Origin of the sequence: Nocardioides euryhalodurans, assembly GCF_004564375.1 — a bacterium.
Lineage (GTDB): Bacteria > Actinomycetota > Actinomycetes > Propionibacteriales > Nocardioidaceae > Nocardioides > Nocardioides euryhalodurans.
This window is the reverse complement of the sequence record NZ_CP038267.1, coordinates 1,442,783-1,499,624: the sequence shown is the minus strand read 5'-3', so window position 1 is coordinate 1,499,624 and position 56,842 is coordinate 1,442,783. Positions and strand designations below refer to the sequence as shown.

The following is a 56,842-nucleotide window of genomic DNA, read 5'->3' as shown; positions in this document are numbered from 1 at the left end:
AAGACCACGAGCTCCTCGCCGAGGGCCGCGGCGACCGCCTCGGACGTGCGCCACGTCAGCGTGCCCTTCGACTCGATGCCGGCAGCGGGGACCACGCGGGTCGGGGCGGCACTGACGGCGTCGGCGTCGAGGTCGAAGGCGGTGACGTCGTTGGCGACCCCGGAGAGCAGCGGGTCGTCGCGGCTGCCGTCGTCCTCGGTCGGCATGCCGAAGGCGGCGGGGTCCGGCGGCGGGGCCGCGAGGTAGGCGTCGGTGAACTCGCCCTGCCAGCTCGTCAGACCGATGAAGGCGGCCATGCCGGCGCCCCAGCCGTCGGCCCGGTAACGGTCCTGCACGGCCCGCTCGGCCGCCCGGGCAGCCGCGGCGTCGGGCAGGACGCCCAGGATCGGGGGCTCGTGGGCGACCAGGGTCGCGACGTCCCCCGGGTGGGCGGCGACCCACGCGAGGGCGTTGACCGCGCCGCCGCTGCTCGCGAAGACGTCGACCGGGCCGAGGCCAAGCGACGTGACGAGGCGGTGCAGGTCGTCGACGCTGGTGGCCGGCACCTGGCGCTGGTGGCCGTCCGTGCGGGTGCTCCGGCCCAGCCCGCGCTGGTCGTACGTCACGACGACCCGGTCGGTGAAGTGCGAGGCGAGGGTGGTGAAGCCCTCCGCGGTCATCGGCTGACCGATCATGACGAGCGGCCGGTGCCCGGACGGGGTGGCCGCGGGGCGGACGTCGTAGGCGATCGTCGCGCCCTCGGTGTCGAGGGTGTGGGACTCGATGGGCATGCTCGGCTCCTGGTGTGGGTCGGTCAGTCCTGCAGACCCGCGCGGTGCCGCGGACTCATCGGTCGAAGGCCGACCGGTGGAACTGCGGGCCCGCGAACGGCCCGCCGACGTGAGCGCCCTCGGCCTCGTCCTCGGGTCGGGTGGCGATCCGGTCGGCCCACTGCTCGGCGTCGTCCTGCGGGTCGTAGCCGATCTCGCGACCCGGCTCGAGGTCCCACCAGGCGCGGCTGTTGGCGCTGATGCCGTAGAGCACGTGGAAGCCCGGCGCCGGCGCCGTGAGCGACGCCTCGACCATCCGGACGCAGTCGTCGTGGGAGAGCCACGTCGAGAGGTTGCGGACGGTCTCGGGCTGCTCGAGGAACGACCCGATCCGGCAGGCGACGGCGTCGAGGCCGAAGCGGTCGGCGTACAGCGAGAGCAGCGCCTCGGCGGACACCTTGGCCACGCCGTAGAACGTGTCCGGCCGGGGTCGTGCGTCGGCCCCCAGGTGCTCGGAGCGCGGGGTGCGGCCGACCGCGTGGTTGGACGAGGCGTAGACGATCCGGCCGACGCCGTGCGCCAGCATGGCCTCGAGCAGCGCCGCGGTCGTGACGACGTGGGAGCCCAGCTCGGCCGCCAACGACGCCTCCTCCGGGATCCCGGCCAGGTGGACGACCCCGTCGGGCCGCTCCGCCTCGAAGACGGCGAGGACCGCGTCGGGGTCGGTGCAGTCGACGTTGTGCCAGGGACCGTCGTGGCCCTCGGGGGCGGGGACCAGGTCGAGCCCGGCGACCTGGTGGCCGCGGTCGGTCAGGCCGGGCAGCAGGACCCGGCCGATGCTGCCGGCGGCGCCGGTGACGAGGACCTTCATCGTCAGATCCGCCCCACCAGCTGCGAGAGCAGTCCGCCCATCCGCGACGCGGCGGCACGGCCGGCCTCCAGCACCTCGGCGTGGTCGAGCGGTTCGCCGGAGATGCCGGCGGCGAGGTTGGTCACCAGGCTGATGCCGAGGACCTCCAGGCCCGCCTCGCGGGCGGCGATCGCCTCGAGCGTGGTGCTCATGCCGACGAGGTGGCCGCCGATCGCCCGCACCATGCCGATCTCGGCGGGGGTCTCGTAGTGGGGGCCGGGGAACTGGACGTAGACGCCCTCGTCGAGGCTCGGGTCGATCTCCCGGCACAGGGCGCGCAGCCTCGGGCTGTAGAGGTCGGTCAGGTCGACGAAGTGGGCGCCCTCGATGGGGGAGCGGGCCGTCAGGTTGATGTGGTCGGAGATGAGCACGGGGGTGCCGGGCGTCCAGGTCTCCCGGAGCCCGCCGCAGCCGTTGGTGAGCACGATCGTGCGGCACCCGGCCGCGGCTGCCGTACGGACCGGGTGGACGACCGCGGCGACGCCCTTGCCCTCGTAGAAGTGCGTCCGGCTCAGGAAGACCAGCAGGTTCTTGTCACCGGCCCGGATGCTGCGGATCTTCCCGCTGTGCCCGGCGACCGCGGCGGCACCGAAGCCGGGCAGGTCGGTCGTCGCGATCTCGGCGTTGGCCTCACCGAGGGCGTCGACCGCGGGCAGCCAGCCCGAGCCGAGGACGAGGGCGACGTCGTGCTGCTCCACGCCGGTCAGGCGGGCAAGGGTGGTGGCCGCCCCCTGGGCGAGCTCCTGGGTCTCGTTCACGCGAGCACCCTAGACCCGCCGTCCCGTCAGGCGTTGACCGACGACATGTCGTCGTAGCGGTCGCCGGCCACGGCACCCCGCGGGACGGCGGCGTCGAGCGCGGCCAGGACGTCGCCGGTGAGCGTGACGCCGGCCGCGGCGACGTTCTCCTCGAGGTAGGCCACCCGCTTGGTGCCCGGGATCGGGGCGACGTCCTCGCCCTGGGCGAGCACCCAGGCGAGCGCGAGCTGGCCGGGGGTGACCTCCTGGTCCGCGGCGATCGCCCGGACCCGCTCGACCAGCGCCAGGTTGGTCTCCAGCGCCTCGCCCTGGAACCGCGGGAAGCGGCCGTTGGCGCGCGGGTCCTTGCTCCCGAGGCTGCTCGTGTCGAGGGCGCCGGTGAGCAGGCCGCGGCCCAACGGGGAGTACGGGACCAGGCCGATGCCGAGCTCGCGGATCGTCGGCAGCACCTCGTCCTCGAGGTCGCGGCTGAAGAGGGAGTACTCCGACTGCAGCGCGGTGATCGGGTGGGTGGCGTGGGCGCGACGGATGGTCGCGGCCCCTGCCTCGGAGAGCCCGAGGTGGCGCACCTTGCCGGCCTCGACCAGCTCGGACATCGCGCCGACGGTCTCCTCGATCGGCACCGACCGGTCGACCCGGTGCTGGTAGTACAGGTCGAGGTGGTCGACGCCGAGGCGCTGCAGCGACGCGTCGCAGGCGGAGCGGACGTACGCCGGGGAGCCGTTGATGCCGACCCGGGTGCCGTCCGGCAGCCGCTCGTTGCCGAACTTGGTCGCGAGCTGCACCTCGTCGCGCCGGCCGGCGATCGCCTTGCCGACCAGCTGCTCGTTGGTGAACGGGCCGTACATGTCGGCGGTGTCGATGAAGGTGACGCCGAGGTCGAGGGCACGGCGGATCGTCTCGATCCCGGCCTGCTCGTCGGGCGTGCCGTAGAACTCCGACATGCCCATGCAGCCGAGGCCGAGGGTGGAGACGGTGAGGGCGGAGTCGGACCCGAGCGTCCGGGTCCCGAGCGTGTGGTCGGTGGTCATGCGGCCCAGTCAACGCCTTCCTGCCAAATCGGACGACCCCTGTGTCTCATCTCCGTGGGCCTCGTTGCCGTCGGGGTGACGCGTGGTGCAGTGTGGGGCCGGTCACTCGGGAAGGACTCTCGGAAATGTCGCGTCTCATCTGGATTCTCGTAGCCGTCGTCGGAGCAGCGTCCTGGACGATGCTCGCCCTGGTCCGCGGGGAGGAGGTGTCGGCCCTCTGGATCCTGTTCGCGGCGCTCTCGTCGTACGCGATCGCGTACCGGTTCTACGCCCGGTGGATCGCCCGGCGGGTGCTCCAGGTCGACGACACCCGTGCCACGCCGGCGGAACGGCTCGAGAACGGCACGGACTTCGAGCCCACCGACCGCAGGGTGCTCTTCGGCCACCACTTCGCGGCGATCGCGGGCGCCGGCCCGCTGGTCGGCCCGGTCCTCGCCGCCCAGATGGGCTACCTGCCGGGCACGATTTGGATCATCGTCGGCGTCATCCTGGCCGGCGCCGTCCAGGACATGGTGATCCTCTTCTTCTCGATGCGGCGCGACGGCAAGTCGTTGGGCCAGATGGTCCGGGAGGAGATCGGCGTCGTCGGCGGTGTCGCCGCGCTGATCGCGGTCTTCCTGATCATGATGCTGCTGCTGGCGGTGCTGGCGCTGGTCGTGGTCAACGCGCTCGCCGAGTCGCCGTGGGGCGTCTTCTCGATCGGCATGACGATCCCGATCGCCCTGTTCATGGGCGTCTACCTCCGCTTCCTGCGCCCGGGCCGGGTGATGGAGGTGACCGTCATCGGCGTCGCGCTGCTGCTGCTCGCGATCGTCGGTGGCGGCTGGGTCGACGGCAACCCGGGGCTGGCCGAGGCGCTCACCCTCAGCCCGGAGACGCTGGCGATCGCGATCATCCTCTACGCGTTCGTCGCCTCGGTGCTGCCGGTGTGGGTGCTGCTCACCCCGCGTGACTACCTCTCGACGTTCATGAAGGTCGGCGTCATCGCGCTGCTCGCGGTCGGCATGATCATCGCCGCCCCGACGCTGCAGGCACCGGCGCTGTCGGAGTTCGCGCTCCCGGGCACCGGACCGGTCTTCGCCGGCAAGCTGTTCCCGTTCGTGTTCATCACGATCGCGTGCGGAGCCCTCTCCGGCTTCCACGCCCTGATCTCCTCCGGCACCACCCCCAAGATGGTGCAGAAGGAGAGCCAGGTCCGGATGATCGGCTACGGCGGCATGCTGATGGAGTCCTTCGTGGCCATCAGCGCCCTGATCGCCGCCTGCGTCATCGACCAGGGCCTCTACTTCGCGATGAACAGCCCGGCCGGGGCGACCGGCGGGGAGCCGGGAGCGGCCTCGGAGTTCGTCCGGACCCTCGGCTTCACCATCAGTCCCGACGCCTTGCAGTCGGCGGCCGACTCGATCGGCGAGGACTCGCTGATCTCCCGCACCGGTGGCGCGCCGACGCTGGCGTTCGGCATCTCGCTGATCTTCACCGAGGCCTTCGGGGGCGGGCTCGCCGCGTTCTGGTACCACTTCGCGATCATGTTCGAGGCGCTCTTCATCCTGACCGCCGTCGACGCCGGCACCCGGGTCGGCCGGTTCATGCTGCAGGACACCGTCGGCAACGTCTGGAAGCGCTACGGCGAGGTCTCGTGGAAGCCCGCCACCTGGTCGGCGTCGGCGATCGTGACGGGCGTGTGGGGCTACTACCTCTACGTCGGCGTCACCGATCCGCTCGGCGGCATCAACCAGCTGTTCCCGCTCTTCGGGATCTCGAACCAGCTGCTGGCCGCGATCGCGCTGACCCTGGCGGTGTCACTGCTGATCAAGCACGGCAAGGCGAAGTACGCGTGGGTGCCGGGCATCGGGCTGGCCTGGGACCTGATCGTCACGATGACGGCGAGCTGGCAGAAGGTCTTCAGCGACGACCCCAAGATCGGCTACTTCACCCAGGCGTCGACCTTCCGGGAGGCCCGTGACGCCGGCGATCTGCTGGCCCCGGCGACCACGCCGGAGCAGATGGACCAGATCGTCACCAACTCGATGGTCAACGGGTCGCTGCAGATCCTCTTCGCGGGGCTGGTCCTGGTCGTGGTGGCCAACGCCGCCGTGATCTGGGTGCGGGCGCTCAAGGCGGGCGGCCTCCCGACCACCGAGGTGCCGAAGGTCGAGTCCGACCTCGTGGCCCCCTCGGACTTCTTCGCGACCGCGGAGGAGAAGGAGGCCGTACGCCGCTGGGAGGCCGAGCGTGACGACCGCGGCGACCTCGTGGGTGGCGGTCGGCGATGACGGTGGTCGAGCACCTCGCCCGGGCCCGGCGCGGCGTCCTCTGGTACCTCCGGGAGTTCACCGGGGAGGCCCGCTGGGACGACTACCTCGACCGGTGCGCCCGTAGCGGCGAGCGGCCGATGTCGCGCCGGGACTTCGAGCGGCACCGGGCCGACCACCGGGAGACCTCGGTGGAGGGCCGCTGCTGCTGACCGGTCGGCCGGACGGCTCGGACCTGGTGGGCGACGGCCTACAACCCCGTCGACCGGCACGGACGACGGCGCAGCGCGGCGACGTAGTCGGCGGGAGCGTCCGCGGCCTCGGCGGCGTCGGAGAGCACCCCGAGGTAGGAGGCCGACGGCAGCCCGCCCTCGTAGGCGTCGAGGACGTAGGTCCACACCACGAGCTCGCCGGTCAGCGTCGCCACCCGCACCTTGGTCTTGCGGTAGAGCCCGAGGTCGGCCCCCTCCCAGCCGTCGAGGGAGGACTCGTCCTCGCGGGTGATGTCGTAGACCGCGACGAAGACCTGCTCGATCGGGTCCTCGACGATCGTCGAGAGCGCCCCGTCCCAGCCGTGCTCCTCGCCGCCGAAGGTCAGCCGCCACCCGGTCAGCCAGCCCGTGGTGCGTAGCGGGGAGTGGGGGCAGCGCTCGCCCATGCGTGCGGGATCGAGGTTGGTCCCGTAGGCGGCGTACAGCGTCACGGGCAGCAGGCTATCGGCCGGGACCGCCCCATTCGCGGCTGGCTGGCGTGGTCACTAGGGTGGGGCCGTGAGCGACAACCACTTCGATGTCCTGGTCCTCGGCGCCGGCCCCGGCGGCTACGTCGCCGCCATCCGCGCCGCGCAGCTCGGCAAGACCGTCGCGGTCGTCGAGGAGAAGTACTGGGGCGGTGTCTGCCTCAACGTGGGCTGCATCCCCTCCAAGGCCCTCCTCAGGAACGCCGAGCTGGCCCACACGCTGGCCCACGAGAAGGACAAGTTCGGCATCGAGGGCGAGGTGTCGATGTCCTACACGCCGACCCATCAGCGCTCCCGCAAGGTGAGCGAGGGGATCGTCAAGGGCGTCCACTTCCTCATGAAGAAGAACAAGATCACCGAGATCCACGGCTGGGGCACGCTCACCGGCCCGACCTCGATCGACGTCAAGGACGCCGACGGCGGGACGACCACCTACACCTGCGACGACCTGATCCTCGCCACGGGCGCCACGGTGCGGATGCTGCCCGGCATGCAGGTCAGCGACAACGTCGTCACCTACGAGGAGCAGATCCTCGACGGCGAGCTGCCCGGCTCGGTCATCATCGGCGGTTCCGGCGCGATCGGCGTCGAGTTCGCCTACGTCATGAAGAACTTCGGCGTCGACGTGACGATCGTGGAGTTCCTGGACCGGATGGTGCCGACCGAGGACGCCGACGTCTCCAAGGAGCTCCTCAAGCACTACAAGAAGCTCGGCGTGAAGGTCATGCTCTCGACCAAGGTCGAGAACGTCGAGGACACCGGCTCGGGCGTCCGGGTCACCGTCAGCCCCGCCGACGGTGGCGAGTCCGAGGTGATCGAGGCCGACAAGATGCTGGCGGCCTTCGGCTTCGCGCCGCGGCTCGAGGGCTACGGCCTCGACGCGACCGGGGTCGAGACCACCGACCGGGGCGCGATCGCGACCGACGAGTACGGCCGCACCAACGTCGACCACGTCTACGCCATCGGCGACGTCACCGGGAAGCTGATGCTGGCCCACGTGGCCGAGGCGCAGGGCGTGGTCGTGGCCGAGGTCATCGCCGGCGCCGAGACGATGCCGGTCGACATCGACATGGTGCCGCGGGCGACGTACTGCCAGCCCCAGATCGGCTCCTTCGGCTACAGCGAGGCGCAGGCCAAGGAGCTGGGCTACGACGTCAAGACGTCGACCTTCCCGTTCTCGGCGAACGGCAAGGCGATGGGCCTGGGCCACGCGGTGGGCTTCGTCAAGGTCGTCGCCGACGCCGAGTACAACGAGATCCTCGGTGCCCACATGATCGGGCCCGACGTCACCGAGCTGCTCCCGGTCCTGACGCTGGCCCAGAAGTGGGACCTGACGGCCGACGAGGTCGCGCGCAACGTCTTCGCCCACCCGACGCTGTCGGAGTCGGTGAAGGAAGCCGTCGAGGGCATCGCCGGCCACATGATCAACCTCTGACGGGAGCCAGATGTCTGACCACGTCGTCATCGTCGGCGGCGGGCCCGGCGGCTACGAGGCCGCCCACGTCGCCGCGCAGCTCGGCGCCGAGGTGACCGTCGTCGACACCGACGGGCTGGGCGGCTCGGCCGTCCTGACCGACTGCGTCCCGAGCAAGACCCTGATCGCCACGGCCGAGCTGATGGCCGAGATGGGCGGCGCGTCCGAGCTCGGCATCGGTTTCCACGACCAGGAGGGCGACGCCGCGACCGGCGTACGCGTCGACCTGCAGCGGGTCAACGAGCGGGTGCTCGGGCTGGCCCACGACCAGTCCGACGACATCGCCCGGCGGCTCGAGCGCGACGGGGTCCGGGTCGTCCACGGCCGGGGACGGCTGACCGGGCCTGGCACGGTCGAGGTCGCGCTCACGGCTGGCGGCACGCAGACGCTGGAGGCGGACGCCGTGCTGCTCGCGACCGGGGCCGCGCCCCGCGTCCTCGACAGCGCGCAGCCGGACGGCGAGCGGATCCTCACGTGGGAGCAGGTCTACGGGCTGACCGAGATGCCCGAGCACCTCGTCGTGGTCGGCTCGGGCGTGACCGGGGCCGAGTTCGCGTCCGCGTACCTCTCGCTCGGCATCGACGTCACCCTGGTCTCCTCCCGCGACCGGGTGCTGCCCGGCGAGGACGCCGACGCGGCGAAGGTCCTCGAGGAGGTGCTGACCCGCCGTGGCATGAACGTGCTGTCGAAGTCGCGCATGGCCTCGGTCACCCGCGACGGCGACACCGTCACCGTCACCCTCACCGACGGCCGGACCGTCGAGGGCTCCCACTGCATCCTGGCGCTCGGCTCGGTCCCCAACACCGCCGACCTCGGTCTCGCGGAGCAGGGGGTGCTGACCGACGACGGGGGCTTCATCACCGTCGACCGGGTGTCGCGCACCTCCGTGCGGGGCGTGTACGCCGCCGGCGACTGCACCGGCGTCCTGATGCTCGCGTCGGTGGCGGCGATGCAGGGCCGCATCGCGATGTGGCACGCACTCGGCGACGCGGTCACGCCGCTCGACCTGGCCAAGGTCTCCTCCAACGTCTTCACCTCCCCCGAGATCGCCACCGTGGGTGCCTCCCAGCAGGCCGTCGACGCCGGCGAGATCACGGCCGAGTCCGTCACCCTGCCGCTGAGCGGCAACGCGCGCGCCAAGATGCAGGGCGTCAAGGACGGCTTCGTCAAGCTCTTCTGCCGCCCCGGCACCGGCATCGTCGTCGGGGGAGTGGTCGTCGGTCCGCGCGCCAGCGAGCTGATCCACCCGGTCTCCATCGCGGTCGCCGAGAGCATCACCGTCGACCAGCTGGCCCACGCGTTCACGGTCTACCCGTCGATGACCGGCTCCATCGCCGAGGCGGCGCGGCGCCTGCACCACGTCTGACTCCACCCGCCCAGCCGGACCATCGGGGTTGACGGCCGTGTGAGGATGTCCGGCATGACTTCTCGGGGGAGCCGCCTGCTCGTGCCTGCCGTCGCCGTCGCCCTGGCCGTCCTCGGCCCGGCCCTGCCGGCAGCGGCAGACGACCCGGTGGACGTGCCGGGCACGGCGACGATCACGCTCCGGGGGGACGGCAGTGGACACGGCCGGGGGATGTCGCAGTACGGCGCCTACTCGGCCGCGCGCGCCCCGCACTCGCTGACCTCGACCGAGATCCTCGACTTCTACTACCCCGGCACGGACCCCGGCAGCGCTGGTGGCCGGGTCAAGGTGTGGATCCGCGGAGACGGTGACCGCGACCTCGTGGTCAGGGCCCGTGACGGGCTCACGATCGGCAAGGTCGGGGGCCGGACCTGGCGCCCGCGCGTGCCGCGGGTGAGGTCGTGGCGGGTCCGGTGGAGCCGGAGCGGCGACCACGTGGTCTCGTACCGCACGGCGAGGTGGCACACCTGGCGTGTCGTCGACGGCGACGTGGCCCTGGCGGCCGGCGGCAGGCCGCTGACGCTGCTGACGCGCGGCGGCGCCGTGAGCTATCGCGGCAGCCTGCGGTCGGTGGACTTCCAGGGCACGCAGCGGCTGACGGTCAACGTGCTGCCGATGGAGCAGTACGTCCGGGGTGTCGTGCCCGCCGAGATGCAGGCCGGTTGGCCGCAGCACGCGCTGCGGGCCCAGGCGGTCGCGGCCCGCACCTACGCCACGCACGAACGGGGTGACGGCAACACCTACTACGACCTCTGCGACACCGACGCCTGCCAGGCCTACGGCGGGGCGTCGGCGGAGACGAGGGCGACGACGAGGGCGACGACAGCGACGGCGGGCGACGTGCTCACCTACGGCGGGGAGACGGCCTTCGCCGAGTACTCCGCCAGCAACGGCGGCTGGACGGTCGCCGGCAGCGAGCCCTACCTCGTGGCCCAGGCGGACCCCTACGAAGGCACCTCGCCCGACTACTACGACTGGTCGCGGTCGATCGCCACCCGACAGCTCGAGCGGGTGCTCGGGCTGAGGGACCTGGCCCGCCTGCAGGTCGTGGAGCGCGACGGCCGCGGTCCGCGCGGTGGCCGGGTCGTGACGGTCACGGCGACCGGGCGCGGGGGAGACGTCAGCACCCTCGGCGGCGAGAGCTTCCGGAGCAGCCTCGGCCTTCCGTCGACCCTCTTCGAGGTCGGCAGGGTCCGCTAGAACTACGATCCTGTAGTTCCCGGGAACCGCTGGCGGGTCACCCGCGGGACGTGGTGCCATTCCCTCGAGCACCATCCGTCACCGTCGTCACACACGCCCCGGAGTCCTCCCATGTCCCGCCTCGGCACCGCCCTCGTCGCGAGCCTCGCCGTCCTCGCCGGCGGCCTGGTCATCTCCCCGGCGGCCGCGGCCGACCGCTGGGCGGTCCCGGCCTCGGCCTCGATCACGATCAAGGGACACGGCTACGGCCACGGCCGTGGGATGTCGCAGTACGGCGCCGAGGGTGCGGCCCGCGAGGGACTCACGTGGCGGCAGATCACGGACTTCTACTACCCCGGCACCACGGTCGGCCGTGCCCGCGGCACCATCGACGTCCACGTCTCCGCCGACACGACCGACGACCTCGTGGTCGTCCCGCGCTCCGGGCTGGTCGTTCACGACCTCGGCGCAGGGAAGAGCTGGCCGCTCCCGGAGCGGGACACCACCCGCTGGCGGGTGATCTGGCTCGACGGCGCCAACCGCGTGCAGTGGCTCGGCAACCGCTGGCGCACGTGGCGCACGCTCGCCGGCAGCGGCGCCTTCTCGGCCGGCACCGAGCCCGTGACATTGGTGACGCCGGGCGGCACCCGCGCCTACCGCGGCCGGGTCTCGGCCCTCCCGCTGTCCGGCGGCCGGGTCACCGTCAACACGGTGCGGCTCGAGTACTACCTCCGCGGCGTCGTCCCCCTGGAGATGCCCGCCCTGTGGAGCCCGGAGGCGGTGCGGTCCCAGGCGGTCGCCGCCCGCACCTATGCGGCGTACGAGCGCGCCCACCCGCGCTCCTCGGCGTTCGACGTCTACGACACCACCCAGAGCCAGGTCTACGGCGGGGTGGCGGCCGAGCACCCGGCCTCCGACGCGGCGATCCGGGCCACCCGGCGCCGCGTGCTGCGGCACGACGGCGCCCCCGCCTTCACCCAGTTCAGCTCCAGCAACGGCGGCTGGAGCGTCGCGGGCTCGCTGCCCTACCAGCAGGCCAGGGCCGACGCGTACGACGGCTGGTCGGGCAACCCCAACCGCAGCTGGTCGGTCACGGTCACGGACCGGAGGCTCGAGTCGACCTGGCCGGCCCTCGGCAACCTGCGCCGCATCGTCGTGGTGCGCCGGGACGGCAACGGACAGTGGAACGGCCGCGTCGCCTCGCTCCGGCTGGTCGGCTCGAAGAACACCGTCACCGTCACCGGCGACACCATGCGCTCGATGCTGGGCCTGAAGTCGACCTGGGTCACCTTCCGCGTGGGCTGACCCGCGTCAGCTCCCCGCCGCGGACCTGATCAGGCGGACGACGGCACCCGGGTGGCTGATCATCGGGACGTGCGAGCTGTCGATCTCGACGGTCGTCGAGCCGGCGCGCTCGGCCATCGCCCGCTCCGCCTCCGGCGGGATGATCCGGTCATCGCTCGCGACCATGAACCAGCTCGGGATCGACTCCCACGCGGGCGGTCCGGACGACGTCACGAGCGCCGCCAGCGCACCCGGGCGCTGGGTGGCGGCCATCACCGCGGCCGTCCGCCGGTCGAGGTCCTGCGCAAAGAGCCGGTGGAAGTGGGCAGGGTCGATGTAGGCGTCGGCGTTGCCGCCGGTCGCGCCGGGGAAGGGACGCAGCACCAGGTGGTCGGTCACCTCGCCGTGCCCGCCGCCGAGGCTGTTGGCGGCCGCGACGCTCTCGCCCTCGGCCAGCGCGTAGGCCGCGACGTAGACGAGCGCGGTCACGTCCGGGTCGCCGGTCGCGGCGTTGGTGATGACCGCTCCGCCGTAGGAGTGGCCGACGAGCACGACCGGTCCCTCGATGGTGTCGAGGAAGTCGCGGAGGTACGCCGCGTCGTCGAGCGGGCCGCGCAGCGGGTTGGAGAAGGCGATCACGGGGTAGCCCTTGCCGAGCAGCCGCGACGCCACGGCGTTCCAGCCGCTGGAGTCGGCGAAGGCGCCGTGCACCAGCACCACGGTGGGCTTCTCGGAAGGCGGCGTCGCCGCGCGGGCCGGTACGCCACGCGCCTCGGCTCCCAGGGTCGGGGCGGCAGCGGTCAGCGAGCTCGTGCCGAGCAGCAGCAGCGCGGCCAGCCCGGCAGCCAGCGCGGTGGAGGCGCGGCGCGTACGCCGCGGTGGGGCAGTCAACATGGTGGGTCTCCTCGGGTCGGTCGGACCCGACCACCCTCGGCGGCCGCCGGCGGCGGCCGGACCACGTGGGATGCGTAGTCGTGCCCTCGTCACCGGCCCCGCACGTGGATACAGTCGTCGCTCATGGGAGGGGAGGGCCCGATCCTCGGACGGGACCCGGAGCTGCAGCAGGTCCACCGCCTGGTCGCGAACGCACGCAACGGCCGCGGCGGCGCGCTGCTGCTCGTCGGCGAGCCCGGCATCGGGAAGACCACCCTGCTGCGAGCGACCACTGCCGCCCCCGCCGACTTCCGGGTGCTCCGGGCAGACGGGCACGAGGCCGAGTCGACGATCCCGTACGCCGCGCTGCACCGGCTGATGATCCCGCTCCGCGAGCACGTCGCGACGCTGCCCGAACGCCACCAGCAGGCGCTGCGCGTGGCCACCGGCTCGGCCGTCGGACCACCTCCTGACCGGTTCCTGGTCGGGCTCGGCATCCTCGGGCTGCTCGCGGCCGCCGGAGAGGTCGCCCCCGTCGCCTGTGCCGTCGACGACACCCACTTCCTGGACTCCGAGTCCCTCGACGCGCTCGCGTTCGTGGCGCGCCGGCTCGAGGCCGAGTCGGCGGTGCTGGTCTTCGCGAGCCGCGACGTCGCCGAGGTCGAGCAGCGGATGGCCGGAGTCCCCGTCCTGCGGCTCACCGGCCTGTCGCACGACGCCGCCGTCCGGTTGCTGGCCTCCCGGCTGCCCGAGCCGATCGACCCGGCGGTGGCGACCCAGATCGCGGCGGCCACGGGTGGCAACCCGCTCGCCCTGACCGACCTGGCCGTGGAGCTCAACGCCACGCGCCTCGCCGAGTCGAGCTTCGCCGACGAGCCGGTGCCGGTCGGGCACCACCTCGAGGCGCACTACCTGCGACGGGTGCGGCTCCTCAGCGAGGACCAGCAGCACTGGCTGCTGGTCGCCGCCGCCGACTCCACCGGCAACCTGGACATGATCCGGTCGGCCGCCGGCTCGCTCGACATCGCGCCGACGGCCGGCGACGAGGCCGAGGCCGCCGGACTGGTCGAGCTCGACCTCACCGTCAGGTTCCGGCACCCCCTGGTCAGAGCGGCGGTGTACGGGGCGGCACACGGCGCCGACCGACGGCGGGTCCACGCCGCGCTCGCCGGGGCGGCGTCCGGGCTCGGCGCGGCGGAGCTCGAGGCCTGGCACTCCGCGAAGGCGACCGTGGGCACCGACGCGGCGGTCGCGGACCGGCTGGAGAGCGTCGCCGACCTCGCCGGCCTCCGCGGGGGCTTCGTGTCGCGGGCGAGCGTGCTGGTGCAGGCGGCGGCGCTGACGCCGGACCGTGCCCTCGGCTACGCCCGGCTGGTCGCGGCCGCCGAGGCGGCGCTCGCTGCCGGCGTCGCCCAGTTCGCCAAGGGGATGCTCGACGAGGTCGACGAGGACCTGCTCGACCCGCTGGCCCGGGGGCGGATGGCGGCGGTCCGCGCGAGCGTCGCCATGTTCACCGCCGACCCGGCGCTGCGGCACGCCTCGGCCGACCTGCTGGTCGCGGCCGAGGCGATGTCGGCGTACGACCTCACGGCCGCGCAGGACACCTTGATCCAGGCGCTCTACTTCCTGCTCCCTGCGGAGCGGCTCGCCACCGGCGTCTCGATCTCCGAGCTCGGCAAGCGGCTGCAGGAGGGGGCCGAGCTGCAGGACGGGGTCGCGGCGACGATCCTGCGGGGCCTGGCAGCACACCTGACGATGCCCTACGCGGAGGCGGTGCCGCTGATGCGTAAGGCGGTCGGCGCGATCGCGGCCCTTGCCGACGAGCAGCTGCTCACCTACGGCGCGATCAGCCTCGTCCTCACCAGCGCTCTCTGGGACGCGCACGGCATGCGAGCCGGGCTGGAGCGAACCGCCGAGGCTGCCCGCGACCTCGGCTCGTTGCGGGTCCTGGACATGGTCCTCTGGTCGATGTCGCTCTCCGAGCTCCGGGCGGGCACCCCCCGCCGCGCTGCCCAGTGCGTCGAGCAGGTCCGCGACCTTCGCCGCGCCATCGGCTACCAGTCCGAGCACGTGGTCAACCCGGCGGTGCTCGCGTGGACGGGCGCGCCGCGGGAGCAGGTGGAGCTGTTCGCCGAGCAGGCGCGCACCATCGGGATGGGTGGCGTGCACGCCTCCGGCATCACCGCGCTCGCCGTGCGCGACCTGGCCGAGGGCGCCTACGAGGGGGCGTTCGAGCGGCTCCGACCGTTCGTCGACGACCCGTTCCTGCAGGTCACGCCCCTGGAGTACGCCGACTTCGTGGAGGCCGCGGTCCGGAGCGGTCGACCCGAGGAGGCCCTCCCGTTCGTGGACCGGCTCGAGCGGCTGGCAGCCGCCAACGGCTCGCCCTGGAACGCCGGCGTGGCGGCGCGATCGCGGGCGCTCGTGGACGACGGCGCGGCCGAGGAGCACTTCACGCGGTCCCTCGCCGCGCTGGAGCCGACCGAGGTGGACGTGGAGCTGGCCCGGACCCACCTCCTCTACGGCGAGTGGCTGCGCCGCGCCAGGCGTCGCCGGCAGGCTCGCGACCACCTGCGTCGGGCCACCGACCTCTTCGAGCGCAGCGAGGCACCCGCGTTCGCCGAGCGGGCGCGGCACGAGCTCGAGGCCACGGGTGAGGCGCCGCGGGAGCCGGGAGCCGGGCAGGGACCGGGGTTGACCACCCAGGAGCTCACGGTCGCCCGGCTCGCGGCGTCCGGCAGCACCAACGCCGAGATCGGCGCCACCATGTTCCTCAGCGTCAACACCGTGGACTACCACCTGCGGAAGGTCTTCCAGAAGCTCGGCATCTCCTCACGCCGGCAGCTCTCCGACCGGCTGGCTCCGGTGACGGCGGAGGATGCGGGCTGACGGACTACGCACGCCACGTGGTCCGGGCCCTGACCGTCCGCACGACGCTGGGATCACCCAGCCGAGGAGGACGCCATGCCCTATGTCACCGCCGACGACGGCGCGCAGATCTTCTACAAGGACTGGGGCGACGGGGGGAGTCCCGTCGTCCTCAGCCACGGTTGGCCGCTCAACAGCGACGCCTGGGAGGCGACCGCGAGGTTCCTCGCCGAGCACGGCCACCGGGCCATCGCCCACGACCGGCGCGGCCACGGCCGGTCCAGCCAGACCTGGAACGGCAACGAGATGGACACCTACGCCGACGACCTGGCCTGCCTGGTCGACGCCCTCGACCTGACCGGCATGACCTTGGTCGGCCACTCGACCGGGGGCGGCGAGATCGTGCGGTACGTCGGTCGCCACGGCACGAGCCGCGTGGCCGGCCTGGTGCTGGTGGCCGCCGTACCGCCGCTGATGCTGCGCACCGACGACAACCCGGAGGGCCTGCCCATCGAGGTCTTCGACGGGATCCGGGCGGGCGAGGCCGCCAACCGCTCGCAGCTCTACCGCGACTTCGCCGACGGCCCGTTCTTCGGGCACAACCGCAACGGGGACGTGGCCCAGGGCTTCCGTGACGCGTTCTGGCTGCAGGGCATGGCGTGCGGCCACCGGGCGGCGTACGAGTGCATCGCCGCCTTCTCGGCCACCGACTTCCGCCCGGACCTCGCCAAGGTCGACGTCCCGACCCTGGTGATCCACGGGGACGACGACCAGATCGTGCCCTTCGAGGTGGGCGGCAAGCGCTCCGTCGGGATGGTCGACGGAGCGGTCCTGACCGTCTACGAGGGCAGTGGCCACGCCCTGCCCGACACCGACCGCGACCGGCTGCACGCCGATCTGCTCGCCTTCATCGACTCCTGAGAGGAACCGCACATGAACGACCGGCCCGACACCGTCGTCCTGGTCCACGGACTGTGGATGACCCCCCGCAGCTGGGAGCACTGGGTGACCCACTACGAGGCTCGCGGCTTCCGCGTCCTGACCCCGGCCTACCCGGGCTTCGAGGTCGAGGTGGAGGCGTTGCGGGCGGACCCCACCCCGATCGCGGAGGCCGACATCGTCGCGACCATCGACCACCTCGCCTCAGTGGTGCGGTCCGTCGACACCCCGCCGATCATCATGGGCCACTCGTTCGGGGGAGCCCTGACCCAGATGCTGCTCGCCCGCGGCCTGGGTGCCGCAGGAGTGGCCATCGACTCCGCGCCGACCGAGGGGGTCCGGGTCAACCCGGTGTCCCAGGTCAAGAGCCTGTTCCCGGCGCTCAACAACCCCGCCAAGCGACACCAGGCCGTGGGCTTCACGGCCGAGCAGTTCCACTACGCGTTCACCAACACGCTGGACGCGGAGGCCTCGCAGGCGGCGTACGACCGCTACGCGATCGCCGCGCCGGGGAAGTGGGTCTGGGACTACGGGCTGATCGCCAACTTCAAGCCCGGCCACCAGGAGACCTGGGTCGACTACTCCGCCGACCGCGCGCCGCTGCTCTTCATCGCCGGGGCGGAGGACCACATCATGCCGCCGTCGGTGAACAGGTCGAACTACAAGCACTACAAGAAGTCGCCCGCCCTGACCGAGTACGTCGAGCTCGAGGGGCGCGACCACTGGACGTGCGCTGCTCCCGGCTGGGAGGCCGTCGCCGACCAGGCGCTGGACTGGGCGGTCGAGCACGCCCAGCCGCTGCGGTCGACGGCGGGCTGAGGCCGGAGACCCGGCGGGCTCCCCGGCCGCGGCGGCCGGCGTGCCTAGCATGGAGGCATGCCCCGGGTGGTGCTGGTCCTCGTGTCCGTGGTCTTCGGAGTGGCGGCCGCGCTGCTGCTCGTGACCGGCCCGACGGTCGTCGTCGACGGGGACGAGCAGAGCTGCCCGGGGATCGTCGTCTCCGCCGAGGGCGGCGCCGGCCCGGCCGCGTGCGGTCCGGTCCAGGAGCGCTGGCTCTGGTACGCCGTCGCCGCGGGGCTCATCAGCCTGGCCGCCGGGACCGGAGCCGCCTTCCGGCAGCCGACGGAGTCGGAGGGCGTCGCGACACGATCTCGTGAGTCGAGTGATATCGATTGACAATCGATAGGTAAGGCCCGATAGTCGATCCATGATGACGACCGATCGGGTGGTGTTCGTGCTCCGCGGCCTGCTGGTGCTCGCCTTCGCAGCGATCCTGCTGCTGCAGGTGATGAGCATCCCGGGGACCCTCGCCTACAACGCGGAGCAGAGCGCCGACCCGTTCTGGCACTACCCGCTGCTGGTGGTGCTCGAGGTGGAGCTGATCTGCGTGCAGGTGGTCGTCGTCGCCACCTGGATGCTGCTGGGGATGGTCCGCGAGGACCGGATCTTCAGCGACGCGGCCTTCCGCTGGGTCGACCTGATCATCGGCGCCATCGTGGCCGCGTGGCTGGTCTGGGCGGGTCTCGCGGTGTTCGTCTTCGCCACCAGCGACGATCCCGGCCTCCCGCTCCTGATGGGCATCGTGCTGCTCGCCGGCGCCGTCCTCGGGCTGCTGATGTTCGTGATGCGGGCCCTGCTCCGCCAGGCCACCGCGCTGCGGTCCGACATGGACGCGGTGATCTGAGCGATGCCGATCGTGGTCCGCATCGACGTGGAGCTCGCCCGCCGCAAGCTCAGCGTGGGGGAGTTCGCCGAGCAGGTCGGGCTGACCCCGGCCAACGTGGCGGTGCTCAAGAACGGCCGGGCCAAGGCGGTGCGTTTCAGCACCCTCGAGGCGATGTGCCGGGTGCTCGACTGCCAGCCCGGTGACCTGCTCGAGTGGGTGGACGAGTGAACACCCCACGAGTGAGCACGCATGCCCCCGACCGTGGCACGCTGGTCGTGAGGACAGGGGGAGACGTGCTGATCCGGACCGAGGGGCTGACCAAGCGGTTCGGCCGCGTCACCGCCCTCGACGACCTGACGTTCACCGTCGAGCCCGGCATCACCGGGCTGGTCGGCGCCAACGGCGCCGGCAAGTCCACGATGCTCAAGATCCTGCTCGGCCTGCTGCCGGCGACCTCGGGGACGGCCGGCGTGCTCGGCCTCGACGTGGCCACCGAGGGCCCGGCGATCCGCGAGCGTGTCGGCTACATGCCCGAGCACGACTGCCTGCCGCCCGACGTGACCGCCACCGAGTTCGTCGTCCACATGGCGCGGATGTCCGGGCTGCCGGCGACCGCCGCCCGTGAGCGCACGGCCGACATCCTGCGCCACGTCGGGACCTACGAGGAGCGCTACCGGCCCATGGGCGGCTACTCCACCGGCATGAAGCAGCGGATCAAGCTCGCCCAGGCCCTGGTCCACGACCCGGGCCTGGTGCTCCTCGACGAGCCGACCAACGGGCTGGACCCCGCCGGTCGCGACGACATGCTGGAGCTGATCCGGCGGATCGGGAGCGAGTTCGGCATCTCGGTCATCGTCACCTCCCACCTGCTCGGTGAGCTGGAGCGCGTCTGCGACGGGATCGTCGTCATCGACGGGGGTCGGCTGCTGAAGCACTCCACCACCGCGTCGGTCACCGCCGCGACGCCGGTCGTCACCGTCGAGGTCGACGACGACCCGGCGGCGCTGCTGGCCCGGCTGTCCGGGCGGGGCGTCACGGTCCGCGCCGACGGCCGGCTGCTGCACGTCGACGTCACCGACGAGTCGGCGTACGACGTGGTGCGCGACAGCGTCGCCGCACTCGGGCTCGGGCTGGTCCGGATGGAGCGGCAGCGCCACCGGATGACCGAGATCTTCACGGCGGAGGAGCAGCATGTCTGAGCCGACGACGAGCCCCACCGGCGCGATCCACGACATCGGCTACCGCCACTACGACGGACCGCGACTGGGGGCCGCCTACATCCGGCGCTCGCTGTTCGTCGACACGCTGCGGGGGCCTTCGGCCTGGGCCGCTCGGCGCGGTCGAAGGTGATGCCGTTCCTGCTGCTCGCCGTGATGGCCCTGCCGGCGATCACGATCGGGATCGTCACCGGCTACTTCGGCTTCCCGCAGCTGCCGCTGAGCTACACCTCCTACTACTTCGCGCTGCAGGTCGCGATCGTGATCTTCGTGGCCTCCCAGGCCCCGGCGGCGATGTCGCGCGACCTGCGCTTCCGGGTGGCGCCGCTCTACTTCTCGCGACCGCTGAGCCGGCAGCAGTACGTCCAGGCCAAGTACGCCGGCATGGCCACCGCGCTGTTCATCCTGGTCGCGCTGCCGATCACGCTCCTCTTCGCGGGCGCGCTGCTGGCGGAGCTGCCGCTCGACGAGCAGCTGCCCGACTACCTCCGCGCGATGGGCGGGGCGGTCGTGCTGGCCCTGGTGCTGGCCGGGATCGGGCTGGTCGTCGCCGCGATGACACCGCGTCGCGGGCTCGGGGTGGCCGCGGTCGTCGGCGTGCTGCTGGTGCTCTCGGGGATCCAGGCGGCCGTCCGGGGCATGGCCGAGGAGTTCGGCAACGACACCTTCGCCGGGTACGCCGGGTTGCTCTCGCCGTTCTCGCTGGTCGACGGGGTGATGACCGGCGTCCTCGGCTCCGACTCGGTGATGGCCACGCCGCCGGAGGGAGCGGTGATGGCGGCGGTCTACTGCGTGGTCGCGGTCGTGCTGGTCGTCGGCTGCTACGCCGCCCTGCTGGGCCGCTACCGGAAGGCACTGTCATGAACACCCCACGGAATCGCGGACTCCCCCCGCTCCGCTCCTCCAGCCCACGATTCCGCGGGGGCCTCGCATGAGCACCGTGGACCTCGAGCAGGTCTCGCGCTGGTACGGCAACGTCGTGGCCGTCAACGACGTCACGATGCACCTCGGGCCCGGTGTGACCGGCCTGCTGGGGCCGAACGGGGCCGGCAAGTCGACGCTGATCAACATGATGGCGGGCTTCCTCGCACCGTCGGCCGGCACGGTCACGCTCGACGGCCGCCCGCTCTACCGCGACCCGGAGATCTACCGCGAGGTCGGACTGGTCCCCGAGCGCGAGGAGATGTACGACGCGGTCAGCGGCTGGGCCTTCGTGCTGGCCAACGCCCGGCTGCACAAGCTGGCCGACCCGGAGGCGGCCGCGAGGCGCGCCATCGCGACCGTCGAGATGGCCGACGCTCAGGACCGGGACATCCGGACGTACTCCAAGGGGATGAAGCAGCGGATCAAGATGGCGACCGCGATCGTCCACGACCCGACGGTGCTGCTGCTGGACGAGCCGTTCAACGGCATGGACCCGCGGCAGCGCATGCACCTGATGGACCTGCTCCACGAGCTCGGCGACCAGGGCCGGACGATCCTCTTCAGCTCCCACATCCTCGAGGAGGTCGAGCAGATCGCGGGCCGGATCGAGGTGATGGTCGCCGGGCGGCACGCGGCCTCGGGCGACTTCCGGGAGATCAGGCGGCTGATGACCCAGCGGCCCCACCAGTACACGATCCGCTCCGACGACGACCGGGCCCTGGCCTCGGCCGTGATCGCCGAGACCTCGACGTCCGGCGTGGAGCTGGTGGCCGACGGCGCCGGCGGCACCACCGTGCACGTCCAGGCGCTCGACTTCTCGGCCTTCGTCCACGCGTTGCCGCAGGTCGCCTCCCGGCACGGCATCCGGCTGCTCGAGGTCCGGCCCGCCGACGAGTCCCTGGAGTCCGTCTTCTCCTACCTGGTGACGCGATGAGCCACCCCATTCGAATGCTCACTGCGTTCCGCTCCGAACGGGGACCCCGGCGATGAACGAGCTCATGAACCGCACCGTCGCCCAGCTGACCGCTCGCAGCCTGCTGGGCCGCAGGCGCACCCTGCTGCTGATGCTGCTCCCGCTGGCGCTGCTCGGCCTCTGCACGCTCGCGCGGATCCTCGCCGGCCTCGATCCCGGCATCGCCGCCGAGCTCGACGGGCCGCTGGCGCCCGACCTGCTGACCGCGTTCGGGATCGCGATCGTGATGCCGCTGCTCGGACTGATCGCCGGGACCGGCTCGATCGGCCCGGAGATCGATGAGGGGTCGATCGTCTACCTCCTCGCCAAGCCGCTCAACCGCTACACGATCGTGCTCACCAAGCTGGTGGTGGCGATCGGCGTCGTCGCCGCCTTCGGGGTGCTCCCGGTCTTCGCCGCCGGGGTGGTGCTCACCGGCGAGGTGGGCTCCGTGACCGTCGCCTACGCCGCCGGCGCGTTCGTCGCCGGGGTCGCCTACGCCGCCGTCTTCCTCTGCCTGGCGGTGATCACCCGCAACGCGGTGGTCGTCGGCCTGATCTACGCGCTGATCTGGGAGTCCCTCGTCGGCGGCCTGGTCCCCGGCGCGCAGACCCTGAGCATCCAGCAGTGGTCGCTCGCGGTCGCCAAGGAGGTGTTCGGCGACGGCGCCTACCGCTACGGCATCGGCGCCGCCGTCGAGTTCTCCACCGGCCTCGTGGCGCTGCTCGTCGTCACGATCGGCGCCACTGCGTACGCCGGTCGTCGGCTGCAGACCCTGCGACTCCACGACGACTCGTGACGGGTGCCCGGACACCGACCCGGGCATGATGGGGCAAGGGCACGCCGAGGAGAGGGCCGGAGCATGGGGACGGACGACTTCTGGGACCGGGTCGACCGGCACGTGGTGCGCTACGGCGCCTCGTTCGCGCCGCTGGTCATCGAGCGGGCCGCCGGGAGCTACGTCCACGACGACAGCGGCCGCGCGATCCTCGACTTCACGTCCGGGCAGATGAGCGCCGTCCTGGGCCACAGCCATCCCGACGTCGTCCGCGCGGTGACCGGGTCGGTCTCGACGCTGGACCACCTGTTCAGCGGGATGCTCAGCCGGCCGGTGGTCGACCTGGCGACCCGGCTCGACGCCACGGTGCCCGACCCGTTGACGAAGACGTTGCTGCTCACCACGGGTGCGGAGGCCAACGAGGCCGCGCTCAAGATCGCCCAGCTGGCGACCGGGCACTACGAGATCGTGTCCTTCGACCGCTCGTGGCACGGGATGACGTCGGGGGCGCGGGCCGCGACGTACTCAGCCGGGCGCCGCGGCTACGGCCCGCCGGCCCCGGGCAACCTCTCGTTGCCGACCCCGAACGCGTACCGGTCACCCTTCCGGCGCCCCGACGGCTCCCACGACTGGGAGGCCGAGCTGGAGTTCGGCTTCGGGATGGTCGACCAGCAGTCGTCCGGCAGCCTGGCGGCCTGCCTGGTCGAGCCGATCCTGTCCTCGGGCGGCATCATCGAGCTGCCGCTCGGCTACCTCCGCCGCCTCCGTGAGCTCTGCGACGAGCGGGGGATGCTGCTGATCCTCGACGAGGCGCAGACCGGGGTGGGCCGCACCGGCACCATGTACGCCTTCGAGCGCGACGGCGTCGTCCCCGACATCCTCACCCTGTCCAAGACCCTCGGCGGGGGGCTGCCGGTCGCGGCGGTCATCACCACGACCGAGATCGAGGCGGTGTGCCACGACCGGGGCTTCCTGTTCTTCACCACCCACGTCTCCGACCCGCTGGCCGCCTCGGTGGGCCTGGCCGTGCTCGACGTGGTCGAGCGTGAGGGGCTGGTCGCCCGCGCGGCCACCCTGGGGAAGCGACTGCAGCAACGCCTGCGCGAGCTCGAGGACCGCCACGAGGTCGTCGGGGACGTCCGGGGGAGGGGCCTGCTGCAGGGGGTCGAGCTGGTGCGCGACAAGGCCTCGAAGGAGGCGGCCGACGAGCTGGGCCGGGCCGTGACCGCGGCCTGCCTCGAGCGCGGCCTGCACCTCAACATCGTCCAGCTCCCCGGCATGGGCGGCATCGTCCGGATCGCGCCGCCGCTGACGATCGGCGACGAGGAGCTGGAGTCCGGGCTCGACATCCTCGCGGCGTCCCTGGCGTCGGTCGCCGGCGACGGCTGAGGCCCTGCCTCCCTCACCGGGTCTCGAGGCTCGCTCCGCTCGCACCTCGACCTCCGGGCACGGCGCGCTGCCCCGGTGATCGAGGTGCGAAGGCCGCCGGGCCTGAGCCTCGAGATCCCCGCACCCGACGCGCCGGCCCGGCGTCAGCTGCTGACGGTCTCCGACTCCAGCGCCTCGGCCAGCAGCGTCACGAGCGCCTCGACCTGGACGTCGACCGTGCCGGCCTCGTCCTCGTCGGCACCGTCGAGCGCCCGGGCGGCGAGGCCGGCCTTGGCGTCGATCAGCTCGGCGATCCGCGCGTCGATGGTCTGCGCGGCGATGATCCGCCAGGCGGTGACCGGCATCTGCTGGCCGATGCGGTGGACCCGGTCGATCGCCTGGGTCTGCTCCGCGTTGGTCCACGAGAGCTCGGCCAGGACGACGTTGGAGGCGACCTGGAGGTTGATGCCCACGCCGGCCGCGGTCAGCGAGCAGACGATCACGTGGACGTCCGGGTCGTTGACGAAGGCGTCGATGGCCTCCTGCCGCGCCTTCGAGGTCTGGCCGCCTCGGATGGAGGTGTGCTTGATCCCACGCTGGGCGAAGAACTGCTCGGCGCCGTCCATCACGTCGTTGTGCTTGGCGAAGAAGACGACCTTGCCGGCGCTGCGCGCCAGCTGGGCGGCGTAGTCAGCGGCGAGCTCGGTCTTGGCCTGCCCGATCCGTCGCACCATCGCGAACACGTTGTCGCCGCTGGTGTCGTCGTCGCTGCTCTCGGCGACCTCACGCTCGGCCACCCGGCGTACGAGCTCGGGGTCGATCCCGTCGACCTCCTCGCCGGTGCGTGCCTTGCGGTGCTCGAGCGCCGCGCGATAGCGGCCCACCAGCCGCTGCGCGAGCTGCCGCTCGGCCTCGGCGATCGAGCGGCCGACCGCACCCTCGAGCTCGACCGGCAGGTCGGCCACGCGGCGGGCGGGGATGTCGGCGGCGACGTCGACCTTCTTGCGACGCACGATGCCGAGGTCGACCACGGCCTGCCGGGCGGCGGGGTAGAAGGCGTGGTCGGCCGGGGTCATCCCGGTGTCCTCGAGCGCGGCCAGCAGGTCGTCTCCCGGCTTGCGCTCGCCGACCCAGCCGAGGAACTCCCAGATCGCCCGGAAGTCCTCGATGTCGTTGATCAGCGGGGTGCCGGTGAGCGCCATCAGCAGCGGGCGGGCGATCCGGTTGCGGACCCGCTCGGAGACCTCGATGACCTGCTGGGAGCGCTGCGACTTCTTGTTCTTGATGTAGTGGGCCTCGTCGACCACGACCCCGCGGAAGCCGTGCTTGCCGATCCAGTCGACGTGGCGGTCGAGCACCTCGTAGTTGACGACCACGATGTCGGCGAAGCCGTCGATGGTCTCGCCGTCGCCGTGGATCACCGACACCGACCGGTGGGGGGTCCACCGCTCGGCCTCGCGGGCCCAGTTGGTCTTGACGACGTTGGGGACCACCGCGAGGAGCGGGTAGGCGTTGGCGACCTGGGCGGCGAGCAGCGCCTGGGCGGTCTTGCCGAGGCCGGGCTCGTCGGCCAGCAGGAAGGTGCGGTGGCCCTCCGCGACGGCGGAGAGCACGCGTGACTGGTGGGGCATCAGCTCGGTGCCCGGGGGGACGGCAGTCGCCCGGGGCTCGGGGAGCTCCATGCAGGCGGGGGCACCCGGGGCGGGGTGCTCGAAGGCGTTGAGGACCGGGCCGATCAGCTCCCAGCCCGCCAGCCGCCCCTTGGCCTTGGGTCGCGCCTGGCTGAAGTCGGGGACCAGGAACGGGTTGGCCAGCTGGGCCGACACCACCGACTGAGGGACCGCCCTGCGCTCGGTGCGCGAGGCCTCCTCGGAGGGGGCTGCCGTCTCCTCGGGCTCGGGCTCGAGGCCGGCGTCGCGCTGCATCTCGCGCTGCAGCTCCCGGGTCGCCTCGGTGATCTCGGCGTCCTCCTGGAGCAGCGAGAAGAGGGACGGCTCGCGGGCCGCCGTACGGGCCAGGTTGGTGGCCACGCCGTCGAGGCGCCGGAGCTGGTTGTCGCGCTGGGCCTCGGTGGCCGCGTCGTCGGCCAGGATGCGGGCCCGCTCGGCGCGGGCGAGCAGCGCGATCGCCTGGAACCGTGCCCGGTGGCGTGCGGTCATCTGACGGCGCTCGACCGCGATGTCGATCTCGCGGACGGCCTTCGCCAGGACGGCCATCAGGCCGCCGTCGCCCTGCCTGCGGGCAGGGGCACGCCTGCCTCGCCGACTCCCGCCGGACCGGTTCTCACGCTTGGTGGCCAACCAACAGCTCTCTTCCTCGTACGACGTCCGCCCCGGACACACCGAACTCGCCTCAGCGGCCCGCCCGTCGGGCGGCCGGCAGTCCTGGAGACCTGTGCTGCCCCCGGGAGATCATCGAGACCGGCGGCGATCGCCACCCGACAGGGGCCTTCAATCCGGTCTCGGCACCCGCTCAGCACGTGCCGGAGCTGCCAGTGTACGAGGTCGGCCCCCGGTTGCGCAGCCAGCCCGCCGGTCGACCTGAATTGGTGGGGTCTCCTCTCTGGCGCGATGGCGGGCCGCGTGGAAGATTCGAGACCGACAAGTGCAGACAGAGACGCTCTTCGAAGGAGACCCCTCATGCGTCGCACCATCTCGGGTGTCATCGCAGGACTCGCCGCGGCGGCCATCGCCGGCAGCGCGGTCCTCCCGGTGGCAAGTGCCAGCCCATCCGACCAGCCGACCAGTCGTGCGAGTGACCTCGCCGGCGGGCTGCTCGGGAACGGGACCGACCATCGCGACATCGACCGCCGCAGCGGCGACCTCGCCCCCACCGCGGCCCAGCGAACGGCCGGACAACGAGCGCGGGGGGAGGTGAGCTTCAACGACTTCGGTACGCCCGCCACCGTCAGCGCCGCACGGGCGCCGATCGCGACCGGCCTCCCGGCCGGGCCCGAGGCGGCCGCACGCGCCTACCTCAGGGACAACCTGACGCTCTTCGGCCTCGACGCCGCCGACGTCGAGGACCTGGAGACGCTCGCCGTGACCCGGATCGGTCCCGGGGCGGTCGTGACGCTGCGTCAGCGCGTCGACGGCCTGGTCACCACGCAGGGCGGCCTGGTGACCGTCGCCGTCCGCGACGGTGCCGCGCTCCACGCCTCGTCGACGCTGTCGCGGGACACCGGAGCACTGGCCGAGGCGACCCTCGACGAGGCCGAGGCCGAGGTGCGTGCGATCGAGGCCGCCGACCTCAGGGCGGACGAGACGACCGTGCTCCGGGTCCGCGAGGTCGCCGTGCCGACGCCGAGCGACGGCGCCCGGCGCGCGTACGAGGTGGTCCTGGCCGAGGACGGCGGGCACGGTGCCGCCTACACCGTGCTGATCGACGCGGTCAGCGGGGAGCTGCTGGTGCGCGAGAGCCTGGTCGACCACCTCGACGAGGACAACCCGTCCTGGGACCTGTTCCCCTCGACGCCGGCCGACTACGAGACCACCGAGCGTGACACCTGGTGCTGGACCGCGGCCCTCGGCTGCGACGACGCGGTCGACAACGGCGCCTCGCCGCTGCCGTGGGACGTCGACCCGGTGACCGGGGAGCCCACCGACACGACGATCGGCAACAACGCCACCTCGGGCAAGTCGTGGGACCTCCCGCCGAACCTGCGCGCGATCGAGCGGCCGGCACTGCCGCGCGAGGACCGGACCTACGACTACACGTTCGACAACATCTGGCAGGAGGAGCAGTGTGACCCGGCAACGCTGACGGAGGACGACGGCAACGACGTCGACGCGGCCACGGCCAGCCTGTTCGCCCACCACAACCGGCTGCACGACTTCTCCTACCAGCTCGGGTTCACCGAGCAGACCTGGAACGCCCAGCAGAGCAACTTCGACCAGGGCGAGGACGGCAACGACCCCGAGGTCGGCAAGGCGCAGTCGGGTGCGCGCCTCGGCATCCGCGACAACGCCAACCAGTACTCCACCCCCGACGGGGTGGCGCCCTGGAGCAACATGTACCTCTGGCAGCCGGTCGCGGGTGGCGCGTACGTCCCCTGCGTCGACGGCGACTTCGACGGCACCGTGATCGGGCACGAGTACACCCACCTGATCTCGAACCGGATGATCGCCGGGCCGGACGCCGGCCTCTCGGGCTACCAGGCCGGTGGCATGGGCGAGAGCTGGTCCGACCTGGTCGCCATGGAGTACCTCCACGAGCTGGGGGAGCGGCCCAAGGGCGACACCCCCTACGTCACCGGTGCGTACGTGACCGGCGACGACCGGCAGGGCATCCGGAACTACGACATGTCCCGGAGCACGCTCAACTACTCCAACGTCGGCTACGACGTCGTCGGTCAGAGCGTCCACTCCGAGGGTGAGATCTGGTCCGCGACCAACTTCACCGTGCGGCAGGCCTTCATCGACCGCTACGGCAAGGGGAACGCGGCCCAGCTGCGGGCGTGCTTCGACGGTGACCGCGCCGCCGACCAGTGCCCCGGCAGCCGCCGGTGGATGCAGCTGGTCTTCGACGCCTGGCTCGTCCCGGCGACCGGTCAGGTCTCCATGGTCGACATGCGGGACGCGATGCTGGTGGCCGACGAGCTGCGCTTCGACGGCGCCAACCAGGACATCATCTGGGACGCGTTCGCCGGGCGCGGGCTGGGGGAGGGGGCGTCCTCTGCGGGCCCCAACGACACCAACCCGGTGCCGAGCTTCGCCTCGCCCTTCGCCGACGACGCCGAGGTGACCTTCACGCCCACCGGTCCCTCGGCCGGTTCGCCGGTGAGGATCTACATCGGTGAGTACGAGGACCAGTCCAGCCCCGTGGCCGACACCGACCCCGCCACCTCGCTCGGCGACACCGTGGCGATGGTGCCGGGCACCTACCAGGCGCTCGCGGTCGGCCCTGAGGTCGGCCACCAGCGGTTCTCCTTCCAGGTGCGCGCCGGTCAGGTGCGCGACGTGCCGGTGCGCGTGGAGGAGAACCTCGCGGCGTCGGCCAACGGCGCGACCGCCACGGGCGACGGTGTGGACACCGAGCAGCTGCTCGACGGCACCGAGGCGACCGACTGGTCCGCCGAGCGGGCCGACGTCGAGGGGCTCGGGGTCACCGTGGACCTCGCAGGATCGCGGGCGGAGCAGGTCCGGCGGGTGGGCGTCAGCGCCTTCTACGAGTCCGGCAGCCGGTTCAACGCGCTCCGGCGGTTCGCGGTGCTGGCGTGCGACGCCACGAGGGGATCCGACTGCGCCGACCCCGCGTCCTTCGACCGGGTGTTCGTCAGCAGGCCGGACGCGTTCCCGGGCGACGGCATGCGCCCGACCGCCCCGGACCTCAACCACGCCTCGTTCGAGATCACGCGGACCAGGGCGACGCACCTGCGGCTGGAGGTCCTCACCAACCAGTGCACGGGCGGGCCGGACTTCCAGGGTGACCAGGACAACGACCCGGCCACCAACACCGACTGCCCGACCGGGGCGCCGACGGTGGCGGCAGTCGTGAAGGCGGCGGAGTTCCAGGCGTTCCGGCGCTGAACCGCCGGCTGGCCCCCGTCAGGGAACCAGCGAGGTGACGAGGACGCCTCGGTCCGACTGTCGGACCGGGGCGTCCTTGCGTCGTGGGGGCTCACGTGCCCCGGGTGGAGGTCACTCCACCGTCGCGGTGGCGACCAGCTCCCAGACACCCGGCTTGTTCTTCGTCATCACGCCGTCGTCGACCAGCGCCGCCCGGGCACGGCGAGCGGCGTAGTGCCAGCGGAGCTCGCCCTGGGGGGTCTCCTCCCCGTCGCCGGGGAGCAGCCGGTCGCCGGCCAGGACCTCCAGCGCCTCGAGTGCCTCGGCGGCCTCCAGCTCACCCCCGGCGTCCTCGAGGACCGTGACGATGAGCGGCTTGAACACCTCTGGGGGCGTCCAGCGCCGGGTGACGGGCGTGTCCTCGGTCGTGGACCGCGCTCGTGCGGCGGGTCGCTTCCTCGGCCTGGGTGGAGTCCTGGCAGGCTCAGTGGGGGACGGCGGCGGTATGCCGTGAACGCATTGGGACCTCGGCAGGTCGCACAGCTCGCAGTAGTCGCTCGACGCATCCATCACCCCGACCCTAACCCCGCCTGCTCCACCGTCACCTCGACGTACCCGGCGGAGTCGTACTGGTCGGCGAGCAGGTAGTGGATCCGGTAGTCGCCCGGGGGGAGCGGCCAGGGACGCCCCTGAGAGTCCGGGCCCATCGTCATCGCCCCGAAGGTCGCCGGAGGCAGTGCGCCGGCGTCGTGCCCGCCTGTGTAGCCCCACAGCAGGTAGTCGTCCTGCTCGGGGTCGGCCGCGTCCGCCTCGTACACCCCGATCCAGTCCCACCGGTTCGCGGGCCCGTCGTCCCAGGTCACCTCGATCGGCTCACCCGTCGCGTACGTCGGCTTGTCGGTCGTCAGCGTCACGTCCTCCTCCTCCGAGCGCAGCCAGAAGGAGTTGCGCTCGAGCTCGGTCCCGTCCGTGCTCGCCAGGACGACGTCGTAGCCGGCCGGGTCGAGGGATCCGGTGTCGAACGAGGTGGTGCCCGACTCGCCGGTGACGGTCTCCGACGCGAGAGCGTCGTCCGGCGACCCACCCTCGGGGACGATCGAGATCGTGCTCTGCTCGCTCCCCGGCGCGTGGTGGCGCACGCCGAGCTCCTCGCCCTCGGTGAGCAGCCGGCGATCGAGGGACAGCGTCCGGCGCAGCTCGACCGGGGTCACCTCGAACGTCGACAGCACGGCACGGTGGTCGGACGTCCAGGGCTCGTACTCGCGGTCGACGTCGGGCCCCCCGACCTCCCCGACGAGCTCGCTGGTCCGCGTGACCGACGGGCCTCCGGCGTACAGGTAGTCGATCCGGTCGCCGAAGCCGCCCTGCTTGAAGTCGGGGTTGCCGTGGGTGAGGCCGGGGTTCTCGACCGGGTCGGGGTGGATCTCGCGGAAGGTGTCGCGCATGCCGATGTCGAGCAACGCCTCGCTCACCGGCCACGGGATCGCCTCGGTGACGCCCTTGCGCATGCCGACCGTCTCCTCGGTGTAGTCGAGGCTGGAGGGTTGGTTGAGGTCACCGGTGAGGAAGACCGGGTAGCCCTCCTCGAGCAGGGCCTGCATGCTCGGGGTCAGCACCTCGATCGAGCGGGTGCGCACGTCGTCCTCGGAGGCGAGCACGTCCGCCAACGGCATCCCGCCGAGGTAGAGCCTCGGTCCGTACCTCACGTAGTCGAGGTGGGTGTTGAACATCGCGACCACGTAGCCCGGCTCGACCTCGATCAGCGCATACAGGCCGTCGGCGCCCGAGGGTTCGTGGATGGGGTACTTCGACAGCAGCTGGAGGCCGAGGTTGTAGTAGGGATATCCGGTCTGCTCAGCGATCTCGGGGAGGCGATCGTACGACTCGAGCACCCCCACGACGTCCGCGTCGACGTCCTCGATCACCGCGTCCGTGGACCGGTCGCCGCTGTACTCGATGTTGTACGTGAGGACGCTGAGCTCGGTCTCCTCGCCGGACGCCAACCCCGTGCGCTCGACGTCGTCGGGAAGGTCGGTGCCGTCCACGCTCGTGCACGCGGTGAGCAGCACCGCTGCGAGCAAGGTCGCCGACGCGGCACACATCGTGCGGATCGAGCTCCGGCGGCTCGGAAAGCGGCGCAACGGTGCTCCTCGGCTGGTGCCTGCCCGCGAGGGTGTGTCCCCAGGCGAGCTCATCGTAGGAACTGCTGGCGACGGGCGCCAGAGCGCGCCGGCACAGCGGGTGGTCCCGGCCCGCCGCGCCACACGACCAGGACGTGCCAGCGACCCACACCCCGAGGCTTGTCCCGGGTCTCGCTCCCGGGCGCGCCGCCATCAGGTGCCCCGACGGACGCGGCGTCGGGGCCACGGCCCCCGCACCGCCGGGTCGTCGCGCAGCCGGGAGGCGCCGGGGCCGCTCAGGGAGTCCGCGCCGGCCGGGCGACCTGTGAGCACGAGCACGATGGACAGCAGCGGGCCATGGACCTCGAGCCCGTCCCCGGCCGACCAGTCCGCGTCCGTCGCCGCGAACCGGAGACCCTGGTGGTCCACCTGGGCGAACACCTTCGACTTCACGCGGCCCATCCGGGTGGAGCGGCTCCACCACACCCGGTCCGCGACCGTCGTCGCGGCGGACGGGAGCACCGCGAGCTCCCGCCCCAGGGGGAGGGCGATGTCCTGGCCGTGCACGACGACGTCGATGAGCGTCTCGAGCGGGGTGACGCCGAGGTTGTGGCGGCGGGAGCCCACGGTGCCACGGATCTCGGCCGTCAGCCGCTCGGTCGAGAGGCTGGCTCGGTCGTGCGCCGAGGCCCAGATGACGTGGTTCAGGCTGCCGGGATGCCGCAGGCCCGCCCGCACCGCGGGCCCCAGGGTCAACTGCTGGAGGGTCAGGTGTGCGGCCACGTCCTTCACGGTCCAGCCGTCGCACAGCGACGGGGTCTCCCACTGTGCGGGCGTCAGGTCGTCGAGGAGGTGGCTGACCCGCAGCCGCTGGGTGTCGATCGCCGACCAGAGCGCGTCCGGGGTCACGGGAGTGCACCTTCGTGGGCGCCGCCCCGCGAGTACCAGACGTCGGGAGGAGAGGTGCGCGTGCGCTTCAGCTCGAAGAAGTCGGGACTCGCGGCCAAGAGGCGCACACCGTCGAAGAGGCGCAGAGCCGCGTCACCGAGGGGGACCGAGTTGAGGATCGGACCGAAGAAGGCGACGCCGTCGAGGTGGATGACCGGGGTGCCGACGTCGAGCCCCACGGGAAGGATCGCCTCGTCCGTGCCCTGACGGAGCGTGTCGTCGTACGCGTCGGACCGCGCTGCGTCCGCCAGGCCGGGCGGCAGGCCGGCGGCCACCAGCGCCTCGCGCGTGGCTGCGCGGTACTCCCTGGGGGAGGGGTAGCGCCAGCGATCGAAGATCCGGTGCCCGAACTCGGCGTGCCAGTCGCGCATCGCATCGCCACCGTGACGCTGGAGCACCGCCGTCGCCACCCGAGAAGGCCCGACCATCGCGGCGTAGCGCTTCTCGAGCACCCCGCCGGCGTTCAGCAGGTGCAGGCTCATCACGTGGTGACGCACGTCGACCGGGCGACGTCGCCCGACCTCCCGCAACCAGCACGCGGCCACCCACGTGTAGGGGCAGATCGGGTCGACGAACAGGTCGACGACGGGCTGCGGGCCTCGCCCGACCGCGAGCCGAGCCCGGGCCGCCTCGGTGCGCTGGTTGGCGCCCGGTGGAGGCGCCACCCCGTCGACCTTCTTCCGGTACGCCGTGGTGGCGGCCTCCCACAACGCGAGGTCGCTCCTGGGTTGCGGGTCGGGCTGCGTCATGGGTGACAGCCTCGCGCCCGGAGCGGGCGGTGGCATCGTGCGAATTGCTCATCCGGCTGCTCAGTGGGGACGGGTGCGCTCGATCCATGCTGCGATCTGGGCCCGGTTCACGAAGCCGAGCTTGCCCAGGATGTGCTGCACGTGGTTCTGCGCCGTGCGCTCGGAGATGACCAGCCTGGCCGCGATCTGCCGGTTGCTGAGCCCCTCCGCCACCAGCACCGCTGTCTCCCGCTCCCGTGGGCTCAGCGGGTCGTCCACGGCCGCCACCTGCTCCAGCCGGGTCAGCCAGGGTCTCATCCCCAGGGTGCGCGCCAGCGGTACGGCGTCCCGGGCGACGTTGCCCGCCGCGACCCGGTCCCCGGACCGGTGCAGGACCTCGGCGAGGAGGCAGTCGGCCTCCACCTGGAAGCCCGGCGTACCGGTCTCGTGGCACGAGGCGCTGGCCCGGCGGAGGAGGTCGGAGGCCGCGGTGCCCTCGCCGAGGGCGCTCGCACACACCCCCAGCGTCAGCTCCACCGGACCCAGGCACGTCGTCGCGCCGCCGCCACCCACGACGAACCGCCCACGATGGGGCTCCAACCGGCCACGCAGGTACCCGACGTCCCGGTCGGCACCCACGGCGGCTGCGACCCTGGCCGCGATCGCCCACACCGGGAGCACGGCCAGCCGTGGAAGGTCCCAGGTCTGGGGAGCGCCGCATCGCTGGTACGCCGCGGCCGACTCCGCGGTGCTGCCGCACTCCGCCAGGACGAACGCGCGGAACAGGCGTGCCCCCAGCGCCCAACGCGGATCCGTGCCGAACTCCCACACCCCGGGGTCGAGGAGGTCCTCGGCGTGTCCGACGTGGTGGCCCAGCAGCACTCGGAAGGACACCGACGCCCCGTGCCCGGCCGGATGCCCGATCCGCTCCAGGAGCTCGACCGCTTCACCGTGCAGACGCGCGGCCCGCTCGAACTCCGCCCTGGCCAGCGCCAGCGTCGCGCGAGCCGCCAGGAGGTGCCATCGGCTCGAGCGGACCTCCACGCGCTCGACACAGCTGGCGAGCCGGGTCGTCTCGACCTCGACCGCCGCCAGGTCGCCGGCGAACCAGTGGGCGTCGATGCGCCACAGGCACGCCCACATCTCGAGGTCGGCCCGACCGGTCGACGTCCCGAGCTCCGCCATGCGCGCGGCCAGCCGGACCAGGTCATCGACGTCCTCCGGCCCGCTCGTCGCCAGCTGCCGGGCGGTGAGCGACTCGACCAGGAGGGAGGAGTCGTCGAGCTCCTCGGCGGCGAGGAGCGCCTGCTCGCTCAGCACGAGCGATTCGGTCCAGCGGCCGCAGTACACAGCAGCCTGGGCCTGCCGCGCGAGCAACCGGACCCGGGTCTCCGCGTCGAGTCCCGGCGCCGCGAGTGCCTCTGAACACCACTGGTGCACGTCGCCGTCCCAGGCAGACTCACCCACCGGCTCGAGCGTCAGGGCCGCCTCCGCCAGCAGCTCCGCCGAGCCAGCTCGGCGGGCTGTCGCGATCCCCGCCCGAGCGGCGTCGTGGGCCGTCCTGAGATCCCCGTCGACCACGGCTGCCCGAGCCAGGCCGAGCTGCAGCCTGGCCCGGTACATCGGGGCCACGGTGGCCGCGACCGCAGCTGACAGGTGGTGCGCCACCTGGCCGTGCCACGGACCGGGCTCCAGCTGCAGCACGTCCGCGAACCGCACATGGAGTGCCGCCCGATCTGCCAGCGCCAGGTCACGCTCGAACCCACGACGAGTCTGCTCGTCGGCGAACCACCCCTCCCCGCCTTCCGGCGCGAGGACGAGGACGCCCGCACGTACGGCCCGGTCCACCGCAGCCAGACAGGCATCCGGGTCCAGCTGGAGGACCTTCGCCAGCACCACGAGGCGAAAGTGCGGTCCCGCCACGGCGGCCGCACCCAGCAACCGCCCCAGCTGCGAGTCGCCCACGCGCGCGGCATCCACGGTCTCAGTCTGGGTCCCCGGTGACGCCCCCGCAATCCAGGCAGTCCAGATCCGGCTACCCTGTCGCGCATGGCGGAGGCCTGGCTGTCCGACACCCGTTCGTCGTACGACACCGACGCCTCCGGGTACGCCGACCAGGTCGCCGGCCTGCTCGAACGGAGTCCCTACCTCCGCGCGAGCCTGGCGGTGTTCGCCGATCTGGTGCGCGGGTCCGGAGGCGGGCCCGTGGCCGACATCGGCTGTGGCCCCGGGTACGTGACCCGCCACCTGCACGACCTCGGACTGGACGCGTTCGGCCTCGACCTCTCGCCGGGGATGATCGCCATCGCGCGGCGCGACCACCCGCACCTGCGCTTCGAGGTCGGGACGATGACCGCGCTCGACCTGGCGGACGGCTCGGTCGCCGGCATCGTGGCGTTCTGGTCGGTCATCCACGTTCCCGACCACGCCGTGCCCGGTGTGTTCGAGGAGTTCCGTCGCGTGCTGCACCCGGACGGGCCGGTGCTGGTCGGCTTCCACGTCGGTGACGAGACGCGACACACGTCCGAGGGCTACACGGGTCGTCCGGTCGACGTGGACAGCCACCACCGGCAGCCGGACCAGGTGACGGGGTGGCTCCGCGACGCGGGCTTCGGCATCGAGGCCGAGCTGCTCCTCCGGCCCGACGACGACGTCCCGGGCGCCGTCGTCATCGCGCGCAGCAGCGCCTGAGGGCGTCCCGGGGGCAGCGGTCAGCCGATCACCAGCAGCAGGTCGCCGCCCTCGACCGGCCTGGTGCCGGAGACGACGAGCCGCTCCACGGTCCCGGCGCTGGGCGCGGTGATCGCGGCCTCCATCTTCATCGCCTCGATCGTCGCCACGGTGGCGCCGGCCTCGACGGTGTCACCCTCGGCCACGACCACGGTCACCGCCCCCTGGAAGGGGGCGGCGACCTGTCCGGGCCTGGAGGTGTCGGCCTTCTCGGCGGCACCCTCCTCGGCGGCGACGGACTGGTCGCGGATCGCGATCGGGCGCAGCTGGCCGTTGAGGGTGGCCATCACGGTCCGGAAGCCGCGCTCGTCGGGCTCGCCGATCGCCTCGAGCCCGAAGAGGACGCGCTTGCCCTCCTCGATGTCGACGCTGTGCTCGTCGCCGGCCCGCAACCCGTAGAGGTAGTCACGCGTCGGCAGCACCGAGACGTCGCCGTAGCGCTGGCGGGACTCCTCGAACTCCCGGGTGGGCGCCGGGAACAGCAGCCGGTTGAGCGTACGACGGCGTGAGGCCGGCCCGCCCGACAGGTCAGCGCGGTCCGACTCGGACACCTCCCCGGTCGACGGCTCCCAGCTGCGGCCCTCGAGCGCCTTGCTCCGGAACGGCTCCGGCCAGCCGCCGGGCGGGTCGCCCAACTCGCCGTGGAGGAAGCCGATCACCGAGCCGGGGATGTCGAACTTCCCGGGGTTCTCGGCGAACTCCGCCGGGTCCGCACCGACCGCGACCAGGTGGAGGGCCAGGTCGCCGACGACCTTGGACGACGGGGTCACCTTGACCACGTTGCCGAGGATGTCGTTGGCGGCGGCGTACATGTCCTCGATCTGCTCGAACTTCTCCCCGAGGCCGAGCGCGATCGCCTGCTGGCGCAGGTTCGACAGCTGACCGCCGGGAATCTCGTGGGTGTAGACCCGCCCGGTCGGCGACGGCAGCCCCGACTCGAAGGGCGCGTAGACCCGGCGGACCGCCTCCCAGTAGGGCTCCAGCTCGCAGAGCGCCTCCAGCGACAGCCCGGTCTCGCGGTCGCTGTGGTCGGTCGCGGAGACCAGCGCCGACAGCGCGGGCTGCGAGGTGGTTCCGGCCATCGGGGCACTGGCCGCGTCGACCGCGTCGACCCCGGCCTCGATCGCGGCGACCAGCGTCGCGAGCTGGCCGCCGGGGGTGTCGTGGGTGTGCAGGTGCACGGGCAGGTCGAAGTTCTCGCGGAGGGCGGTGACCAGCGTCCGGGCGGCCGGGGCGCGCAGCAGCCCGGCCATGTCCTTGATCGCGAGGACGTGGGCGCCGGCGTCGACGATCCGCTCGGCCAGCCGGAGGTAGTAGTCGAGCGTGTAGAGCTCCTCGCGCGGGTCGGAGAGGTCGCCGGTGTAGCAGAGGGCGACCTCGGCGACGGTGGAGCCGGTGGCGCGGACGGCCTCGACGGCGGGCCGCATCTGCTCGACGTCGTTGAGCGCGTCGAAGATCCGGAACACGTCGATCCCGGTCTCGGCAGCCTCCTCGACGAACGCCTGCGTCACCTCCGTCGGGTACGGCGTGTAGCCGACCGTGTTGCGCCCTCGCAGCAGCATCTGCAGGCACAGGTTGGGTGCCGCCTGCCGCATCGCGGCCAGCCGCTCCCACGGGTCCTCGCCCAGGAAGCGCAGCGCCACGTCGTAGGTCGCACCGCCCCAGGTCTCCAGCGACCACAGCTGCGGCGTCATCCGGGCGACGTGCCCGGCGACGGCGACCAGGTCGCGGGTGCGGACGCGGGTCGCGAGCAGCGACTGGTGGGCGTCTCGGAAGGTCGTGTCCGTGACCGCGACCTCGGTCTGCGCGCGCAGCCGGCGGGCGAGCTCCTCGGGCCCGACCTCGAGCAGCAGCTGCCGGGTGCCGTCGGGGGCCGGCACGCGCAGGTCGGTCGGCGGGAGCTTGGTGACGGGGTCGAGGTCGACCGGGGCGCTCCCGTGGGGCTGGTTCACGGTGACGTCGGCGAGGTAGCTGAGCAGCTTGGTGCCCCGGTCGCCCGCCCCGCGCGCGGTCAGCAGCTGCGGGTGGGTCTCGATGAAGGACGTGGTGACCCTGCCGGCCCGGAAGTCGGGGTCGTCCAGCACGGCCTGCAGGAACGCGATGTTGGTGGAGACGCCCCGGATCCGGAACTCCGCCACCGCCCGCCGCGCCCGCGCCGCCGCGATGTCGAAGGTGCGCCCGCGGCAGGTGAGCTTGGCGAGCATCGAGTCGAAGTGGGCCGACACCTCGGCCCCGGTGTAGGTCGTGCCACCGTCGAGGCGGACGCCGGCGCCGCCGGGGGAGCGGTACGTCGTGATCCGGCCGGTGTCGGGGCGGAAGTCGTTGGCGGGGTCCTCGGTGGTGATCCGGCACTGCAGGGCGGCGCCCCGCAGCTGCACGGTGTCCTGGGACAGGCCGAGGTCGGCCAGGGTCTCGCCCGAGGCGATCCGCAGCTGGCTCTGGACGAGGTCGACGTCGGTGACCTCCTCGGTCACCGTGTGCTCGACCTGGATCCGCGGGTTCATCTCGATGAAGACGTAGGTGCCCTCGGGGTCCAGCAGGAACTCGACCGTCCCTGCGTTGCGGTAGCCGATCTCGCGCGCGAACCGGACGGCGTCGGCGCACATCCGGTCGCGGAGCGCCGGGTCGAGGTTGGGGGCGGGGGCCAGCTCGACGACCTTCTGGTGGCGACGCTGGACCGAGCAGTCGCGCTCGAAGAGGTGGATCACGTTGCCCTCGGCGTCGGCGAGGATCTGCACCTCGATGTGGCGTGGGTCGACCACGGCCTGCTCGATGAAGACGGTCGGGTCGCCGAAGGCGCCGTCCGCCTCGCGCATGCACGCCTCGACCGCGTCCCGCAGCCTGGCAGGGTCGTCGACCCTCCTCATCCCGCGGCCACCACCGCCGGCGACCGCCTTGACGAAGAGCGGGTAGGGCAGCGCCGAGGCCGCCTCGACGAGCGCGTCGGCGTCGGTCGACGGGTCGACGCTCGCCAGGGTCGGGACGCCGGCGGCCTTGGCCGCGGCGATGGCCCGCGCCTTGTTGCCGGTCAGGGTCAGCACCTCGGACGTGGGACCCACGAACGTGATGCCGGCGTTGGCGCAGGCCTCGGCCAGCGCGGGGTTCTCCGAGAGGAAGCCGTAGCCGGGGTAGATCGCGTCGGCGCCGGCGCGGAGGGCGGTCTCCACGATGCCCTCGGGGTCGAGGTAGGCGCGCACCGGGTGGCCGCGCTCGCCGATCTCGTACGCCTCGTCGGCCTTCAGCCGGTGCTCGGAGCCGCGGTCCTCGTGCGGGAACACCGCGACCGTGCGTGCACCGAGCTCGTAGGCGGCACGGAACGCCCGGATCGCGATCTCGCCCCGGTTGGCCACGAGCACCTTGGAGAACATGCGGACGAGGCTAGTGGCTCCGGCCGGGACTGCTCGGGCCCTCTCACCTGGTGCGACGGACGGCGATTACCTACAAACACTAGGGATCTGCATAATGGATGTAGGCAAGCGGGACGAACCAGGGGCGCGGGATGGCACGGGCAGGACTGACGAAGCGACGTCTGGTCGAGACGGGGGCGGAGCTGGCCGACGAGGTCGGCTTCGAGCAGGTGACCCTCTCGGTCCTGGCGCGACACTTCGACGTCAAGGTGCCGAGCCTCTACGCCCACGTGGCGAGCTCGCACGAGCTGCGCGCGGGCATCGCCCTGCTGGCCCTCGAGGAGATCGCCGACCGGGTAGGGGTCGCCGTCGCCGGACGGTCCGGACGGGAGGCGCTGACGGCGTACGCCGACGCCTACCGCGACTACGCACTCGCCCACCCGGGCCGCTACGCCGCCGCGCGGCTGCGGCTCTCCCCGGAGGAGGCGGCCGCCAGCGCCGGCCCGCGGGTCGCGGAGATGACGCGGGCCGTGCTGCGCGGCTACGACCTGGGCGGGGACGACCAGACCCACGCCGTCCGGCTCCTGGGCAGCCTCTTCTACGGCTACGTCGGTCTCGAGCAGGGCGGGGGCTTCAGCCACTCCGAGCCGGACTCGCAGGAGTCCTGGACCCGGATCCTGGCGGCCCTGGACAGCCTGCTGCGGAGCTGGCCCGTCGAGCGGGCCGGGCGATGACCGGGCACGCGTGGGAGACCACCGCCCTGACGAACGGGATCGTCCGTGGCGCGGCCGAGCTGGAGGTGACCTCCCGCGGAGTGCTTCCGCACCGGCTGCCCGCCTGGGCACGCGCCCAGTGCGACGACGGCCAGTTCGCGATGGCGCAGTCGCAGCCCTCCGGCGTACGCCTCGCCTTCCGCACGCGGGCAACCGCGGTGGAGCTCGAGACGGTGCCGACCAAGCGGGTCTACGCCGGCGCCCCGCCCCGCCCCGACGGGGTCTACGACCTGCTGGTCGATGGTCGGCTGACCGACCGCGGCAGCGTCGCCGGCGGCGACACCGTCCACCTCGACCTGGTGACCGGGGCGGCCGAGCGGCGGTCCGGCCCCTCGGGGACGCTGCGCTTCGCGGGGCTGCCGGCCCGGGACAAGGAGGTCGAGATCTGGCTGCCGCACGACGAGACCACCGAGCTGGTGGCGCTGCGGACCGACGCGCCGGTGCGTACCTCGGACTGTGCTGGGCGGCCGCGCTGGCTCCACCACGGCAGCTCGATCAGCCACGGCTCCAACGCGGAGAGCCCGAGCACCACCTGGCCGGCCCTGGCCGCGGCCGACGCCGGCGTCGAGCTGGTCAACCTGGGGCTCGGGGGCAGCGCACTGCTCGACCCCTTCACCGCCCGCACCATGCGCGACACCCCCGCTGACCTGGTGAGCGTCAAGATCGGCATCAACCTGGTCAACTCCGACCAGATGCGGATGCGGGCCTTCGGTGCGGCCGTCCACGGGTTCCTCGACACGATCCGCGAGGGGCACCCGGACACGCCGCTGCTCGTCGTCTCACCCATCCTGTGCCCGATCCACGAGCACACCCCGGGTCCGAGCGCGCCCGACATGGCTGCGATGGCCGAGGGACGGCTTCGGTTCGTCGCCACCGGCGACCCGGCCGACGTGGCCGCCGGCAAGCTGACCATGACGACCGTCCGCGACGAGCTCGCGCGGGTCGTCGCGCAGCGCGCAGCCGATGACCCGCACCTCGGCTACCTCGACGGGCGAGAGCTCTACGGCGAGCGCGACGCCGCGTCGCTCCCGCTGCCCGACGAGCTGCACCCGGACGCTGCCACCCACCGGTCGATGGGCGCCCGCTTCGCCGAGCTGGTCTTCCGCGGGGAGGGGCTCTTCGCGGAGCGGGTCGGGACGGGCGTCTCCTGACGGAAGGGGGCGCGCTCAGCGCGGAGCGTCCACCAGGAACTGCGAGACCAGCCCGGGAACGGCGGCATCGGCCAGGGCGACGCCGTCGGACGCCGGGACGTCGAGCACGGTCACCGACTGCGAACCGCCCGCGGTGGTGGCGACCAGGGTGGCGAGGCCGGCGCGGCGCTGGAACCAGGTCTGCCGGAGGTTCCAGCCGATGATCGCGTCGTCGGCGAGCAGCTCGCGGCTCCGGGTCAGGCTGCCGGAGCGGGCCACCAGCCAGCCCTCGACCAGGCCGTGGCCGAGCGCGCGGGCGCGGTCGTGCCCCAGGCCTAGCCCGAGGAGCGGGATGACGATCGCCGGGCCCAGCAGCCAGGTCCAGCCGTCGAGCACCACCGCCGCGGCGACCAGGCCGCCGGCGACCACGAGGCTCGGCACCAGCGCCCGGAGGTAGCGGCGCGACCGCGCACGGGGCCCGTGGGCGCTCAGCGTTGCGTGCACCGGCGTCGACGTACCGATCACGTCGGCCGCGACCCGGTCGACCAGGGAGCGGGGGGTCGGCGGCAGCAGCGCCTCGCTCCCGCTCTGGGAGCGGTCGAGGCCGGTGACGATGGCCGAGAGCCGTGCACCGCCCGCCATCCGCAGCCCGAGCGGCTCGCCGATGCTGGCGCCGCGGAGCCGGTCGGCGTCGACACTGGTCTCCCGGGTCGTCAGCAGGCCGCGACGCACGTGCCAGGAGCCGTCGGGCGTGGTGTGGCTGAGGGCGAAGTTGCCGTTGGTCAGCAGGTAGCCGACGACCGAGAAGGCCGCGGCCAGCACCAGCGCCCCGAGGATCGCGACGGGGATCGCCACCAGCGCCCCCAGCCGTACGGCCTGGTCTCCCAGCGACGCCGGGTCCAGGCCCTCGAGCAGCCCCAGCCCGTCGACGACCTGGCTGCCGACACCGATGACACCGGCGACCAGCACGAGCCCGGCCGAGGTGAACGGCGCGTAGCCCAGCCAGCGGGGCTCGAAGCGGGCCACCACGCGCTCGCCCACGGCCGTCACGGGGTCGGGGGCGTGTTCCGCGGCCGGAGCGATCGAGTGGAGCAGCCGAGCCCGCAGGTCCCGGGCCCGGTCGGCGGGTAGGCCGTCGAGGTCGAGGCCCTCCTCGGCCGACGAGCCGGTGCCGATCCTGACGGTCGTCAGGCTGAGCAGCCGGTGGATGGGGGAGGCGGTCAGGTCGACCGTCCGCACCCGGTCGAGAGGGGTGGCGACCGCGTGCCGGCTGAGCAGCCCGTGCTCCAGCTCGATCCGGTCGGCGGTGATCCGGTAGCGCGTCGTCCAGTAGCGCACGAGCCCGATGGCGATCGGGACCACGACGGCGAGCAGCTGGAGGCCGAGCCCCCTCCCCGTCGCGCGGCTGGCCACGAACAGGCCGATCACCACCGGCAGGAACTTGATCAGCTCCGACACGGGGTGGACCAGCAGCATCCGCGGGTCGAGCCGCTGCCAGTCCGGTTCGGCGTACGCCGGCGCGGCGGGTGCGTCCTCGGGCGGCGGGGCGACCGGCTCGGTCACGTGGCGTCCCCGGGGACCACGTCGGCCCGCCTGGTCAGCACCTCGATCAGCTCGCGCGCCCGCGCCTTGTCCAGGGCGGTGATCACCAGCGGGCCGGCGGCAGAGGCCGTGGTCACCGTGACCGAGGCCAGCCCGAAGAGCCGGCTGAGCAGACCTTCTTCGTAGTCGACCGTCTGGATCCGCGACATCGGCGCGATCCGGCGCTCGATGGTCAGCCAGCCGGTCTGCGTGTAGACCGCGGTGTCGGTGACCTCCCAGCGGTGCACGGCGTAGCGGAACAGCGGCATCACCACCGTGTAGGCGAGCAGCACGGCGGCCAGCCCGAGCGCCAGCCACACGTTGAGCGGCACGAAGTCCCAGGCGTAGCCGACGAGCAGGTAGACGCCCAGCAGGAAGACGCTGTTGGCGAAGGCCGTGACGGCCCACATCACCCGCGCCCGCGGGCTCACCCGCTCCGAGGGCTCCTGGAGAACGGGCCCCTCGTCCTGCGTCGTCGCCATGCTCCGAGCCTACGGGGGCGGGAGGCGAGCCGCCCGGTCAGGCGAGGACACCGAGCACCACCAGGCCCGTGACCACGCCCGCGACGTAGCAGGCCAGCGCCCACCCGAACAGCCGTGGCGCGAGCCACTGGGTGAGCAGCAGGGCCACGACCGGGAGCGCCAGGCAGATCAGTCCGTAGCCGAGCGCGCCGAGGACGCTCGCATCCGTGCCGAACCCGTCGAGGGTGAAGAGGGCGAGCAGGGCGAACGGGCCCGTCAACCAGCCGGCGACCAGGCCGGCTCCCAGTGAGGCAGCGCCCCGGAGCGCGGCGACGCGACTCAGTCCTTGAGCTCGCAGATCACCGCACCGCTGGTGACGGTGGCACCCACCTCGGCCTGCAGGCCGGTGACGGTGCCGGCCTTGTGGGCCTTGAGCGGCTGCTCCATCTTCATCGCCTCCAGGACCACGACCGTGTCGCCCTCGGCGACCTCCTGGCCCTCCTCGACGACGATCTTGACGATGGTGCCCTGCATCGGGCTGGTCACGGCGTCACCGGACGCGGCCGCGCCGGACGCCTTGCCGCCGGCACGCTTGGGCTTCTTCGAGCCGCCGCCACCGGACGAGGCCAGGCCGCCGAGGCCGCCCGGGAGCACGACCTCGATCCGCTTGCCCCCGACCTCCACGGTCACCCGCTGCCGCTCCGCCTGCTCCTCGGCCTCGGCCGCGTCGCCGCTGTACGGCTCGAGCTGGTTGTCGAAGTCGGTCTCGATCCAGGTGGTGTAGACGGTGAACTCGCCCTCGCCCGAGGGAGTCGAGGCGCCGACGTACGCCGGGTCGTCGACGACCGCGCGGTGGAACGGGATCACCGTCGGCATGCCGTCGACGACGAACTCGTCGAGCGCGCGACGGGAGCGCTCCAGCGCCTGGGTGCGGTCGCGGCCGGTGACGATCAGCTTGGCGATGAGGGAGTCGAAGGAGCCCGGGACGGTCTCGCCGTTCTCGTAGCCGCCGTCGAGCCGGATGCCGGGGCCGTGGGGCGGGCTCCAGGCGGAGAGGGTGCCCGGGGCGGGCATGAAGTTGCGGCCGCCGTCCTCGGCGTTGATGCGGTACTCGATCGAGTGCCCGCGGACCTCGGGGTCGTCGTAGCCGAGCTCCTCGCCGGCGGCGATCCGGAACATCTCGCGGACCAGGTCGATCCCCGTGACCTCCTCGGAGACGCAGTGCTCGACCTGGAGCCGGGTGTTGACCTCGAGGAAGGAGATGGTGCCGTCCTTGGCCACCAGGAACTCGCAGGTGCCGGCACCGACGTAGCCGGCCTCGCGCAGGATCGCCTTGGACGAGTCGTAGAGGCGGGTCACCTGGTCGTCGGTGAGGAACGGCGCGGGAGCCTCCTCGACGAGCTTCTGGTGGCGACGCTGCAGCGAGCAGTCGCGGGTCGAGACGACGACGACGTTGCCGTGCTGGTCGGCCAGGCACTGGGTCTCGACGTGGCGCGGCTGGTCGAGGAACTTCTCCACGAAGCACTCGCCGCGGCCGAACGCCGTGACCGCCTCGCGCACCGCGGACTCGAAGGCGTCGGCGACCTCCTTCATCTCCCGGGCGACCTTGAGGCCGCGCCCACCGCCGCCGAAGGCGGCCTTGATGGCGATCGGCAGCCCGTTCTCCTCCGCGAAGGCGACGGCCTCGTCGGCGTCCGCGAGCGGGTCCTTGGTGCCCGGGGCGAGCGGGGCGCCGACCTTCTCGGCGATGTGGCGCGCCTTCACCTTGTCGCCGAGGCTCTCGATCGCGCTCGGCGGCGGCCCGATCCAGATGAGTCCGGCGTCGAGGACCGCCTGCGCGAACTCGGCGTTCTCGGCGAGGAAGCCGTAGCCCGGGTGGATCGAGTCGGCCCCGGACTTCTCCGCGACGGCGATGATCTTCGCGATGTCGAGGTAGGAGTCGGCCGGCGTCGCCCCACCGAGGCTGTGCGCCTCGTCGGCGAGGCGTACGAAGAGCGCCTCCCGGTCGGGCTCGGCATAGACCGCCACGCTCCCGATGCCGCTGTCCTTGCAGGCTCGGATGACGCGGACCGCGATCTCGCCGCGGTTGGCGATGAGGACCTTCTTCAGCGGAGTCGTCTCAGGCACGCAGGGCAGCGTATCGCTCATGCGCCCCCGGTCCGTGTGAGGTCGGTCGCGCCCATGCCCAGGCGCCCGCGGGTCACGGGTTGAGCAGGCGGCCGACGCGGCGCAGCGCCGGGCGGCAGGCCCACCAGACGGTGGTGCCGACCGCGAACGAGGACACGGTCGCGCCCAGCGGGAAGACGTCCTCGAGGTGGGGGTAGACCTGCCAGTGGGTCAGGTAGACGAACAGCGAGGACGAGGCGACGACCGACACCGGGCCGACCAGCCGGCGCGGCACCCGGACGGTCGGCGCCAGCACCAGCAGCGCGATCCCGCCGACGATCAGCGCCTCGCGGACCGGGTCGCCGAAGAATCCGAAGGTCCCGACCGCGGCCAGCGCCACGACCAGCCACCTCCGGGCGGGCGAGTCCGCCCGGGTGGCGGCCCAGCCGAGCAGGAACCACCACGCGACCACGCCGACCGTGTAGCGCTCCGTCGCGCCGGCATGCAGCCCGACCCACGCGAAGCGGACGGCCAGCGCGGAGAGCACCAGCCCGATCGCGACCGCGTACGGCGAGCGCCGCTCGAGCCGGTCGAGGGCGGGGACCGCGACCAGCGCCAGCGCCCCGACCGTGACCCAGACCAGCGACTCCAGGAACCAGAACTGCCACTGCTTCGTCCACTCGTCGCTGCCGAGCAGGCCGTTGAGGAAGAACGTCGTCGCGGGGCCGTACGTGCCGGCGACCAGCCCCACCGCCCCGATCCACAGCGACGCCGGCAGCACCAGCTGGGCGAGGGAGGCCAGCCCGTGGCGCAGCCGCCGCTCCCGGGTGGGGGCGGCGAGCTGGAAGCGGGCGAAGTTGTGGCCGGCGACGGCGAGCAGCAGGTGGGCGCCGCCGACGACCGTGAACAGGTTGGCGTGGGTGCCGACGATGGCGAGGATCGCCGTCACCCGCAGCACCACGCTGGTGTCGAGGCGTACGCCGGGGCGCGGGCGTGACGAGGTGACGAGCTCGTCCACGGTGCGCAGGTGCCAGTCGGGCGGGGCGTCGCCCAGCCGGCGACCGAGCCGGGTGGCCAGCTCGACGTAGGACAGCGAGTCGCCGCCGAGCCCGGTGAAGCTGTCGCTGGTCGTGGCGTCGGGCCGGCCCAGGACCAGGGCGTAGTCGCGGCGGACCGCCTCGGGGGAGACCTCGTCGTCGTCGGGCTCGGCGTCCGCGTCGACCAGCCGCGCCTGCTCGGCCAGGGCGGTCAGGTCCGGCTTGCCGCTGGCGGTGCGGGGGAGGGCGTCGAGGGTGGTGACCCGGATCGCGCTGGCCGGCAGCCCGCTGGCCTCCGCGAGGGCGGCGCGCACCCGGTCGGAGCCGCGGCGCCGGGTGTGGAAGGCGTGGAACGCCTCGTCGACGACCACGCACCGCACCTCGAGGTCGTCGCCGACGAGCCGCTCGAGGTGGTCGAGGTCCAGCCGCAGCCCGAAGAGCTTGGCGTGCCGCCCGCGGCGGCCGACCACCTCCACGAGGCCGTCGACCTCGCGGGCGAGGTCGCCGGTGCGGAGCTCGGACAGCTCCGGGCCGCGGGCCAGGTCGGCCGGCGCGACGGCGTACCCCATCATCACGTTGGGGCCGGTGTAGACGAGCTCGCCGACCCCGGGGTCGGTCGCCTCCGGCACCGGGTCGATGCGGAACGACCCGCCCGGGACCGGCCGGCCGATGCTCTCCGGGCGCTCGGTGGCCAGCTCGGGGGGCAACCACGCCATCCGGGCGGTCGCCTCGGTCTGCCCGTACATCACGACCAGCTCCCAGCCGGCCCGCCGGCCCCGCTCGGCCCAGGCGCGGACCCGGTCGGGTGGGAGCCGCCCGCCGGCCTGCGTGACGTAGCGCAGCGTCGGCAGCCGCTCCTCGTCGAGGCCGGCGTGCTCGAGCTGCTCGAAGGTGTAGGGGACACCGGCGAAGGACGTCGCGCCGGCCTCGCGCGCGAGCCTCCAGAAGCACTCGTCGACGACCGAGAGGTCGGTCAGCACCAGTCCGGCGCCGGTCAGCAGGTGGCTGTGCACGACCGAGAGGCCGTAGCAGTAGTGCATCGGCAGCGAGGTGACGGCGCGGTCCTGCGGGGTGAGCCCGAGGTACGTCGCGATGCTGGTCGCGTTGCTGCGGAGGTTGTCGTGGGAGAGCCGTACCAGCTTGGGGGACCCGGTCGACCCGGAGGTGCTCAGCAGCAGCGCCAGGTCGGGGTGCAGGTCGTGACGTGGCCGGTCGTGGCGCTCGACGAGACCGCCCTCGCCGACGACGACGTCGGGGTCCCACGCCTCGACCAGCTGGGACGAGGGGTGGCCCGGCGGCGCCAGCAGCACGACGTGGCCGTGGGTGAGCGCTGCGAGGTAGGAGACCAGGCTGTCCAGGGTGTTGCTGCCCTCGACGAGCACGAGCCGGCGGGTCGCGCCGAGCAGCGCGGCGGCGTCGTCGACACGACGGGCGAGGTCGGCGTACGTCACCCGGCCGGAGGCCGTCTGGACCGCGACCTTCTCCCCGTGGGAGGCGAGGTCGAGCACCCGGGGTGCCCACACCTCGCGGGGATGCTGCAGCAGCGTCACCGCAGCAGCGTATTAGGGAAGCCTTACCTGACACAATCGGGGTCTGGTCAGGCCGGCAGGCAGTGCACCTCGCCGGTCACCCGGACCGCCACCTCGCTGCCCGGTTCGGGGGCGAGCAGCCCCGGCACCCGGGCCACGAGGGTCGGGCCGTCCGGCAGCAGGTCGAGGCGTACGGCGGCGTCGTGGCCGTAGAACGAGACCTCGTCGACCCGCGCGTCGTGGCCGCCGTCGCCGATCGCGACCTGCTCGGGGCGCACGACCACCTGGGTCGGGCCGTCGGCCACGTGGCCGTGCACGGGTGCCCTCCCGAGCGCGAAGGTCGCGACGTCTCCGGCCACGGTCGCGGGCAGGATGGCGGCCCCGCCGACGAAGCGCGCGACGTCGGCGTCGCCCGGGGAACGGTAGAGCTCGCGAGGTCGGGCGGCCTGCACCAGCCGGCCGCTGCGCATCACGGCGACCTGGTCGGCCAGCGACAGCGCCTCGTCCTGGTCGTGGGTCACCAGGACCGCGGTCGCGTCGGCAGCGTGCAGCGCCCGCGCGACGGCCCGGCCGGTGCTCGCGCGCAGCGAGGCGTCGAGGGAGGAGAACGGCTCGTCGAGCAGCACCACGCTCGGTCGTGGCGCCAGCGCGCGGGCCAGCGCGACCCGCTGCTGCTGGCCGCCCGAGAGCTCGTGCGGCCCCCGTGAGGCGTACGCCGCCGGCAGCTCGACCAGGTCGAGCATCTCGGTGATGCGGTCCGAGCGGCGCTCGGCCCGCGGCAGCCCGAAGCCGATGTTGGCCGCGACGTCGAGGTGGGGGAAGAGCGCGCCCTCCTGGGGGACGTAGCCGACCCGCCGCTCCTGCGGCGGCACCGACCGGCCCTCCCCGGCGACCACCCGGTCGTCGAAGGCGATGGTCCCGGACTGGGGCTGCAGGAACCCGGCGATCAGCCGCAGCAGCGTCGTCTTGCCGCAACCGGACGGGCCGAGGACGGCGGTCAGCGATCCCTGGGGAACCACCAGGTCGACGCCGTCGACCGCCCGGACCTCACCGAAGGCGTGGTGCACTCCACGCACCGACACCGTGCTCACGGCACCATCCTCTCCTGCCGCATCAACAGCACGGTCGCAGGGACGGAGATCAGCACGAGCAGCAGCGCGTAGGGGGCGGCCGCGCCGTAGCGCAGGTCGGAGGAGGCCGACCAGAAGCTCGTCGCCAGGGTGTCGGTGCCGATCGGCGAGAGCATCAGCGTCGCGGTCAGCTCGGTGGCGATCGCCAGGAACACCAGCGCGGCCCCGGCGCCCAGGCTCGGCGCGATCACCGGCAGCGTGACCCGGCGGGCGGTCTGGATCGGCCCGAGGCCCAGGCTGCGGGCGACGTCGTCGAGCACCAGCGGCGCCTGCTCCAGGCCGGCGCGGACCGAGACGACCGCGCGGGGGAGGAAGAGGACGGCGTACGCCAGGAGCAGGAGGAGGGCGGTCTGGTAGATCCCGGGCGCCAGGCGCAGGCTGACCGTGATCAGCGCCAGCGCCACCACGATGCCGGGCAGCGCGTTGGCGACGTACGTGCTCCGCTCGATGATCGTCGACAGCGCGCCGCGGTGGCGGACCGCGAGCCAGGCGACCGGGAGCGCGAGCACGGTCGTCACCACGGCACCCGCGCCGGCCAGGGCGATCGTCGAGCCGGCGGCCTCGGCCAGCTCGGCCAGCGGGAACTCCGTCGACGAGCCCACCCGCAGCCAGTGCACCAGGGCGTACGTCGGCACCCCCACGGACAGCGCCACGAGCGTGGCGAGGCCGGCGAGGGCCGGCAGCCGCGCGGCCCCGAGCCGTACGGGCACCGCCGCCCGGGCGGTGCCGCCGCCGACCCGCGCCAGCCGGGCCGGTCCGCGCAGCTTGAGCTCGGCGAGGAGCAGCAGCAGGCAGCAGAGGACGAGGACGCCGGCGATCATGTTGGCCGCCGCACCGTTGAAGGTCGAGCCGTAGAGGTCGTAGATGGCGGTCGTGAAGGTCGGGAAGCGCAGCAGCTGCAGGGCCCCGAACTCGGCGAGCAGGTGGAGGCCGACCAGCAGCATGCCGCCGAGCAGTGCGGGGCGCAGCTGCGGCAGGACCACGGTGCGGAACGAGCGCCACCGGTCCTGGCCCAGCGACCAGGCCGTCTCCTCGAGCGCCGGGTCGAGGCCACGGAGCGAGGCGACCACCGGGAGGTAGACCAGGGGGTAGTAGGAGAGCGTGATGACCAGCAGAGCGCCGCCGTACCCCATCACCGAGCGGTCCAGGGAGACCCAGGCATAGCTGTTGACGAAGGCGGGGATCGCCAGCGGGGCGACGAGCAGGCCGTGCCAGAGCCGCTTGCCGGGGACGTCGGTGCGCTCGACCAGGAACGCCAGCCCGACGCCGAGGACCGCCGAGAGCAGCATCGCGCCGAGCGCCAGCCGCACGGTGTTCCAGAGCAGCAGCCCCACGCGTGGCCGGGCGATCAGCTCCCAGGCCTCGGCCGGCCCGATGAGGACGGTGTAGACGCCGACGAAGCCGAGCGGGATCACCGCCAGCAGCGCGACCGCGGCCCCGGCCGTCAGCAGCAGGGCCGGGGCAGGCCGACGCGACGCGCCGTCGGCACGTCCCGTCGAGGTCCCGTCACCGGGTGCGAGCAGTGTCAGAGCAGACCTGCCTCGGTCATGAGCTCGGTGACCTTGGGGCCGTTGAGCGTCGCGGGGTCGATCTCCGGAGGCTCGAGCTCGTCGAACGGCTTGACGGCGGGGTCGAGGGTGGCCTCGGGGTTGAGGGGGTACTCCAGGGCGTAGGAGTCGGCCATCGCCTGCTGTCCCTCGGTGCTGGTGAGGAACTCCACGAAGCGCTGGGCGTTCTCCTGCTGCTCGCTGCTGGCGAGGACACCGGCGCCGGAGATGCTGACGAAGGCGCCCGGATCCTGGTCGCCGATGAAGTAGAGCTCGGAGGAGTCGGAGTCGGTCCCGGACTCCTGCTGGTCGCGGTACCAGTAGTAGTGGTAGGCGATCCCGGCCTCGACCTCGCCGGCGTCGACGCTCTGCATGACGACGAGGTTGTTCTCCAGCTCCAGGCCGTTCTCGGCCAGGCCCTCGAGCCAGGCGGCGGTGGCCTCCTCGCCCTCGGACTCCAGCACCGCGCTCACGATCGCCTGGAAGTCGGCGCCGGTGGGCGAGAAGGAGATCCGGTCCTTCCACTCCGGCTCGGCGAACTCCAGGATCGAGGCCGGCATGTCCGCCGCGGTCGCCTGGTCGGTGTTGAACATGACGACGGTGGAGCGGGCCAGGATGCCGGTCCAGTTCTGCGAGCTGGGGACGTACTGCTCCGGGATGGGCGCGAGCGCGTCCTCGGAGACGCCGGTGAAGAGGCCGGCGTTGTCGACGATGCTCATCGCGGGTGAGTTCTCGGTCAGGAAGACGTCGGCGGGGGAGTCCTCGCCCTCGGCGACCAGCTGGTTGGCGAGCTCGAGGTCCTTGCCGTTGCGGAGCTCGACGTCGAGGCCGGTCTGCTCCTCGAACAGCGGCACGATCTCGGTCATCAGCTCCTCGTGCTGGGCGTTGTAGATGACGAGGTCGGGTCCCCCCAGCAGGCCGCAACCGCCGAGCAGGGGGGCGGCGGTGGCGAGGCCGAGGGCCACGGCGAGGGCGCGCTTCTTCACGGGACGTCCTTCCGAAGGTACTTAGGGCAGGCTGACCTTACCGCTCGTGGGTACGGATCGGAGAGCGGCCTCGGGCCTCGGCCTCCCGGGCGGCCGCGCAGGTTAACAATCGCTAACCTGAAGCGGTAGCATCCGTGCATGAGCTTCGAGTTGTCCCCCGAGCACGAGCAGTTCCGCCGTACCGTTCGCGACTTCGCCGAGAAGGAGATCGCGCCCCACGCCGCCGCCTGGGACCGCGAGCACCACTTCCCGACCGACGTCGTGCAGAAGATGGGCCAGCTCGGGCTGATGGGCCTCACCGCCCCCGAGGAGTACGGCGGCTCCGGGCTGGCCGGCGAGGACGGCGGCTTCACCAGCCTGTGCCTGGCGATCGAGGAGATCGGTCGCGTCGACCAGTCGATGGGCATCACGCTCGAGGCCGCGGTCGGGCTCGGCATCAACCCGATCCTCACCTACGGCACGGACGAGCAGAAGCAGACCTGGCTGCCCGACCTCGTGAGCGGCGAGAAGCTGGCCGGCTTCGGGCTCACCGAGCCGGGCGCCGGCTCGGACGCCGGCGCGACCCGGACCAGGGCCGTGCTCGACGGCGGCGAGTGGGTCGTCAACGGCGCCAAGCAGTTCATCACCAACTCAGGTTCCGAGATCACCTCCTGCGTGACCGTCACGGCACGCACCGGAGAGCGCGCGGACGGGCGGCCGGAGATCTCCGCGATCATCGTGCCGTCGGGCACTGCCGGCTTCACCGCCGAGAAGGCCTACGACAAGCTCGGCTGGCACGCCTCCGACACCCACCCGTTGTCCTTCGAGGACTGCCGGGTGCCCGAGTCGCACCTGCTCGGTGACCGCGGCCGCGGCTACGCCCAGTTCCTCGCCACCCTCGACGACGGCCGGGTCGCCATCGCCGCGCTCGCCGTCGGCTGCATCCAGGCCTGCCTCGACCTCTCGCTGCAGTACGCCGGCGAGCGACAGACCTTCGGCGGGCCGATCGGCCGGAAGCAGGGCCTGGCCTTCCAGATCAGCGACCTCCAGGTGATGCTCGACGCCTCCCGGCTGCTGACCTACAAGGCAGCGGCGATGAAGGACGCCATGGACGCCGGCCACAAGGTCAGGACGTCGGACTTCAAGCAGGCCGCGGCCGTCGCCAAGCTCTACGCCACCGAGTCGGCGGTCACCGCCACCCGGATCGCGACGCAGGTGTTCGGCGGCTACGGCTTCATGGAGGAGTACCCCGTCGTCCGCTTCTACCGTGATGCCAAGGTGCTCGAGATCGGCGAGGGCACCAGCGAGGTGCAGCGGATGCTGATCGCCCGCGGGCTCGGGCTGCCGGTCGAGTGACCGCAGGCCGGGGCCGGGTCGCCCACCACGTCGCCGCCTTCGACGAGGCGGTGGCCTCGGGCGACTGGGCGAGCTTCGCGACCCGGTTCGCCGAGGACGCGGTCCTCGACTTCGTCGGGGTGCCCGCCGGCCCGTTCGTGGGTCGCGCCGCGATCGCGGCGGCGTACGACGCGCAGCCGCCGACCGACACCATGGACCTCCTCGGCGTCGAGACCGACGGCGACGTCGACGTGGCCCGCTTCGTGTGGCGCGCGGGAGGCACCGGCACCATGCGCTTCACCTGGCGGGACGGGACGATCGCCCGCCTGGTCGTCGCCTTCGACGCCTGATCCGGATCTCGGTGGACAGCCTCGTCTAGCCTTGAGCCATGGGAGTGAGGGGGCAGCGGCTCGCCGGTGAGGTGGGCCGTTTCCTGGCGGTGGGGCTGCTCGCCACGATCGTCGCCATCGTGCTGTTCAACCTGCTGGTCCACGGGTTCAGCGCCGGCGACTTCGCCCCCCTCAACGAGCAGCCGGAGCTCGCCTACGTCATCGCCAACGTGACCGGCATGGTGATCAGCTTCAAGGGCACCAAGCAGTGGGCCTTCCGGGAGCGCTCGGCGCGTCACGCCGACGGTGGCGTCATCGCCTTCATCGTCATCAACCTCGCCACGATGACGATCCCGATCACCTGCCTGTGGCTCAGCCGCAACGGGCTGGGCCTCGACGACCCGCTCTCGGACAACGTCTCCGCCAACGTGATCGGGCTGCTGCTCGCGAACGCGGCGCGCTTCGTGCTGTTCCGCCAGTACGTGTTCCCGCGGCGTGACCGGGCCGAGGCTGAGTCGGTCAGCTAGTCGGCCGGGCCCAGAGATCGGTCCACGCGTGACCCAGCTCCGCCACCATGTCGCGCAGCAGCGGAAGGCTGAGGCCGACCACGTTGTGGTGGTCGCCCTCGATGCCGGTGACGAACGCACCCCCGAGGCCGTCGACGGTGAAGGCCCCGGCGACGTGGAGGGGTTCCCCGGTCGCGACGTAGGCATCGATCTCCCCGTCGGACAGGTCGGCGAAGTGGACGGTCGTCGAGGCGGTCGCGGCCGCGACGTGCCCGTTCGCCGAGTCGCGCAGCGCGTGGCCGGTGTGGAGCACGCCGGAGCGGGAGCGCATCGCCTGCCACCGGCGTACGGCGTCCGTGGCGTCCTCGGGCTTCCCGAGCGCCTCCCCGCCCAGCTCGAGCACCGAGTCGCACCCGAGCACCAGGGAGCCGGCGGGCAGGTCGTCGCGGGTCGCGACCGCCGCACACTTGAGCTCGGCGAGCTGCAGCGCCAGCTCGGCGGGGGCGAGGCCGGAGACCTGCGACTCGTCGACGCCCGAGACGATGACGACAGGGTCGATCCCGGCGTTGCGCAGGGTCTGCAGGCGGGCGGGGGACTGGGAGGCGAGGACCAGCGTGGTCACAGCCGCGCCAGCGCCTTCTGCAGCGGGTCCAGTCCCAGGCAGCCCAGGTCGAGCGCCTGCCGGTGGAAGGTCTTGAGGTCGAAGCCGTCGCCGGCGCGCGCCTGCGCCTGCGCCCGGGCGTCGAGCCAGATCCGCTCGCCGACCTTGTAGGACGGCGCCTGGCCCGGCCAGCCGAGGTAGCGGTTGACCTCGAACCGGATGAAGGCCTCCTCCATCGCGCAGTGCTCGCGCATGAACTCGAAGCCGAGGTCGGGGGTCCACGTCTCGCCCGGGTGGAAGCCGAACGGGTTGTCCTCGGGGATCTCCAGCTCGAGGTGCATCCCGATGTCCACGATGACCCGGGCCGCGCGGAAGCTCTGCGCGTCGAGCATGCCGAGCCGGTCCGCGGGGTCGTCGAGGTGGCCGAGCTCGTCCATCAGCCGCTCGGCGTAGAGCGCCCAGCCCTCGCCGTGGCCGCTGCACCAGCACATCAACCGCTGCCAGCGGTTGAGGACCTCGCTGCGGTAGGCGGTCTGGCCGATCTGCAGGTGGTGGCCGGGCACGCCCTCGTGGAAGACGGTGGTCACCTCGCGCCACGGGGAGAACGAGTCGATCCCGTCGGGCACCGACCACCACATCCGGCCGGGGCGGCTGAAGTCCTCCGACGGACCGGTGTAGTAGATGCCGCCGTCGTTGGTGGGGGCGAGCATGCACTCGATCCGACGGACCGGTCCGGGGATGTCGAAGTGGACGTCGGCGAGCTCGGCGACGGTCCGGTCGGCCAGCTCCTGCATCCAGTCGCGGAACGCCTCGCGGCCCTCGATCCGGCGCGAGGCGTCGCCCTCGAGGTGGGCCACCGCCTCGGCGTACGACGCGCCGGGCAGCACCCGGTCCGCGGTCGCGGCCATGTCGTCGGAGAGCCGCTTGAGCTCCTGCCAGCCCCAGGCGTACGTCTCGTCCAGGTCGACCGCGGCCCCGAGGAAGTAGCGCGAGGCCAGCTCGTACTGCTCGCGGCCGCACGCGTCCTGGTGACGTCCTCGCGGCACCAGCTCCTCCTGGACGAACCGGCCGAAGCCGTCGAGGGCCTCGGTCGCGGCGGAGGCGTGCTGCTCCAGGGCAGGACGCATCCCGTCGACCTCACATCCCGCGACCAGGCCGGCGAACACCGGCCCGCCGTCGCCGCTGCGGCCGGTCCAGCTCTCGATCTGGCCGACCACGGCCTGGTACTGGCGGACGGCGGAGACGTTGCCCCGCTCGGCCTCCTCGGCCAACGTGGTCCGCAGCCCGGCGAGGGCCTCGGGCACCGCGGCGAGCCGGGCGTCGATGTTGCGCCACGCCTGCTCGCCCTCGGTGGGCATCAGGTCGAAGACCTGCCGGACCGCGTGCAGCTCGCTCGCGATGACCGTCAGCTGGCTGCGCACCAGCCCGGCCTCGGCCATCTCGACCTCGAGCCCGACCCGTTCGAGGAAGGCCTCGCGGGCCACGGCCTCGCGCTCGTCGACCGGCGTCGCGGCGGTCGCGTCGGCAAGCGCCTTGCGCGCGAGCTCCTCGCGGGCGGCGAAGCCGGCGGGTGAGAGGTCGGTGAGCCGGTCGTCGTGGCCGTCCACCCCGATGAAGGTGGCGGCGACGGGGTCGAGGCGGGCGAAGTCCTCGACGTACTGGTCAGCGATGGCGTCGACGTGTCGTTCGGTCACGCGCCGACCCTAGGGTGTCGCCGGCCGTCCCCGACACCGAGTTGTCCGCCCGGTTCTCGGACATCGACGTAGCGCGGGCCCCGGAGCGGGTGCATCATCCCTCCATGGACGCCTTCGTGGTGATCGCCGTGGTTGCCGTGCGCTTCATCGCCCCGCTGTTCATCCTCAAGTTCCCGCTCCCCGCCATCCTGGTCTGCCTGGTGGCGGACGCCGTCGACCAGACGATCTTCCAGGCGACGATCGGGGGCGACCTGACGTGGTACCAGTCCTACGACAAGTCGCTCGACGTCTACTACCTCGGCTTCGCGTTCATCTCGACGATGACCAACTGGCGCGACGAGCGGGCGTTCCGGGTCAGCCGGTTCCTGTTCTTCTGGCGGCTGATCGGCGTGGTGATCTTCGAGCTCACCCAGTGGCGCTTCGTGCTGCTGCTCTTCCCCAACGCCTTCGAGTACTTCTTCATCGCCTACGAGACGATCCGCACCCGGTGGAACCCCGAGCGGCTCGCGGTGCTGACGGTCGTCGGCATGGCGGTCGGGATCACCGTCTTCGTCAAGGTGCCCCAGGAGATGTGGATCCACGTCCTCAAGCTCGACCTCAGCGACGCGCTGGACGCGAACCCCGGCCTGTGGGGGGTCATGGCCGCGTTCTTCCTCGTCGTCGGGATCGCCGCGGTGAAGGTGGTCCGCCAGGCGCGCGACCCCGACTGGGACTTCACCCTGGCCGTGGACCGGCACCTCCCGCGGCGACCCCAGCTCGGCCTGCGCCACGAGAAGCTGGTCGACGGGATCCTGCTGGAGAAGCTGGCGTTCCTCACCCTCGCCGGCGTGGTGCTCGCCCACATGGTGCCGGAGCTGACGGTCAACAACGCCCGGCTCGCCGTGACCGTCGCCCTGCTGGTGCTGCTCAACACGCTGGTCACCGAGCTGTGGCAGCACCGCCGTGGGGAGGGCTGGAGCACCACGATGCGGGAGTTCGGGGTGGTGCTGCTGGTCAACGTGCTGCTGCTGGCGCTGCTGCCCGAGTGGCTGCTCAGCGGCGGCCTGCCCGAGGAGGACTCGGCCTTCCTCGTCGTGCTGCTGTCGCTGCTGGCGACCATGTTCGACCGGGGGCGTGACACCCGCCCGCCGGTGGACCCCACGCCCCGGCCGTTCCGCGAGGCGTGGGGCGACTGGCAGGCGCGTCGGGCTGCCCGGGAGCCGGCCGGCCATGGCGGCTGAGGTCACCTGGGTCGGGCACGCCACCGTGCTCGTCCGGGCAGGAGCCGTCCGGCTGCTCACCGACCCGGTGCTCACCACCCGGCTGGCCCACCTGCGCCGGCGTACGGCGCCGGTCGACCCGGACGTGCTGCGCACCGACGTGGTGCTCGTCT

Annotated in this window: 50 protein-coding genes (2 of these 50 cut by a window edge); 27 read left to right on the top strand and 23 right to left on the bottom strand. The window is 72.6% G+C overall.

From position 1 onward, the window contains the following. The 4 genes in view from EXE57_RS07015 to EXE57_RS07000 are tightly spaced (at most 55 nt apart) and all read right to left on the bottom strand, a layout consistent with a single transcriptional unit that may run on beyond the window. A protein-coding gene (locus tag EXE57_RS07015) for an alpha/beta fold hydrolase (protein WP_135075575.1) crosses the window boundary here: on the bottom strand, positions 1 to 770 show its 5' portion. It extends 97 nt beyond the left edge of the window; 770 of the gene's 867 nt are visible here — the first part of the coding sequence; its start codon is at positions 768 to 770; the stop codon falls past the left edge of the window. 55 nt (positions 771 to 825) lie between these two features. Beyond that, positions 826 to 1,620 carry an NAD-dependent epimerase/dehydratase family protein gene (locus tag EXE57_RS07010; protein WP_135075572.1) on the bottom strand — a complete coding sequence of 265 codons (795 nt, stop codon included), beginning with the start codon at positions 1,618 to 1,620 and terminating at the stop codon, positions 826 to 828. Between the two features lie 2 nt (positions 1,621 to 1,622). Then, a complete protein-coding gene (locus EXE57_RS07005) occupies positions 1,623 to 2,417 on the bottom strand; it encodes a purine-nucleoside phosphorylase (RefSeq protein WP_135075569.1) in 795 nt (264 codons plus the stop codon). A 26-nt stretch (positions 2,418 to 2,443) separates the two neighbouring features. Then, complete coding sequence (locus tag EXE57_RS07000) at positions 2,444 to 3,448, bottom strand: aldo/keto reductase (RefSeq protein ID WP_135075566.1); 1,005 nt, start codon at positions 3,446 to 3,448, stop codon at positions 2,444 to 2,446. Positions 3,449 to 3,573: 125 nt separating this feature from the next. On the opposite strand from EXE57_RS07000, the gene EXE57_RS06995 reads away from it, so the two are divergent. Both EXE57_RS06995 and EXE57_RS06990 read left to right on the top strand, forming a co-directional pair. Next, complete coding sequence (locus EXE57_RS06995; protein WP_135075563.1) at positions 3,574 to 5,721, top strand: carbon starvation CstA family protein; 2,148 nt, start codon at positions 3,574 to 3,576, stop codon at positions 5,719 to 5,721. Then, a complete protein-coding gene (locus EXE57_RS06990) occupies positions 5,718 to 5,912 on the top strand; it encodes a YbdD/YjiX family protein (RefSeq protein WP_135075560.1) in 195 nt (64 codons plus the stop codon). Before EXE57_RS06995 ends, EXE57_RS06990 begins: the two co-directional genes overlap by 4 nt. Positions 5,913 to 5,950: 38 nt before the next feature. On the opposite strand, the gene EXE57_RS06985 is transcribed toward EXE57_RS06990, so the two are convergent. Beyond that, positions 5,951 to 6,403, bottom strand: a complete 453-nt coding sequence (locus EXE57_RS06985; RefSeq protein ID WP_135075558.1) for a gamma-glutamylcyclotransferase — start codon at positions 6,401 to 6,403, stop codon at positions 5,951 to 5,953. A 67-nt stretch (positions 6,404 to 6,470) separates the two neighbouring features. Between EXE57_RS06985 and lpdA the strand changes: the two genes are divergently transcribed. From lpdA to EXE57_RS06965, 4 genes are all read left to right on the top strand, one after another. Beyond that, positions 6,471 to 7,874 carry a dihydrolipoyl dehydrogenase gene (gene lpdA, locus EXE57_RS06980; protein ID WP_135075555.1) on the top strand — a complete coding sequence of 468 codons (1,404 nt, stop codon included), beginning with the start codon at positions 6,471 to 6,473 and terminating at the stop codon, positions 7,872 to 7,874. A gap of 10 nt (positions 7,875 to 7,884) precedes the next feature. Next, the gene (locus EXE57_RS06975; protein WP_135075552.1) at positions 7,885 to 9,279 is read left to right on the top strand and encodes an NAD(P)H-quinone dehydrogenase; all 1,395 of its coding nucleotides are present in this window, start codon (positions 7,885 to 7,887) and stop codon (positions 9,277 to 9,279) included. 54 nt (positions 9,280 to 9,333) lie between these two features. Then, on the top strand, positions 9,334 to 10,518 hold the full coding sequence (locus EXE57_RS06970; RefSeq protein ID WP_167305845.1) for a SpoIID/LytB domain-containing protein: 1,185 nt from the start codon (positions 9,334 to 9,336) through the stop codon (positions 10,516 to 10,518). 111 nt (positions 10,519 to 10,629) lie between these two features. Beyond that, positions 10,630 to 11,802, top strand: a complete 1,173-nt coding sequence (locus tag EXE57_RS06965; RefSeq protein WP_135075545.1) for a SpoIID/LytB domain-containing protein — start codon at positions 10,630 to 10,632, stop codon at positions 11,800 to 11,802. 6 nt (positions 11,803 to 11,808) lie between these two features. Here EXE57_RS06965 and EXE57_RS06960 read toward each other — a convergent pair whose 3' ends face one another. After that, positions 11,809 to 12,675 (bottom strand): alpha/beta fold hydrolase, encoded by an 867-nt coding sequence (locus tag EXE57_RS06960; RefSeq protein ID WP_135075542.1) that lies wholly within the window; start codon positions 12,673 to 12,675, stop codon positions 11,809 to 11,811. 123 nt (positions 12,676 to 12,798) lie between these two features. Between EXE57_RS06960 and EXE57_RS06955 the strand changes: the two genes are divergently transcribed. The 12 genes from EXE57_RS06955 (at position 12,799) to EXE57_RS06905 (ending at position 23,387) form a co-directional block, all read left to right on the top strand. After that, on the top strand, positions 12,799 to 15,543 hold the full coding sequence (locus EXE57_RS06955; RefSeq protein ID WP_167305844.1) for a helix-turn-helix transcriptional regulator: 2,745 nt from the start codon (positions 12,799 to 12,801) through the stop codon (positions 15,541 to 15,543). Between the two features lie 75 nt (positions 15,544 to 15,618). Continuing rightward, positions 15,619 to 16,443 (top strand): alpha/beta fold hydrolase, encoded by an 825-nt coding sequence (locus tag EXE57_RS06950; RefSeq protein ID WP_135075536.1) that lies wholly within the window; start codon positions 15,619 to 15,621, stop codon positions 16,441 to 16,443. Between the two features lie 12 nt (positions 16,444 to 16,455). Continuing rightward, positions 16,456 to 17,280 (top strand): alpha/beta hydrolase, encoded by an 825-nt coding sequence (locus tag EXE57_RS06945; protein ID WP_135075534.1) that lies wholly within the window; start codon positions 16,456 to 16,458, stop codon positions 17,278 to 17,280. A gap of 57 nt (positions 17,281 to 17,337) precedes the next feature. Then, complete coding sequence (locus tag EXE57_RS06940; RefSeq protein ID WP_135075532.1) at positions 17,338 to 17,637, top strand: hypothetical protein; 300 nt, start codon at positions 17,338 to 17,340, stop codon at positions 17,635 to 17,637. A 31-nt stretch (positions 17,638 to 17,668) separates the two neighbouring features. Continuing rightward, the gene (locus EXE57_RS06935) at positions 17,669 to 18,145 is read left to right on the top strand and encodes a DUF2975 domain-containing protein (RefSeq protein WP_135075529.1); all 477 of its coding nucleotides are present in this window, start codon (positions 17,669 to 17,671) and stop codon (positions 18,143 to 18,145) included. 3 nt (positions 18,146 to 18,148) lie between these two features. Then, positions 18,149 to 18,355 (top strand): helix-turn-helix domain-containing protein, encoded by a 207-nt coding sequence (locus tag EXE57_RS06930; RefSeq protein WP_135075526.1) that lies wholly within the window; start codon positions 18,149 to 18,151, stop codon positions 18,353 to 18,355. A gap of 47 nt (positions 18,356 to 18,402) precedes the next feature. After that, the gene (locus tag EXE57_RS06925; RefSeq protein ID WP_244247037.1) at positions 18,403 to 19,326 is read left to right on the top strand and encodes an ABC transporter ATP-binding protein; all 924 of its coding nucleotides are present in this window, start codon (positions 18,403 to 18,405) and stop codon (positions 19,324 to 19,326) included. After that, positions 19,319 to 19,477 carry a hypothetical protein gene (locus EXE57_RS19935; RefSeq protein WP_208542995.1) on the top strand — a complete coding sequence of 53 codons (159 nt, stop codon included), beginning with the start codon at positions 19,319 to 19,321 and terminating at the stop codon, positions 19,475 to 19,477. The genes EXE57_RS06925 and EXE57_RS19935 overlap by 8 nt, the downstream gene beginning before the upstream one ends. Next, the gene (locus EXE57_RS06920; RefSeq protein ID WP_208542994.1) at positions 19,477 to 20,208 is read left to right on the top strand and encodes an ABC transporter permease; all 732 of its coding nucleotides are present in this window, start codon (positions 19,477 to 19,479) and stop codon (positions 20,206 to 20,208) included. Before EXE57_RS19935 ends, EXE57_RS06920 begins: the two co-directional genes overlap by 1 nt. A 67-nt stretch (positions 20,209 to 20,275) precedes the next feature. Beyond that, on the top strand, positions 20,276 to 21,202 hold the full coding sequence (locus EXE57_RS06915) for an ABC transporter ATP-binding protein (RefSeq protein WP_135075523.1): 927 nt from the start codon (positions 20,276 to 20,278) through the stop codon (positions 21,200 to 21,202). A 64-nt stretch (positions 21,203 to 21,266) separates the two neighbouring features. Further along, on the top strand, positions 21,267 to 22,019 hold the full coding sequence (locus tag EXE57_RS06910; protein ID WP_208542993.1) for an ABC transporter permease subunit: 753 nt from the start codon (positions 21,267 to 21,269) through the stop codon (positions 22,017 to 22,019). Between the two features lie 63 nt (positions 22,020 to 22,082). Next, positions 22,083 to 23,387 carry an aspartate aminotransferase family protein gene (locus tag EXE57_RS06905; protein ID WP_135075515.1) on the top strand — a complete coding sequence of 435 codons (1,305 nt, stop codon included), beginning with the start codon at positions 22,083 to 22,085 and terminating at the stop codon, positions 23,385 to 23,387. Between the two features lie 143 nt (positions 23,388 to 23,530). Here EXE57_RS06905 and EXE57_RS06900 read toward each other — a convergent pair whose 3' ends face one another. After that, positions 23,531 to 25,582, bottom strand: a complete 2,052-nt coding sequence (locus EXE57_RS06900) for a DEAD/DEAH box helicase (RefSeq protein WP_135075512.1) — start codon at positions 25,580 to 25,582, stop codon at positions 23,531 to 23,533. A 423-nt stretch (positions 25,583 to 26,005) separates the two neighbouring features. On the opposite strand from EXE57_RS06900, the gene EXE57_RS06895 reads away from it, so the two are divergent. Next, complete coding sequence (locus EXE57_RS06895; protein ID WP_135075509.1) at positions 26,006 to 28,894, top strand: M36 family metallopeptidase; 2,889 nt, start codon at positions 26,006 to 26,008, stop codon at positions 28,892 to 28,894. A 111-nt stretch (positions 28,895 to 29,005) separates the two neighbouring features. Here the strand turns inward: EXE57_RS06895 and EXE57_RS20160 are convergent, their stop codons facing one another. The 5 genes from EXE57_RS20160 to EXE57_RS06870 all read right to left on the bottom strand — a co-directional run bounded on the left by EXE57_RS20160 (position 29,006) and on the right by EXE57_RS06870 (position 34,649). Beyond that, positions 29,006 to 29,257, bottom strand: a complete 252-nt coding sequence (locus tag EXE57_RS20160; protein WP_244247036.1) for a hypothetical protein — start codon at positions 29,255 to 29,257, stop codon at positions 29,006 to 29,008. Positions 29,258 to 29,442: 185 nt separating this feature from the next. Next, positions 29,443 to 30,975, bottom strand: coding sequence for an endonuclease/exonuclease/phosphatase family protein (locus EXE57_RS06885; protein ID WP_135075500.1), 1,533 nt, complete (start codon positions 30,973 to 30,975; stop codon positions 29,443 to 29,445). 231 nt (positions 30,976 to 31,206) lie between these two features. Beyond that, positions 31,207 to 31,902, bottom strand: coding sequence for a maleylpyruvate isomerase family mycothiol-dependent enzyme (locus EXE57_RS06880; RefSeq protein WP_135075497.1), 696 nt, complete (start codon positions 31,900 to 31,902; stop codon positions 31,207 to 31,209). Further along, a complete protein-coding gene (locus tag EXE57_RS06875) occupies positions 31,899 to 32,690 on the bottom strand; it encodes a mycothiol-dependent nitroreductase Rv2466c family protein (protein WP_208542992.1) in 792 nt (263 codons plus the stop codon). The genes EXE57_RS06880 and EXE57_RS06875 overlap by 4 nt, the downstream gene beginning before the upstream one ends. Positions 32,691 to 32,750: 60 nt before the next feature. Then, positions 32,751 to 34,649: a helix-turn-helix transcriptional regulator gene (locus EXE57_RS06870; protein ID WP_135075494.1), complete on the bottom strand. Its 1,899-nt coding sequence runs from the start codon at positions 34,647 to 34,649 to the stop codon at positions 32,751 to 32,753. A gap of 69 nt (positions 34,650 to 34,718) precedes the next feature. Between EXE57_RS06870 and EXE57_RS06865 the strand changes: the two genes are divergently transcribed. Then, complete coding sequence (locus EXE57_RS06865) at positions 34,719 to 35,360, top strand: class I SAM-dependent methyltransferase (RefSeq protein ID WP_135075490.1); 642 nt, start codon at positions 34,719 to 34,721, stop codon at positions 35,358 to 35,360. Between the two features lie 20 nt (positions 35,361 to 35,380). On the opposite strand, the gene EXE57_RS06860 is transcribed toward EXE57_RS06865, so the two are convergent. Beyond that, positions 35,381 to 38,767 (bottom strand): pyruvate carboxylase, encoded by a 3,387-nt coding sequence (locus EXE57_RS06860; protein ID WP_135075487.1) that lies wholly within the window; start codon positions 38,765 to 38,767, stop codon positions 35,381 to 35,383. Positions 38,768 to 38,898: 131 nt separating this feature from the next. Between EXE57_RS06860 and EXE57_RS06855 the strand changes: the two genes are divergently transcribed. Further along, positions 38,899 to 39,480: a TetR/AcrR family transcriptional regulator gene (locus EXE57_RS06855; RefSeq protein ID WP_135075484.1), complete on the top strand. Its 582-nt coding sequence runs from the start codon at positions 38,899 to 38,901 to the stop codon at positions 39,478 to 39,480. Next, positions 39,477 to 40,670, top strand: a complete 1,194-nt coding sequence (locus EXE57_RS06850) for a GDSL-type esterase/lipase family protein (protein ID WP_135075480.1) — start codon at positions 39,477 to 39,479, stop codon at positions 40,668 to 40,670. The genes EXE57_RS06855 and EXE57_RS06850 overlap by 4 nt, the downstream gene beginning before the upstream one ends. Before the next feature lie 15 nt (positions 40,671 to 40,685). On the opposite strand, the gene EXE57_RS06845 is transcribed toward EXE57_RS06850, so the two are convergent. From EXE57_RS06845 to EXE57_RS06810, 8 genes are all read right to left on the bottom strand, one after another. Beyond that, positions 40,686 to 42,212, bottom strand: a complete 1,527-nt coding sequence (locus EXE57_RS06845; RefSeq protein ID WP_135075478.1) for a PH domain-containing protein — start codon at positions 42,210 to 42,212, stop codon at positions 40,686 to 40,688. Then, positions 42,209 to 42,712, bottom strand: a complete 504-nt coding sequence (locus tag EXE57_RS06840) for a PH domain-containing protein (RefSeq protein ID WP_135075475.1) — start codon at positions 42,710 to 42,712, stop codon at positions 42,209 to 42,211. Before EXE57_RS06840 ends, EXE57_RS06845 begins: the two co-directional genes overlap by 4 nt. A gap of 37 nt (positions 42,713 to 42,749) precedes the next feature. Further along, complete coding sequence (locus EXE57_RS06835; RefSeq protein WP_135075472.1) at positions 42,750 to 42,971, bottom strand: hypothetical protein; 222 nt, start codon at positions 42,969 to 42,971, stop codon at positions 42,750 to 42,752. 59 nt (positions 42,972 to 43,030) lie between these two features. Next, positions 43,031 to 44,839: an acetyl/propionyl/methylcrotonyl-CoA carboxylase subunit alpha gene (locus EXE57_RS06830; protein ID WP_425271704.1), complete on the bottom strand. Its 1,809-nt coding sequence runs from the start codon at positions 44,837 to 44,839 to the stop codon at positions 43,031 to 43,033. Between the two features lie 52 nt (positions 44,840 to 44,891). Beyond that, on the bottom strand, positions 44,892 to 47,384 hold the full coding sequence (locus EXE57_RS06825) for an AMP-binding protein (RefSeq protein WP_135075469.1): 2,493 nt from the start codon (positions 47,382 to 47,384) through the stop codon (positions 44,892 to 44,894). Positions 47,385 to 47,431: 47 nt separating this feature from the next. After that, positions 47,432 to 48,454 (bottom strand): ABC transporter ATP-binding protein, encoded by a 1,023-nt coding sequence (locus EXE57_RS06820; protein WP_135075466.1) that lies wholly within the window; start codon positions 48,452 to 48,454, stop codon positions 47,432 to 47,434. Further along, positions 48,451 to 49,908 carry an ABC transporter permease gene (locus EXE57_RS06815; RefSeq protein WP_244247034.1) on the bottom strand — a complete coding sequence of 486 codons (1,458 nt, stop codon included), beginning with the start codon at positions 49,906 to 49,908 and terminating at the stop codon, positions 48,451 to 48,453. Before EXE57_RS06815 ends, EXE57_RS06820 begins: the two co-directional genes overlap by 4 nt. Positions 49,909 to 50,018: 110 nt before the next feature. Beyond that, positions 50,019 to 51,026, bottom strand: a complete 1,008-nt coding sequence (locus EXE57_RS06810) for an extracellular solute-binding protein (protein ID WP_135075463.1) — start codon at positions 51,024 to 51,026, stop codon at positions 50,019 to 50,021. Positions 51,027 to 51,164: 138 nt separating this feature from the next. Between EXE57_RS06810 and EXE57_RS06805 the strand changes: the two genes are divergently transcribed. Genes EXE57_RS06805 through EXE57_RS06795 form a run of 3 tightly spaced genes read left to right on the top strand, consistent with a single transcriptional unit; the run spans position 51,165 to position 53,196 of the window. Further along, positions 51,165 to 52,361, top strand: coding sequence for an acyl-CoA dehydrogenase family protein (locus EXE57_RS06805; protein WP_135075460.1), 1,197 nt, complete (start codon positions 51,165 to 51,167; stop codon positions 52,359 to 52,361). After that, the gene (locus EXE57_RS06800) at positions 52,358 to 52,690 is read left to right on the top strand and encodes a nuclear transport factor 2 family protein (RefSeq protein WP_135075457.1); all 333 of its coding nucleotides are present in this window, start codon (positions 52,358 to 52,360) and stop codon (positions 52,688 to 52,690) included. The genes EXE57_RS06805 and EXE57_RS06800 overlap by 4 nt, the downstream gene beginning before the upstream one ends. A gap of 38 nt (positions 52,691 to 52,728) precedes the next feature. Beyond that, a complete protein-coding gene (locus tag EXE57_RS06795; protein WP_135075454.1) occupies positions 52,729 to 53,196 on the top strand; it encodes a GtrA family protein in 468 nt (155 codons plus the stop codon). On the opposite strand, the gene EXE57_RS06790 is transcribed toward EXE57_RS06795, so the two are convergent. Both EXE57_RS06790 and EXE57_RS06785 read right to left on the bottom strand, forming a co-directional pair. Beyond that, positions 53,189 to 53,797, bottom strand: a complete 609-nt coding sequence (locus EXE57_RS06790; RefSeq protein ID WP_135075451.1) for a Maf family protein — start codon at positions 53,795 to 53,797, stop codon at positions 53,189 to 53,191. The genes EXE57_RS06795 and EXE57_RS06790 overlap by 8 nt on opposite strands. After that, positions 53,794 to 55,470, bottom strand: a complete 1,677-nt coding sequence (locus EXE57_RS06785) for a DUF885 domain-containing protein (RefSeq protein WP_135075448.1) — start codon at positions 55,468 to 55,470, stop codon at positions 53,794 to 53,796. The genes EXE57_RS06790 and EXE57_RS06785 overlap by 4 nt, the downstream gene beginning before the upstream one ends. A gap of 104 nt (positions 55,471 to 55,574) precedes the next feature. Here EXE57_RS06785 and EXE57_RS06780 point away from each other — a divergent pair, with 104 nt between their 5' ends. Further along, positions 55,575 to 56,690, top strand: coding sequence for a hypothetical protein (locus EXE57_RS06780; RefSeq protein WP_135075444.1), 1,116 nt, complete (start codon positions 55,575 to 55,577; stop codon positions 56,688 to 56,690). Further along, positions 56,680 to 56,842, top strand: the beginning of a protein-coding gene (locus EXE57_RS06775; RefSeq protein WP_135075441.1) for an MBL fold metallo-hydrolase. Its footprint extends 596 nt past the window's final position; the window shows 163 of its 759 coding nt (coding positions 1-163); its start codon is at positions 56,680 to 56,682; the stop codon falls past the right edge of the window. The genes EXE57_RS06780 and EXE57_RS06775 overlap by 11 nt, the downstream gene beginning before the upstream one ends.

Excerpts from the sequence above, each read along its gene's own strand:
- EXE57_RS06830 (WP_425271704.1), bottom strand. The coding sequence starts at position 44,839 with ATGAGCGATACGCTGCCCTGCGTGCCTGAGACGACTCCGCTGAAGAAG.
- EXE57_RS07000 (WP_135075566.1), bottom strand. The coding sequence starts at position 3,448 with ATGACCACCGACCACACGCTCGGGACCCGGACGCTCGGGTCCGACTCC.
- EXE57_RS06960 (WP_135075542.1), bottom strand. The coding sequence starts at position 12,675 with ATGTTGACTGCCCCACCGCGGCGTACGCGCCGCGCCTCCACCGCGCTG.
- EXE57_RS06945 (WP_135075534.1), top strand. The coding sequence starts at position 16,456 with ATGAACGACCGGCCCGACACCGTCGTCCTGGTCCACGGACTGTGGATG.
- EXE57_RS06920 (WP_208542994.1), top strand. The coding sequence starts at position 19,477 with ATGCCGTTCCTGCTGCTCGCCGTGATGGCCCTGCCGGCGATCACGATC.
- EXE57_RS06990 (WP_135075560.1), top strand. The coding sequence starts at position 5,718 with ATGACGGTGGTCGAGCACCTCGCCCGGGCCCGGCGCGGCGTCCTCTGG.
- EXE57_RS06970 (WP_167305845.1), top strand. The coding sequence starts at position 9,334 with ATGACTTCTCGGGGGAGCCGCCTGCTCGTGCCTGCCGTCGCCGTCGCC.
- EXE57_RS06940 (WP_135075532.1), top strand. The coding sequence starts at position 17,338 with ATGCCCCGGGTGGTGCTGGTCCTCGTGTCCGTGGTCTTCGGAGTGGCG.
- EXE57_RS06895 (WP_135075509.1), top strand. The coding sequence starts at position 26,006 with ATGCGTCGCACCATCTCGGGTGTCATCGCAGGACTCGCCGCGGCGGCC.
- EXE57_RS06795 (WP_135075454.1), top strand. The coding sequence starts at position 52,729 with ATGGGAGTGAGGGGGCAGCGGCTCGCCGGTGAGGTGGGCCGTTTCCTG.
- EXE57_RS06930 (WP_135075526.1), top strand. The coding sequence starts at position 18,149 with ATGCCGATCGTGGTCCGCATCGACGTGGAGCTCGCCCGCCGCAAGCTC.
- EXE57_RS06840 (WP_135075475.1), bottom strand. The coding sequence starts at position 42,712 with ATGGCGACGACGCAGGACGAGGGGCCCGTTCTCCAGGAGCCCTCGGAG.
- EXE57_RS06950 (WP_135075536.1), top strand. The coding sequence starts at position 15,619 with ATGCCCTATGTCACCGCCGACGACGGCGCGCAGATCTTCTACAAGGAC.
- EXE57_RS19935 (WP_208542995.1), top strand. The coding sequence starts at position 19,319 with ATGTCTGAGCCGACGACGAGCCCCACCGGCGCGATCCACGACATCGGC.
- EXE57_RS06995 (WP_135075563.1), top strand. The coding sequence starts at position 3,574 with ATGTCGCGTCTCATCTGGATTCTCGTAGCCGTCGTCGGAGCAGCGTCC.
- EXE57_RS06805 (WP_135075460.1), top strand. The coding sequence starts at position 51,165 with ATGAGCTTCGAGTTGTCCCCCGAGCACGAGCAGTTCCGCCGTACCGTT.
- EXE57_RS06865 (WP_135075490.1), top strand. The coding sequence starts at position 34,719 with ATGGCGGAGGCCTGGCTGTCCGACACCCGTTCGTCGTACGACACCGAC.
- EXE57_RS06955 (WP_167305844.1), top strand. The coding sequence starts at position 12,799 with ATGGGAGGGGAGGGCCCGATCCTCGGACGGGACCCGGAGCTGCAGCAG.
- EXE57_RS06900 (WP_135075512.1), bottom strand. The coding sequence starts at position 25,582 with ATGGCCGTCCTGGCGAAGGCCGTCCGCGAGATCGACATCGCGGTCGAG.
- EXE57_RS06875 (WP_208542992.1), bottom strand. The coding sequence starts at position 32,690 with ATGACGCAGCCCGACCCGCAACCCAGGAGCGACCTCGCGTTGTGGGAG.
- EXE57_RS06860 (WP_135075487.1), bottom strand. The coding sequence starts at position 38,767 with ATGTTCTCCAAGGTGCTCGTGGCCAACCGGGGCGAGATCGCGATCCGG.
- EXE57_RS06965 (WP_135075545.1), top strand. The coding sequence starts at position 10,630 with ATGTCCCGCCTCGGCACCGCCCTCGTCGCGAGCCTCGCCGTCCTCGCC.
- EXE57_RS06975 (WP_135075552.1), top strand. The coding sequence starts at position 7,885 with ATGTCTGACCACGTCGTCATCGTCGGCGGCGGGCCCGGCGGCTACGAG.
- EXE57_RS07010 (WP_135075572.1), bottom strand. The coding sequence starts at position 1,620 with ATGAAGGTCCTCGTCACCGGCGCCGCCGGCAGCATCGGCCGGGTCCTG.
- EXE57_RS06910 (WP_208542993.1), top strand. The coding sequence starts at position 21,267 with ATGAACCGCACCGTCGCCCAGCTGACCGCTCGCAGCCTGCTGGGCCGC.
- EXE57_RS06850 (WP_135075480.1), top strand. The coding sequence starts at position 39,477 with ATGACCGGGCACGCGTGGGAGACCACCGCCCTGACGAACGGGATCGTC.
- EXE57_RS06885 (WP_135075500.1), bottom strand. The coding sequence starts at position 30,975 with ATGTGTGCCGCGTCGGCGACCTTGCTCGCAGCGGTGCTGCTCACCGCG.
- EXE57_RS06905 (WP_135075515.1), top strand. The coding sequence starts at position 22,083 with ATGGGGACGGACGACTTCTGGGACCGGGTCGACCGGCACGTGGTGCGC.
- EXE57_RS06935 (WP_135075529.1), top strand. The coding sequence starts at position 17,669 with ATGATGACGACCGATCGGGTGGTGTTCGTGCTCCGCGGCCTGCTGGTG.
- EXE57_RS06855 (WP_135075484.1), top strand. The coding sequence starts at position 38,899 with ATGGCACGGGCAGGACTGACGAAGCGACGTCTGGTCGAGACGGGGGCG.
- EXE57_RS06780 (WP_135075444.1), top strand. The coding sequence starts at position 55,575 with ATGGACGCCTTCGTGGTGATCGCCGTGGTTGCCGTGCGCTTCATCGCC.
- EXE57_RS06915 (WP_135075523.1), top strand. The coding sequence starts at position 20,276 with ATGAGCACCGTGGACCTCGAGCAGGTCTCGCGCTGGTACGGCAACGTC.